The following is a 57,671-nucleotide window of genomic DNA, read 5'->3' as shown; positions in this document are numbered from 1 at the left end:
TGGCTGGCCCGCCGCCTCAAGCCCACAGCGCCGGGGCTCGATATGCGCCTGCACGATGGTCTGCGTGACGTATTGGCGGGCCGGGTTGAGCCCCTGACGGCAGTCGTGGACGAGGTGCTGGAGCAGGTCGGCGGCCGTCTGTGGGTCGGCTACCAGCGCGGTGGAACTCCATGAACGAGCTCGCTGCACGGCGGCAGACTCCGGCGGAGTGGGCCCGCATCGAGCGAATGCCGCTCAGCCTCACGGTGTCGCACTGCGGCCCACAATCCGGCGCCGGCCCACCGATGTGGGCCGGCGCCGCACTCAATCTCAGGCGTCGATGCGGGCCACCTTGCGGCCCACCTTGAGGTACAGCTCGACGCCGTCGAGTGCACCGACCTCGCTCACCACTGCGCCGAGCGCCTGCTGGACGGATGCCTCCGTGAGCTGAGTGGTCTGCTGCTCTCCGTCGGCCTCACGGATGAGACGCAGGCCCTTCTGCTGCGCCACACGGCGAACAGCGGAGATGCTGGGGGCGAAGTCCAGCGTGCGGCTGATCAGGGCCCCGAGGGTGTCCTCGGCGTGCTCCTTCAGAGATACGACGGGGAGGTTCTGAGTGTCCCCGAAGGACCGCTTGGAGAAGCGGGCCGTGAACTCCGCGCGGGCGGCGGCCGCAACGTCCGGGCCGTGGAGCGCGGACACCACCTCACCGGCCAGGATGCGCTTGACGGCCATCGGGTGCGCGGTCCCCTCCTCCAAGCGCTTGGTCACCACGCGGATCTCGTCGTCCGTCCACTCCGTGAGGAGCTGGAGGTACGGCTCGGTCAGGTGGTCAGGGATGGACATCAGCCGACCGTAGACATCATCGGGCGTAGCCGTCAGGCCGACGTAGTTGCCCTTGCTCTTGCTCATCTTGGAGCCCGTGCCGTCGGTTCCTTCGATGAGCGGGGTGGTGATGACGACCTCGGGCGTCTGCTCCGAGATCTCCATGACCTTGCGGCACATCTGGAGATTCAGCAGCTGGTCGACTCCGCCCAGTTCGACGTCAGCCGTGATGGCCACGGAGTCCATCGCCATGACGACGGAGTAGACGAACTCGGCGATGGACAGGCCCTGCCCCTCAGCGATCCGGGTACGGAAGTCCTCACGCTGGAGCGACATGGAGACGGGTACTCGGGCGAGGATCTCGACGAGTTGCGGGAGGCTTACCTTGTTGAGCCACTCACCGTTGAAACGCAGGTCGGCACGCTCGAAGTCGATGAACGGGGTGACCTGCTGCTGGTACGTGCTCAGATTGCGGGCGATGTGCTCGTCCGTGAGAGCCGGTCGTTCCGAGGAGCGGCCTGAGGGGTCACCGATCTTCGCAGTCACGTCGCCGATGATGAAGACGACATGGTGGCCCATGCGCTGCAGCCGGCTGGCGATGATGATCGGCACCGCGTGGCCGAGGTGAACATCGGGCGAGGTCGGGTCGATGCCGTACTTGATGACGAACTGGCGCCCCTCCGTCCGCGCGGCTTCGATCTTCTCGGCGAGTACCGCGGCCGAAGGGATGAGGTTGATGGCGCGCCCCTCGACCAGCGCGGCCTGCTCCTGGGGGGAGAGGTCGGAGAGGTCCAGGGAGCGCCGGGCTGTTGTCTCGTCGAGCAGCTGCGAGACCGTATAGTCCGCGCCCAGGTCCGCTCCATCGAGGATGTGCATGACACTGGTGACGGACCCACTCAAACGGCTCATGGCGCGTATACGACCAGGTTCCAGGTCCGCACGCCAACCCTTTACAGCAGTGCTGCGTCGAGGTGAGCCTGTACGGGCTCGAACAGCCCGTACGGCACGTACTGCACGATCTCGCCATGGGTCACCCAGGCGAGCTCAGCCAGCTCCTGGGTGTCTGCGACGTAGGCGGTACCGCTCACCACGTCGCAGGCCGTGTACGACATCAGCCGGCCTGTCTTCGGGTGGATCCGGTCGCCGAGCAGCTTGACTGCGGAGACGGTCAGGCCGGTCTCCTCCTGGGTCTCACGCACAGCGGCGCCCTCGCGTGACTCGCCGGGCTCAACCTCGCCAGCAGGGAACTGCCAGGAGAGCTGCCCCTCACTGACCCGACGGCGCACCATGAGGACTCGCCCCTCGTGGACGACGATCGCTGCGGCGATGCCCGGCCGCTCCTCCGCGTTCTGTTGCGTCACGTTTGTTCCTCCAGGACGGCCAGGATGGGTGGGAAGATCGTATCGACGGGGATGAAGCGGGTCACGGCATTTCTGGGGACCCACATGACGTCGATGTTCTCGGCTGCGTCGCTGTTGGTGGCCTCACCGGCGAGGTACTCGCAGAGAAAGTAGTCGCACAGGACTCCGGTCGCGGGGTGAAGCCGGTTGCCCAGGTGCCGCCGGACTGCGCAGTGGACGCCTGTCTCGTCCAAAGTCTCTCGCACGGTAGTGGTCTCCGCCTTGCCTCCCGGCTTGATGACGCCGGCCGGGAACTGCCAAGTGATCCCGGCAGCGTCGTCATCCCGTCGGCACACAAGCAGGACATCGCTGTCGCGGATGACCACCGCGATGGCTACGCGAAGGGCTTGCGCTCCTGTCGGCGCCGATTCAGCCGGAGCCCGCTCCCTCGCCAAGAGAAGCGTGAAGCGCTGCTGCACAGCCGCAGGGGCCTGCTCGTGAGCCGTGTCGAGGAGCTGCTGCATCTCCCTGCGAGGCACGACAGCCGCGTCGGAGTGCCAGGTGGCCACGGTCCTCACGGCGATGCCCAGGTGAGTAGCGAACTGTTCGTTGCCGAGGCGTAGGGCGGACTGCAGCAGACAGGCGTAACGGCCGCTCCAGCGTTCGATCACGTCCACAGACCTGTCCCCTCGTCGCCGCTCCTGTGCAGAAACCCGCGCGCTGAAAGTGCACTCCCACTGCACTGTCACTTCATGGTCGCGCAGCACCAACCCCCGGAAGAATCGGAGTCACCAGGGGCCAAGGAATCACCCACCGAAGACTCAACCTCTGGAAGGCACATACGAGGCGCCAAAGCGCCGGACGACTACGAGGAGATTCTAAGTGCGTACTCCCAGCGGATAAGAGAGACAGGCAAGTTGGCTGGATCCGCCCCTCTCGGACGGCTTGCCGTCAGCTCCTCGCTGACGTTCGCCTGTCCGGGGCATTGCTCGCACGCCCGACCGCCCTGCCAGCGCCGGTAACCTCGTCGGTGGCGGCTGATTGTCCGTCATGTTCGGTTGTCAGTAAGGCGAAAGGGAGTTAATGGTCGAGGACCAGAAACACACTGTCGAGCGCACGCTCGTCCTGCTCAAGCCCGATGCGCTGGCGCGTGGCCTAGCAGGACGGGTCATCACACGATTCGAGGATGCCGCGCTGAAGATCGTCGGCACCAAGATGAAGTGGATGGACGCGGAATTCACTCGGCGCCACTACTTCGACCTTGAAGAGCGGCTCGGCTCAGAGGTCTATGCCGTCACCTCGACGTTCATGCAGCAGGGCCCGGTTATCGCCTTGGTGCTGGAAGGCTTCGATGCCATCGCCACCGTCCGCAAGATCGTCGGCAGCACCTACCCCAACCAGGCTCCGGCCGGCACGGTGCGAGGCGATCTCTCGCACTACAGCGCGGCAGCCAGCACCGCCTCGGGCAAGGCGGTCGCGAACCTCGTGCACGCCTCCGGCAACGCAGAGGAGGCCAAGCAGGAGGTGGAGCTGTGGTTCGACAAGGACGAGCTGCAGGACTACAAGACGCTGGCCGAGATCTACACGTACTAGCAGCGGGTCACGGCGTCACTGCGGGGGCGCCGATGCGTTGATCACCACTGGGGTACGACCGTCTGATTCGAGAGGGCACCATGACCAACCAGACCCGCTTGGCCTCCGCCGACGAGCTTGAGTCGATCTTCCAGCGCGAGCTGGTGACCGACCGGTGGGCGGCTACCGAGACCGCGTACGCCCTGGCTGTGCGCCACCGCGACCTGGGCGACTGGCCCGCGTCGCGTGAGTGGGCCCAGCAGTGCCTGCGTCTCTTGGAGGGCTTCTCCAGCGAGACGGAGGAGCAGGTCGCCACCGGCCGTACGTCGGTGGGAGGCGTTCAGCTGCCGACCTACCTGCACTCGGGAGTCGTCGAGGGACGCTTCGGCACCCTCGGCTGACACCCATAGATACACCGGGGTGATGCGGTCGGCACCCGGATTGGCCGCATCACCCCGCGCACAACCACCAACCCCCATAGCGATCGCCCGACCGGACAGGCCCCCTCGCGGCAGAGTCCGGCTGGCTTCGCCATGCCTGAAACGAGGAGGCAATAGCCGTGGCCGTCGAGATCGAGATGCGCGCCCGCTTCACCAAGGGAGCCCACGACCAGCTCGTCACCCGCCTGCAGGCGGACGGAGAAGATCTGGGCCCCGACGACAAGCACATCTACTTCTACGTGCTCCCCGACCAGCTCCTGAAGGTCACCGACAACACCGCCGCCGGCACCGCGAAGATCACCCTGAAGGGGAGCAAGATCGGGCAGGGCGCGGCCTTCGTGGAGACCGAGTTCGCCATCGCACCCGCCGACGTTCCCGCCGCTGTGAAGGTGCTCAACGCCCTCGGGTTCGAGACAGCGATGCACGAGGCGTTCAACTTCCGTCACAACTTCCGCTTCGACGGCGTTGAGATCGCGGTCAAGTGGAGTGAGGCGTGGGGCTACCACGCCGAGTTCGAGGTTCTGCTGGAGGACGGAGCCTCGGACGCAGCCCGCGCCGAGGCAGAAGCCAAGATCACGGACGTCGCCACGGCGCTCGGGGTGACCTTGATGACGGAACAGGAGCTGGCCGCCTTCACGGCCGCCTTCGAGGCTGCCGAGAAGGAGCGCAAGGAGCGCGAACAGCAGGCCGCGCCGATCCGGTAGGGAACTTCACCGCAGAAACCACCAAGGGGGTGGGCACGAATGAGCACGACCCCGTTGACCGCAAGTCTGATCGACCTGGCTGCCCGAAGGCAGCTCCCACTCCACCAGCACATGGACCACGCCACTATCGCGTGGATCAGCGACAACAGGCCCGACCTTCCACCGACCTCGGCGCCGGTCTTGCGCCGGCAGTCGAAGGAGCTGCTCGCGCACGGCGGACTGCCCACCCGGTGGTGGGCCGACCCTCGCCTGTACACGTCGCTCCACGGTGTCCGGCACGCCATGAGGACGGCGGCGTTCACCGCCGTCCTCGCGGAGGCCAACGGTCTGGACGACGCCGACACCGCCACCGCTATCGTCGCCGCCTTCATGCACGACTGCCAGCGCCGCAACGACAAGGACGACCACGGACACGGCACCCGCGCGGCCATCTGGCTCGCCGCGAACGCCGACACCGTCTGGGGCCACTTCGGCCTCACTGCCACTCCTCGGCGGATCGTCCAGGCGGTCACCGCCGTTCGACTGCACGACGTCCCGTACGAGGCGTTCACCACGGACGACAGGACCGACCACGCCCGGGCCGAGCACATCACTGACGTGGTCAAGGCCGCTGATGCCTTGGATCGCTACCGCCTGCCGAAGCTGAAGTGGTGGCCGAACGCTCGATACGTCCGCGAGCCCGCCTTCGACCAGCTGCGCGGCCTCGCCTTCGACCTGGTCCTAGCCTCGGAGCGGGCCTACCTCGCCGGGGCCAGCGGCACGGCGGCCGTCCGCTACGCGCTCGCCGAAAGGGGCCTGGTCTGACGATGGACTTCCTCGACGCCTACCACCTGTGGGCCGATGCCCACGCCTTCTTCGGCTCCACCCTCATCCCCAGCCGCGCTGACCGCACCGACCCGCTCGCCACCCAGGCCACGGGCTGGGACAGACGGCTCGCCGAAGAGACCCCGAACGGACACCTACTGCGGCAGAACGCCCTCTTCGAGGCCCTGAGCGGAAATGGCAAGCTGCACTTGCTGCACGTCACCCATGCCTTAGAGGAGATCAGCCAGCAGGGAGTGCTCTACCCGTCGGGCGGCTGCCTCGTCGGAAGCATCTATTGTGCGCCGCTCACCGCGACCGACCAGGGCTTCCGCATGCACAACCTGGGCGCCTACGTCCTGACCAAGGAAGCGCCGAACTTCCTGGCCAAGCTCGGCGTCACCGACCGCGTCCCCACCCCGCTGATCTTCGAGATCGACACCCCGCCGCAGGCATACCGTGGGCTCGCCGGAGTGGACTACCTGCGGCTGGGCCTCATCCACCTGCAGATCTACAGCCACCTCGAATACCTCCTGAGCAAGAACGAACGGCACCAGCTGCGCGAGACCGTCGTCAGCCGCGTCAAGAACTCGGCCGCGTTCCTCGCCACGGCTGCCGCCGTCACCTACCAGGGCACCCGGATCGATGCCGAGCCGTTTCTCAAGCTGCTCGACGAGACGATCCCCCGCCTGCCGATCCTCGGCTACCTGTACTTCGAAGCGGTCGCCGAGTACCTGATGCTCCACTCGACTTCCCACCACACCCGGCGTCTGGCCGAGCTCGGCGAGCTGAACAACTGGCTGTACAAAAAGATGCTGTTCGCCTCCTTCCCCGCCATGGCCGGCAAGTTCGACCTCGCAAGGTTTCGTCCCCGCCCGACGGAGCTGGCGGCGCTCCTCCACCGAGTGGACCCGACCATCGACATCAGCCACGCGAACGCTTACCTGGTCGAGCGGATCAGCTACCTCGTCGCTGCCCGCCTCTTCGCACCCGGCGATGCCCCCGAAGCCTGGCACCACACGCGCTGGGAGTTCGACTCCCTGGCCACCCAGCTCGGACCGCTCCTGGGCCACCTCATCCACCGGGAGCTGCGCACCTTCGGCCGCTACCCCGACTTCTACTTCTACTTCGACCAGCACAAAGCGCTGCAAGCCTGGAACTACTGGAACCACATGGACATCGTCGCCCCGTTCAACGGCACGATGCCCAAGGGCGAGATCGGCATCAACCCGGCCTACCCCAACCTCGACTACCGCGTCTGGCGCGCCGAGCAGGACGATGCCGGCCACCTCCACCCGGCCGAAGAGCTCTCGCTGACCATCGCCCCGCGGCTGGTGGACATCAAGTACACCCTGATGCGCAACAACCAGTGGACCGCTCCCGCATCCAGCGTCGCCTGATCATCGCCGCCGCCATCCGCGGCCCATCCCACCCGAGCAACCTCACACGCAGGAGACCCCGTGATGAGTCCCTTCGGCATGCCCTCCGTCGACCTCCTGGGCGAGCAGATCGCCTCCGTTCTCGCCGACCCCGCCACTACCCACGGCCTCGCTCGCGTCCTCCGGGCCGCTGCCAAGGAGATCGAACTCCACCGCTACCACCACGCCAGCCGCCGCGCCTGGCCCAACGGCCTCATCGACGACAAGCCCGCCAAGGTCCAGATCGGCGGCGGAGCTCACCGTATCGAGGGGTTCTTCAACATCGACCTCGTTCCGCCAGCCGACCTCCTCTGGGACGTCCGCGAGGGCATCCCTCTCCAGGACTGCAGCACCGACGAGATCTTCTCCGAGCACTTCCTGGAGCACATCGACTACCCGCGCTCGGCCAAGTCCTACGTCCGTGAGGCCCACCGCGTCCTCGCGCCGGGCGGCCGAATCATCACCGGCGTTCCCGACGCCGCCTTCGCTCTGAACCAGTACCCCGGCCCCCTGGACGTCGCCGACGAGACGATCGAACGCTGGTACGCCAAGCGCGACTGCCGCAGCGACATCAACACGCGACTCGACATCGTCAACCTCGTCTTCCGCGACCAGGATGACGACCCCACGTACACCCCACACCTGTGGGCCTACGACCACGAGAAGCTCGTCCAGCTCTTCAGCGAGGCCGGCTTCACCACCGTCGAGCCCTGGACGTTCGACCCCGCCATGGCTAACCCGAAGCGCCGCTGGGGGAGCGTCTACGTCGTCGCGACGAAGTAACGCCCCGTGCGGCGGCAGCCAGCGAGTCCCGGGCGCCCCTCAACTCCCGTCCGGGACTCGACGGCCTTACATCCGCCATGTCACCCCGCACCCCGTTCGGCCAGGCCGCCGAGGGAGCCACCCATATGAGCCAGGTCCAACCGCCCATCAGCGAACTGACCCTCGCGGCCACGCCCAACGCCGTTTCGTGGGCCCGCCGGCACACCGTCGACGTACTCCAACGCTGGCGCTTCCCAGTCGAAAGCATCGAGGTCGCACGGCTACTCGTCTCCGAACTCACCACCAATGCAATCCAGCACGCATGCTCTGATGCGCCCTTCGTCTCAGCCAGCACCGAACCCGCCCAGCTTGGCACCGTCGTCCTTCGGCTCTGGCCCACGGGCAGCGGCGTCGTGGTTTCGGTCAGCGACAGCGACCCTAGGCCGCCCAGGCCCCGCGCCAGCGATGGCAGCGCCACCGGAGGCCGCGGACTGCTCCTGACCGAAGTTATGTCCAGCCGTTGGGGCTATTTTCATCCCAAGGAACACCAGGGGAAGATCGTCTGGGTCGAAGTGCCCACGCAGCCGAGGGCGGGAATCAGCGAGCCAGGTGCTGGTGGCCCGGAGACCACCCCGCTCATGATGGGGTGAGTCCTGACAGCGCTGCGCGACCTGTAGCCCGACTGTGTCGACCGTGGAGATCACGGCGCAGGGGCGGCTATGGCTCTGATTCCGCGCCGGCCGGGCCGACCAGGTCAATGGTCATAGGACAGGGAGAAAACGGCCGCATATGGAGACCGGAAGCATCGCCGAGAGCACCGGATTGCTGGGGATCTACACAGCCTAGCTATCCGCCTCGTGGCCTACACCGATGGCAGGGTGCCCCAGCAGTACGAGAACACCTACATCGGTCGCCCCGTCGGAGGCGAGCCCACAATCAACGACGCCGCCGACGGCGTCCGCTACTACTTCCAGCCAAGCGACCTGAACCAGCACGACGTCCACCCAGCATGCGCCAGCAGATCGGCAGCTACCTTGCTGGCACCCACCCCTACCTGGGCTGAGCAGCGAATGATGCGCTCACGCATCGAAGTACAGATCGTCCTCACCGAACCACTCCGGCTTGGACCGGTAGCCCCGTCCCTGCGCGTTGACCGCTCTGAACCTGGCAGCGAACGTACGCCGGGGCACGGCGTCCAACCAGTTCGCCCAGGTCCCCTACTCCCGGGCCTCATCTTCAGCCCCGTGGCAACCTGCCACCCACGGGAGACTGACATGCGTAGTGTCAGTGGCAGCCACCGCAACCGCTTGACTACTCGTTGCAGAATTGGAGCAGCGGGCCACCGTCAGTCAGCCATGGGCCTGGTCGCTCAGTGGATACTGCTCCCAAGGCGCGAGGGCTAGAGTTGGGCGCGTGACTGATGATGTTTCCCCCTCCCGCACTCTCGATGGTCCTGAGCACCAGCAGGTTCGCCTCCCAACGATCAAGGGACTCGTTGAGTCGGGGTGGGACTCCGGACAGCTGCGCTGGAAGCCTGAATGGCGCGTACCCCAGTCGCCCCACGATGCCGCGAAGAGGGAAGACGGCAAGTCCTTCGCAGGATGGCCGGTTGATCTTGCGATCTTCGATGATGTACGGCATGCAGGCGACTGGGAGCATCTCCTCGCCATCTGCGAGTTCAAAGCGCCCTCTATCAGTACGGGCATCTCTCAGCTCGAACTTTACCTAGCACGTGAACCCCGCGCCAAGATGGGCTTCTGGACCAATGGTTCAGAAGATGTGCGGGTTTACAAGCTCGCCGACGGAACGTTTCAGAGTTTCCGGAATCATGGACTTCCACAACCGGGCGACGACTTCACTCGGCCGTCTAAGCAACCCCTAAAATTCGGCGACCTGGTAACGCCGAAAAATGGGCAGCTGAGGTCGATCTTTAGCCGCCTACTGGATGTCGTAGTAGCACGCGACAGCCGATCGACTCGATCCGAATCACAGCTTAACGAGCTCTGCAACCTCCTGCTCCTTAAACTGGAATCAGACTCAAACGCCTCGTACGACTCCAGTAAGCCCGTTTCATTTCAGCTCTCACAAGGAGGGGAGAAAGTAACCGCTCAGGTCATGCGGCAGAAATTCTTTGCCCTCCAGAAGATGAGGCCAGAGGTATTCTCTGAATTCAAAACGAGCGACATTGAGCTGGACGATCACACAATCAAAGAGGCGGTTTACGAACTCTCGAACCTGAATCTGCTTGACGTACGCCCCGAAGCGATCTCTTCCGCATTCCAGGTTTTTCGTCGAGCTAATCTGAAAGCGGGGGAAGGGCAGTACTTTACGCCTCAGCGCGTTATCTCGGCAGCGGTCAAAATGATGGACATCCGCCTGGAAGACAAAATCATTGACCCGGCGTGTGGCACTGGAGGCTTCCTCACTGAAGCATTCCTATCCTTGGTAGACAAGCACTCCACGGGCGATTCAGCCGCAGCAGCCCGCACCTGGGCCCATAGGCAAGTCTACGGAGTGGACAAGGACTCGATCAACGTCAAGCTGACGCGGGCAATCATGGTCAGCCTCGGCGATGGGTCCGTCAATGTACACACGGGAGATTCGATAAGGGGGGACCGCTGGGCTAAGGATTATCCGCACCTTGAGCGTCCCCTGAGCGACGAATCCTTCACAGTGGTGCTAACCAACCCCCCCTTCGGTAAAAATCTGAAGGTGAGTAAAACTGACGCCCGCCGAAATGGCTACACCATCGCAGCTGCGGCTAGCAGAAAAGCGGGGGAATATGCCGATCTTGAAATCGGATTGGTTTTTCTGGAGCGCTCATACAGGCTACTGATGCAAGGCGGGCGCCTCGGGATCATTTTGCCCGAGACCTATTTCTTCTCCCCCACGTACAAGTGGCTGCCGGGATGGCTCAATGAGCGTTTCATTCTACGCGGGGTGTTCAATATCCCAATGGAAGCATTCCAGGGCTTCTGTCGAGCCAAGACCAATTTCTACGTATTCGAGAAGAAGTGATGTTTGTGCATAAACCAGCCTGGTTTCGCGATGGTGAAGTCTTTGTTTCTTATGCCCCGACGGTGGGCATCAATAAGGATGGCGAGGAGCTATTCGTAGTTGATGCGGAGACAGGCACGCGGACGGAGGTCATTGACGATCAAATCCATGGCGACTTGGTTGCCCTGATCGACGAATTCGATACCACGGAGACCAGCCGCTGGATCGCCACAGCCGACCTAACTGGTCAGCTTACTGCCGTACCAAACTATTTCGACGAGCGCCCAATGCGCGAGTTCGCTGCGCTCATCGAGTCGCCCGAGATGGCAAACTTTTCGAGCCAGACGATCGGCGAATTGGTGGAGGACGGAACTCTCCTCTCCATGAATGGGCACGGCAGCCCATCGGCAGACTTCAGAACCGGACACATCCCTTATATTAAGGTTTCAGACATCCGGGCCGGCCAGGTAAACATTAATCCGACGAACCGCGTTCCAGAAGTCGTCGCCCACCGATTCTGGAAGGGCGACGACTCGCGAATCCAAGCGTACGACTTGATCACTCCCATCCGGACGAGTAAGAACATTGGCGATTTCGCGGTGATCATGCCTGGCCAGGAGCGGGTTGTCCTGACTAAGGAGGTGCTAGTTCTTCGGGCCTCCGAAGAAGCCCCTTTCGATAACTTCTACCTACTGTGGGCGATGACGTTGAAGGCGGTGCGCCGCCAGTGGGACCGCATTGTCTTTATGCAGACAAACCGCGAAGATGTCGGCCAACGGTATAGGGAAATTCGCATCCCTGTACCTCCTAGCCGGGAAGTAGCGGACAGCGTCTCGAAAGCTTTTCGTGATTATTACATTGGGACTCAGCAGCTACGCGATAGCCTGTTGACTTACCTAGCAAATGACGAGAAGCATCACATTTTCATGTCAAGTGTTGCGGCGACCGTAGAGGGCTCGGAAGACGACGAGGTTGAGGATGACGACGCTGCGGAATAAAGGTGGCTGCCAGTCCGCCTTGCCCGCAACGGCAACTGGGGCTAGCGGTTTGCGCTAGCGAGGGGTGTGCCGTACTGTTGCGCTCACCGACGCGGGGTGGAGCAGCTCGGTAGCTCGCTGGGCTCATAACCCAGAGGTCGCAGGTTCAAATCCTGTCCCCGCTACTCACTGTGGAGGCCCGAAACCATCAGTTTCGGGCCTCCACGTTTGCAATGAGACCAGACACATCTCCCCGTCGGAGCCGAGCCGCTCTACATCAGTGCATACACCGAAATCACCGGAATAGAGACATGCGCTGTACGCCCTTCTATAGCTGACGGCCATGCGGCATTGGTCAACCCGCAGTGCCAAGGAACGACTTGCCAGTGACGACTGCATACGTTCCAGTGCCCTCCTTGGGCCGTCAGGCAGCAGCCTTCCCTGATGCTTGCTGCGCCGGACATCGTCCAGAGCATCTCGCAAACAGGCGGTCGAGGGTCTGACCCAGAACGCTCTGGAGGAGCTCCGCCGGATATCCGCGGAAGGACTCGGCGGACTTCCTCCTGAAGCAGAGGGCCGAGGACGTGCTCCGTCTACTGCAGAGCCGAGCGCGTGTGCGCCCTCCGGGACGCAGAAGAGCGAGGGGCGCCAGAAGCTCCAGATCCATCGGCATCCGTCCGTGCGTCCGACGCGTATCGCGATCACGTGCTGGTCACCAAGCTGATGCACAAGCTCGACGACACACGCTGACCGCATCCCGCTGGGAGCCATCTGGGAGCCGACCCGCTCCTCAAGCCCCTTCAAGGCCAACCGAGACCACCCCACCCCAACGCCCTGACCAGGTAAAACAGCGAATTCACTGGTGGAGATCCCGCCCGACCCTCATTCGGGACGAAGAGGTCGTGGGTTCAAATCCCGCCACCCCGACAGCTGAAGCACCAGGTCAGGGGCCTGATCCACTGAGTGGATCAGGCCCCTGAGTGGTTCCGGGAGTCATTTTTAGGGCGTGTTGTGAGCCGCCTTCAGAATCCGGATCCGGTCCGACCCCTATGGACGCGCCGACTGTGGGTCACGGCCAGAAGCACTCCCCGATCACGATCTGTGGATCAGAGACCCGGTTGGTGAACCAGTAGCGCAGCCAGCCCCTGCCGTGGTCGAAGTAGAGAACTTGCTGCCCACCGGGCCGGGTGGACTGGGCAGGCTCGACACTCATCCCGGTCGGAAGGTCACGATCGGCGTCGATACCCCGGAAGTAGGGATCTTCGGCGGTGACGTGTTCGGCACGGGCAGCGAGGACCGGAGCCCTGGCGGCGTTGGGAAAAGCATCCTGGTCTTCCTCTGCCTGGGAGCTGAGGTGCGTTCTGAGCGATCGCGACGCGGAGTGCTTTCGGTGTCCTGTCCGGCATCGGGGCTACGGCTGTGGAGCCGCTGGGGGCAGTCGTCATGAAGAGCTCTTCCTTCGGCGACCGGTGAGCCAGGGAACCCGTACTCCCCACCGCCATGGCCTGAATCGCATTCTTGTCGTCGGCATCGGGGATTCCTACCGTCCCCTTGCATGGACTCCACGGCCTTCGACGTGATCAGGCGTCTCGGTGACCTTCTGACCGTGCAGGTGAACTCATCGCCGGAACTCATCGCCGGAGTGGGGAAAGCGGCCGATGCCGTCGACCGCGAGCGGGCGAGAAAGAAGACCTCGAACGAAGGTCATGGTCCCCGCAAGCCGGACCTGTGCCAACTACCCCGGGCCGGGCGTGGCCCCCTACGGGTGACTCCGTGGGATGTGCTCGCGACGTTCGCGCGCGGTACGGCCTTGGCCCGGCAAGGACGAGGCAGGGGGCTGGCTGAGCACTGGCAGGGGCTGAAGTACTGCCGCGCCTTCGCCGCCGACCGGCACGGAAGCCTGCGCCTCACCGATGAGGGGAAGGCTCCCGAACTCTCCTATCGGGCCATGCAAGCAAGGGAGCTGGGCCGAGCGTTCGGGCTCGCCGTCGCTGAACGGGCCCTTCGCGAGAGGTATCCGGACCATCTGATCAGCATCGTCGACGCGGAAACCGTCCTGCTTCCCGGCTTCGCGCGAACCAAGCCGGTCGGGACTCTCGGTGCGAGGCCGCGGCCGGACTTCCTGCTGGAGGCATGGCGTCCTGGTGAGGGCTCCCGAATCTTCGCGGTGACCGTGAACGGTAACCACCAAGCTGTGAAGCCGAAGACCTCCGCAAGCTCTCGCACGACATACAGGCAGTTGGCCCGGGGCAGTGAGCGCGTGGAGCGCTTCCATCTGGGGCGGTGGAACGCGACTCCCGCGCTCACGACCTCGACCGAGTTCCTGGCCACCGCCGGTGTGACGGTGTATGTCCTGCACACGGGGGAAGGTGTCGCGCTTCCGGTACGGCCGGCAGCCGGTGCGGATTCGGCCGATACGGCTATCGGCCGCCGGACTCTGCCGTACGTGGACTCCGTGGCCCTCCCCGGGGAACGGGGGGCGGAACGGCACAACGCCTTCTTGATCCCTGAGAAGGAGTTCTCGTGGTTCGGCCGCGTGGTCGCCCGGGCGCACGCCGCCGGGCAGCTCTCCCTGGCCGGCGGCGGTGGGACTGTCGGCCGGTATGTGATCGACGAGCAGGGCCGCAAGCACTTCAGCGAAACCGCCTACGCCGGGACTGCCAGCGTCCACGACGCGAAAGCCTGCTTTGCCGGGGAGCGATACCTCGGAACTGACCAGGTCTTCCGTATCAACGGCACACGGGTCGAGGCGTTTTCCGGCATGGCCGCAGACCTCTACGACCTGCTCGCGAAGGGCAAGGTGGAGGAGTACCGCCGACGGGCGTATGAACGGCGGAATGACTGGCCTGAGCCGGATGACATCGGCGACTGGGGGGCGAGTTCCTTCCGGCCGGACGGCACCGCACTGGCGATAAGGGTGGTGCCGGAGCAGGTGTCGCCCGACGACCGCTCCCAGGGCTGACCCGTACGAAGGGTGTTTGCCGGAGGAGAAGCCGACTCCTGCCGGTCCGTACCGACTTGAGGCAGGCCCAACAGCGGGTCGGACATCTCTCTTCCGACGCTGGACAGGGTGGCCGGATGCCGTCCCTCCAGCTCAGCCTCGGTTGTCCCTGGCGAAGGCCCGCATGTCAGAGTCGCTGGACAGACCCAGCAAGCACATAGGCGAACGCAAGGAGCAGCACATGCGCGACGGGGGATCGCCGTGGACACTCACCGTGCCCACGAGCGGCGACACACTCCGGCAGGAACGCCTCACCCGGGATCTGCACGACACCCTGCGCAGAGCGGACGATCTCGTCGTCGGCTTCCATGACGCCGACGGACCCACCGAACCGGGCCGTAAGGGCACCGGTGTGGGCGAGGTAGCTCTCTGGGCCGCCGCCACCGCCGCCGTCGCCCGCCCGGCGTCCCAGGTCCTGATCACCCTGATCAAGGAGTGGTGCGCCAAGGAGCGGCACCGGAAGGTCGTGGTCACCGTCGGGGACGACTCCGTCGAGATCACCGGGCGTCCGGACGCCGCACAGGAGCGCATGGTCCGGGAGTTCCAGGACCGGGTCGCCGGCGACGACGGTCCCGCGTCGGACGACGGCGCGGCGTGACCCGCCTCCACAGGCGCCGGGCTCTCCTGATCGGCAACGAGCACTACGACGACGGCCGCTTCTCCCCGCTGGCTTCCGTACGGGCGGACGTATGGGGGCTCGCCCAGGTCCTGAAGCATCGCAAGATCGGCAACTTCGTCTCCGTGCGGACCGAATCCGATCTCGCGGCCGATGACATGCGGGCGGTCATCGGGGAGTTCCTTCAGGAGCGCGAGGAGGACGAACTCGCGCTCGTGTACGTCTCCGGGCACGGTGTGCGGACCGTACGTGACGGTGGCGAGTTCCACTTCGTCGGCAAGGACACCGACTACGACCGGGTGGCCGCGACCGGAGTCAGCGCCGGGTTCCTCAACGACGCGCTGGAGGAGTGCGTCGCCCCGCAGAAGATCGTGATGATCGACTGCTGCCGCAGCGGCGGGTTCGCCGTGGGTCTGCGTACGTCGGACCGGCAACCCGACAGCTCCGTGGCCAAGTCCGGCGAGCGGCCCCCGCTGACCAGCAGGGGCGTGTACGTCCTGTCGTCCTCGCGGGCCGGGGAGGACTCGTACGCGGACGCGGGCGGCGGCGATCATGTGAAGCCGTCGGCGTTCACCGGAGAGGTCGTCGAAGCGCTGCGCACGGGGAAGGTCAGCAAGGACGGCGGCAGCGCGGTAACGGTCAGCGACCTGTTCCACCATGTCAACCGGCGTATGCGTGCCCAGGACGGCGGGCGTCAGGTGCCGGTGCAGTCCGCGCTCGGCGTCGACGACCGCATCGTCATCGCGGACAGCCCCTTCGGCCGGGCCCCCGTCCTCGATCCTCTGAGCTCTCGGCCGCGGCCCGTCGCCGGAGAAGTGGCAGAACCGCATGCCGCGAAATCCGCTCACGCGCAGCCCACCTGGACCAACCTCCTGGACTACTACCGCGAGTGCGTCCTGGCCGAGAGCGCCGAGACACCTCTGATGGAGGTGAGCCGCCAGGACACGTCGTACGTATGCCTGGACGGCGCGGAGAGGTTCATCTCCGGCGACGTCGACGACGACGGCTGCGTCGCGCTCCCCGAGGAAGCGGGCCCGCTGGTGGATTCGGCGGCAGAGGAGGATGCCGAGCTCTGGGCGGGCTATCCGGCCGTGGTCCTCACCGGGCCTCGCACCGGACGCCCCTGGCGGCAGCCGAAGTTCGCGCCCCTGCTGGTACGTCGGGTCGAGATCGTTCAGGACGAGGGCGAGGTGCGGCTGAAGCCGTACGGCCCGGTCCAGCCACATCCTCAGCTGGCGCTCGACTGGCTGGGCGAGGACGAGGCGAACCAGCTCATCGACACGTTTCAGCCGTCCTGGCATCGAGGACAGCATGACCGTATGGCGGTGGAGGTACGGAACCTCCTGACGCAGGAGTTCGAGCTGCCGTGCGTACAGGAGCTCCGCCCCGACCAGCTCGCCGACCGCATCGACGTCCGCACACCCGGCCACGGTGCCCGAAACACCGCGGTCCTGTTCGCGGCGCGCCCCCGGACGGGCTTCACGAAGAACCTCCTCAAAGACATCGACGGCATCGCCGAGCGGACGGACCGGATCGGGAGGACCGCCCTCGGGGCCCTCGCGCCCGACGCCTCGCAGCGTGCCCGGTCCCTCACCCACACGGACCCCGAACCCGTGCGCCTCGTGACACCGCTGCCCTGCAACGAGGCCCAGAGCGCGGTTCTCCGGTCCGCCATGACCCACCGCCTCACCGTGGCCACCGGCCCGCCCGGCACCGGAAAGAGCCAGCTGGTCGCCAATCTCGTGGCCACGGCGATCGCGGCGGGTCAGACCGTACTGGTCGCGTCCACCAACAACGATGCCGTGGACGAGGTATGGCGCCGCTGCGACGAGCTGATGCCCGGCAGCGTCGTCCGCACCGGTTCGGCGCGGAAGAAGAACGGCACGAGCAACGCGGAGCACGAGGCCGCCGCGCTGCACGCGCTGCGTACCGGCCCGGAGCCGTCCACCACCGTGGCCACGGCGTTCATGGCCACCACGCTGGCCGCCGAACGTCTGGCAGAGGTACGGCAGGGTCTGGCCCACGTCGCGGAGAGCGAGCTGCGGCTTCGCCGCGCGGGCGAAGTCCGCGCCCACCACGCGGAACAGCTCGGTATCACCGTCCCCGATCTCCGTGACCTGCTCGGTGGTCCGCCCCGGCCGAGGGAGCTGGAGGACAAGGCACGCCGTCTCTCCCGCGCGCGGTTCCTCGGATCGTGGCGCCGGGCCCGTTTCCTGCGCGAGGCCGGTCTGGAGGGGTACGCCGGTGATCCCGCCGCGGGCTGCCTCGCGCTCGCCGGCTTCGCCTCGGCCGAGGCGGATTGGCGTGACGGGCGTGAGCACGCGGCCGCCGTTGACGACACAGCGCTCACGCGTGCCCTCCGCGATGCGGAGAGCACCGTCCAGGACGCTTCACGCACGCTCCTCGCCGCCAAGGTCCGAGCCGCCGCATGGGCCGGACGCCACCGCATTCTGGACCTGTTGGCGGCTCGGGACGGCAAGCACAGCGACTGGCCGCAGATGCGGAGGGTTCTGGGTTGCTCGGACGGCTCCACGGATGTGCCCGCGGTGGCCGGATGGGCCGTCACCAGTCTTTCGGCCCGGCGGTTCCCGCTGGGCCCGGCCCTGTTCGATCTCGTCGTCGTCGACGAGGCCAGCCAGTGCGCCATCCCGCACGTCCTGCCGCTGCTGTTCCGCGCGCGACGCGCCCTGGTCATCGGCGACCCCATGCAGCTCACGCACATCACGCAGACCAGCCCGCACCGCGAGGCTCTCATCCGGCGCGGGAACGAGCTGCGGTCCGACTGGCTGGAGAAGCACCACCTCGCCTACCGGCGCCACTCCGCCTTCCACGCGGCCCAACAGTCCGCGGGCGGCACACTCCTTCTCGACGAGCACTTCCGTTGTCATCCGCACATCGCCGGGATCTCCAACGAACTCTTCTACGACGGTGGGCTGACCGTTCTCACCGACACCCGTGGCCGTCCCGCTCTGGCCCGCCGCCCCGCCGTCATCTGGACGGATGTGACCGGGCGGGCCGCCCACCCTCCGTTCGGTGGTTCCTGGGTCAACGAGGACGAGATCCGCAAAGTGCACGACAGCGTCCGCTATCTGCTGGAACAGCTCCCGCCCGAGGCCACCGTCGGTGTCGTCACGCCCTTCGCGCCCCAGGCCGAAGCGCTGAGGAAGCGGCTGGGACCGTATGACGAGGAACGTCTGCGCATCGGCACGGTGCACACCTTCCAGGGCGGCGAGCGCGACGTCATGGTGTTCTCCCTCGTCGCCGGCGAAGGCATGCATCCCGGCGCCGTCGGGTGGGTCGGTGGACAGCTGAACCTGTGGAACGTCGCCGTCACCCGGGCACGCGGTCACCTCGTCGTGGTGGGGGACAAGGAGTTCTGGCGCAAGCGGGGAGGCGTGGGCGCCGCGCTGCTGGAGGTTTCGGAGCGGGACGGCGCGGCCCCGGGTGGCGGAGACGAGGACGTACTGCTCAAACGCCTGTACCGGACCCTCTCCCTCGCGGAGGGAGCCACGGTCACGCTGGGCGAGACCGTTCACGGGCATCCCGCGGACGCCGTGGTGCGTGGCGTCGGCGGTGCGGCTCCCCGAGCCGTACTTCTCGATCGAGGAGTGGAGGAGGACGGCGACGCGGCACGCCACCTCCGGCTCATGCTGCACCGCCGGAACCTGCTGGGCCGTGGTGACGGCGAAACCGAAGCGGCGCGTTGGCCGGCCTGGCGGCTGTACGACACCGACGAGCGACGGGGGTGACGTTCCGGCCCCGGCGAAGGCGACCGGCTCCGTCGCCCCGCCTTCATCCCGCCCGGGGTCGATGCGCCGGTTACCGGGAGACCAGTTCCGGCCACCCCACAGCGCCTGTCGGACCCCCCACGTAACCTCGCAGACATGGAGGAACCCGCACCCGGCACACCACCGGAAACCGGCGACGCGCCTTCGGCCCCTGACGCCGAGGAGACCCGCCGCCGGCTGAACGCGTACACGTACCTCAGCGCGCCGGAGCGGCTGGAGTACCTCGCGATCATGCGGGTCTTCTGCGGCACGCTCCTGGCTGACCTGGCCGTCCCGGACGTGATGGCGAAGTTGCGCGAGGGCGGCGGGCCCGCCGCCGGACTCGACGCCGACCCGCTGACGGCGCGGCTGGAGCAGCTGGCGAAGTGGGGGAACCTGCTGCGCGGCAGCCACACGGTGAGGGCGACCAGCATCACCGAGTACCAGCGTTCGCGGGCCCGTTACCAGCTGTCGCGGCTGGGCGAGCGCGTCCAGCGGGACGCCGACGGGGTGCTGGCCGAGGCCGACGCCGCCCGCGAGGTGAGCAACGAACTGCTGGCCCTGGTCGAGCGCGGGCTGCGGGAGCTGGCCGGGCTGGTCGCCGGGCCGGGCGGCGTCGCCCCGCAGGACGGGCTGGAGCGGGTCAGCACACTGTTCGTGCAGTTCGCCGGGTTCGCCGACTCCGTCCGGGACTTCTACGCCTATCTCGGCCAGGTGCTCGCCCGGTACGACCTGGACAGCGGCGAGTACCAGGGCTTCAAGGAACTCCTTCTGGACTACGTCGAGGCCATCACCGAGGACGTGTCCTTCCGCGCGCCCCGCATCTCAGCGGCCCTGGAAGTCCTGTGGCCGCACCTCCCGGGCCTGCTGGACCGGCTGGACGCCCACGCCCAGGGGCTCGCCGGGCTGCCGGCGCAGAGCGAGGGCCGCCCGGAGTCCCGCGTCCAGCGCAGCCGGGGGCGCGAGCTCGCGGACTGGGAGGGGTTGCGGGGCTGGTTCCGGGACACCGACGGGCAGGGCAGCCAGGTCGACCAGCTGCGCGACGCCACCCTGCGGGCCCTTCAGTCGCTGCTGGCCAACGCCAAGCGGATGCTGCGTTCGGCCACCGGCGAGATGTCGCGGCGCCGGGACCTGTTGCGGCTGGCCCGGTGGTTCGACGAGGCCGCGCCGCAGGACGCGCACGACATCGCCGTCGCCGCCTTCGGCCTGTACGGCGCCCGCCACCTGGGCATACCGCCCGTCGCCGACGAGGTGGTGCCCGCCTACACCAGCTGGTGGAGCGGCCCGGTGGTCGAGGTGCCGGTCGCGCTGCGCGAGAGGGGCAGCCGCGCCCAGCGAGGCCGGACGGCGTCGGTGGAGGACCATTCCGTGCAGAAGGAACGGCTGCGGGAGGCGGCGCGTCAGCGGGGAGCGGACCGAAGCGCCGCGGCGGACGAGCTGTGCAGCGCGTCCGCCCGATTCGACGGCGTACGGCTCACTTCGGCGGCGCTCGGCCTGCTCCTGGAGCTGCTGGCCACGGCGCTCGGGAACGCGCAGCTCAGACGGCGCGCGGAGGCGGACGGGCGGGAGGAGCCGGGCTTCGGGCTGGACACGGCGTGGAGCGAGGACGCCGATCTGGGCATCCGGCTCACCGTGCACCGTACGGCGGGAACGCGCACGCTTCTCCGCTCGGCCGACGGGGATCTGTTGCTGGACGACCTGGAGCTGGTGGTCCACAGGACGGCCGACACGGCGGGCAAAGCGGAGCCGACCGGGAGCGAGGCGCTTCCCACGCAGCCACGCGGTGTGCCCGCCGACGGTAGGGGGGAGGTGAGCGTGTCATGACGCTCCCCTCCGCCCACGACGTGGCTCTGGCCACCGAACGCCGCACCGCGGCAAGGCTGTTGCTCGCCCACCCGCTGGTCACATCGGACGGCCCGCACGCCGACCTCTTTCCGCTGGTCCGCAGGCACGCCGACTGGCTGGGCGGCCGGTTCCAGCAAGTGCTCGGCTACCGTCTCCTGGTCGACAGCTCCTACGCCCGGCTGTTCAAGGCCGGGCTCGGAGCCCGGTCGGGGCACCGGCTCGTACGGTCCACCGGTACCCCCTTCACCCCGCACACCTACGCCTGTCTGGCACTGGCCCTCTCCGTGCTGGTCACCGCGCCGGAGCAGTTGCTGTTGTCCCAGCTCGTCGCCGACATCCGGGCCTCGGCGGCCGACGCGGACGTCGAGCTGGAGGAGACCGGACGGGCGGCCGGGAAGCGGACGCTGGTCGCGGCTCTGCGGCAGCTCGTCCAGTGGGGCGTCCTGATCGAGACCCACGGCCACGTGGGCGTCATCGCCCAGGAGGCCGACGGAGAGGCGCTGATCACGGTCGACCGGGAGCTCGCCCGCGTCATCGTGGCCGGACCGCTCGCCCAGTCGCGGGACGGCGCCGACCTGGTCCGGCAGGCGGCGGACCCGGGATTCGGAGGGCCGCGCACCTATGTGCGCCGGATGCTCGTCGAGACCCCTGTCGTCCACCTCGACGAACTGACCGACACCGAACGCGACTGGCTCCGCACCCGCCAGCGCCGGGAGGCCCAGGCGTTCCTCGAACTCCTCGGCCTGGAGACGGAGATCCGCGCCGAGGGAGTGGCCCTGGTCGACCCCGAGGAGGAGCTGACCGATCTCCACCTGCCCGGGACGGGGACCGTAGCCCAGGCCGCGTTGCTGCTGGTGGAACGGCTGGTGGAGCGGCTCCGCCCGGCGGAGCCCGGACACCCCGCGACCGGTGGGGTTCTCGTCGTCGGGGTCGCCGTTCCGGACGGTGTGGTGGATGGGCTTCTGGCCGAGCTGGTCGCGGAGTACGGGCGGCGCGGTAACTGGCAGCGCGGTTACCTCGAGGACCCCGATGCCCTGCGTGAAGCCGTGCTGGACCTGCTCTCCCGTATGCGCTTGATCGCCCCTGCCGACCCGCTGCGATCCGAGGGGGCGGGGCTGCCGGAGGAGTACGCCGACGAGCTGCCGGAGGGACGCCAGGTCACCGACGTCCGTGCGGCCAGGCCCAGCGGCGGCGAGGGCTGGGTCCTGCTCGCCCCAGCGGCCCGCTACGCCACCCGGGTCACCGTGCGGGCGACCGGCGGGCGGCACGAACCCACCGACACCCAGCAGGAGTTGCCGCTATGACCGCCGATGCCCGTGGTCTTGTTCCGCTTCCGCGTTCAGGTCACACACCGACGGCGAGCACCCGCTTCCGGCTGCACCGCGCGGGCATCCAGAACGTCTGGCAGTACGACGAGCAGGAGTTCGCCTTCGGTGACGGGCGGCTGCTGCTGCGCGGCAAGAACGGGGCAGGCAAGTCCAAGGCCCTGGAGATGCTGCTCCCGTACCTCCTGGACGGCGACTCCCGGGCCCTCGATGCCACCGGCACCGGGCGGACGACGCTCGCCTGGCTGATGCTGGACGGCTTCGAGCAGACCAACCGGCTCGGCTATCTGTGGGTGGAGTTCCGAGGGACGGACGAGGCCGGCGACCACCGCTGTCTGACGCTCGGCGCCGCTGTCCGTGCCTCGAAGTCGGCGCAGAAGGCGGTGCCGGTCTTCTTCGTCACCCCGCTGCGCGTCGGCGAGGACCTGCACCTGGTCGAGGCGGGCAAACCCCTCGCCGTCGACCGGCTCAAGGAGATCGTCGGCTCCGGCAACACGACGGACCGAGCGGTGGAGCACCGTGCCCGCGTGGCCCGCGACCTCTTCGGGATCACGGACGCGACGCGCTACCGCAACCTCACCCAGCTCCTGCACCGACTGCGGCGGCCCACGGTCGGGGACCGTATCGAGCACGGCGGTCTGGCCGTCCTGCTGAGTGAGACCCTGCCCGGACTCGACGAGGACGTGGTGGAGAAGGTGGCGCGCAACCTCCACGATCTGGACACCGTGCGCGCCGAACTGGGGCGCCTGGAACGTACCGACGCGGCCTTGCGCACCTTCCTCGCCGACTACCGCCACTACCTCGCCGGGGTCCTGCGCTCCTCGGCCCGGGGCGTGGGCCGGGAGCTGGACACTCTCTCCGAGCGCCGCCGGAACGCCGGGGACGCCGCGCGGCACACGAGCGTCCTGAACGAGCGCGAGAAGGAATCGGAGGAGGGGCTGAGGACCCTCCGCGAGGAGGAGGAGTCCGCCCGGACGGAGCTCGCCGCACTGCACGACAGCCACGCCTACCGCGGCCTGCGCGAGCTGTCGGAGCGCCGCAGCACGGTGGAGGCCCTGCACACCACGGCCATGACCGCCTTCGCCGCGTTGCGCGGCGCGCACGAGGCGGAGGAGAGCGCGGCCGAACGGCTGGACGAGGGCGGCGAGGAGTTGGGCACCCGACTCACCGAACTGGCCACGGAGCACCGGGAACTGCTGGTCCAGGCGGAGCGTGCGGCACTTCCCGCCGCGCATCTTGGCGAGGCTCTCGCTCTGCCGCGCACCGTCCGTTCCTCGTCGGCGCAGACGGAGCTGACCAGCCCGGACGGGGAACAGCAGACCGTACGGCACCGACCGGTGATGCGGGTGGACACGGCGACGACGGAGGCCGGACTGCGGTCCTGGCAGGAGCAGCTGGGAGCCGCCGAGACCGTCGTACGGAACCGGCAGCGGAGGGTCCAGGAGGTAGTCCGGCTCTCCACACGGGCCGACGAGGCACGTAGTGGCGCGGTGCGGGCCGACGAGGCGCGGGAACGGCTGGAGGGCGAGGCGGAGGAAGCCGCCGACCGTCGCGAGGTCAGCCGCCAGAAGGTCGTGGAGGAGAGCCGGGGGTACGCCGACGAGGTCGCCGTGTGGGTGCGGGAGACACGGACCGCGGCAGGCGCCGAGTGCCCGTCGCTGGATGCCGTCCTCGCGGAAGTGGCCTGCACGGCCGACCCCGACACGCCGTTCTCCGACCGCACCCTCCCGGCCGGTGCGGACACCCACGCACGGCAGACGGCGCACACGGCCCTGGAGCCCTACGCGGACGCCCTCACCCGGCGCCGCGACAGCATGGCTCTCGGCGTCGGCCGGCTCGGCGAGGAGATCGACCGCCTGACCGAGGAGAAACGGGCCTGGGAACGCCGTACGGACCCTGAGCCTCCTGCCCCGTACCACCGCGGCGCGGCAAGGAACCCGGCCGACGGCACGCCCTTCTACCGGTTGGTGGACTTCGCCGAGCACCTGGCCGCCGCCGAACGGGCCGGTCTGGAGGCGGCACTGGAGGCAAGCGGGATCCTCGACGCGTGGGTCGGCACGGGCGGTGCCCTTATCGACCCGCTCACCGGAGACACCCTTCTCCACGGGGCCCCGGCCCACGAACCGCAGCCAGTGGCAGGGACCCTCGCCTCAGCCCTCCGCCCGGCCGCGCGGCCGGAGAGCGGCATCACATCCGAGCAGGTGGAGCACCTGCTGTCAGCCATCGTGCTCGCACCGGCCGCGGGGACGACGGCCGCGAGTGCGGTCCACTTCGACGGTAGCTGGCGGCTGGGAGCCCTCCGAGGGCAGCACCACAAGAGCGCCGCCGAGTACGTGGGCGCAGCGGTGCGGGCCGAGACCCGGCGACGCGCACTGGCCGAGCTGGAGGACCGGCTCGGGCAGACGGAACGGCGGTCGGCCGAGGCCCGTACCGAGCTCGCCGCAGCCGATTCCCGGCGACGGGCCCTCGCGCGAGCGGAACGCGACTTCCCTCGGGCGCAGCGGCTCTCCGACGCCTGGAACACGCATGCTTCGCAGGAGAGGACGGCACGAACACTCTCCGCCAAGGCGACCGATGCGGCGCGCCGGGCGGAGGAGGCCCGCGCTCTGGCCGTCTCGACGCGCTCCGAGGCGGACGCCACCGCGACCGCCCACGACCTGCCCACCGACGCCGTCGCACTGGACCGTGTACGCACCGCGCTGGCCTCGCTGATCACCGGCGTCGGTCACCTGCGCAGGGCGGTCTCCGGTACGGTCGCCCGGCTCGGCGGAAGCCAGGCGGACGACCGGCGGTACGCGGGGGCCCGCGAGAAGCGCACGGAAGCGGAAGAGGGCTACCGGCTTCGACAGCGGCAACTGCTCACCGCGCGGGGGGACCTCCGGACCCGGGAGACCGCCGTCGGATCGTCCGAGGAGAGGATCCTCGCCGCCGAACAGGCGGCCAAGGACCGTATCGCGAACGCCGTGGGGGCCATCCCGGCGAGAGAGCGCGACCACAACGGACTGCGCGACCAACGTGTGCGGGCGGAGGAGAAGGAGGAACGCCTACGCGAGGAACTGGCGGATCAGGAAACAGCCGTGATCGAGACCGGCCGTGCTCTGCGCGGTGCTCTCAGCCGTCCGGAAGTCGTCATCGGAGCGGGACTGGACCGTTCGTCCCTCCCCCGTGAGCTGCCGGACGACCCGGGTTCCGACGCACGCGACCGCCTGCGCGCACTGCGCGCACTGGCGGATGCGGTGGACCGGAGTCTCGGTCGTCACCGGGAAGAGGTGTCCGACGGCCTTCTCCTGAGACGACACACGACGCTGCGCGACCAACTGGCGGGCGGCTACGACGCGCAGCTCGACGAACACGACGGCATCAAGGTGTGCCGCCTGCTCGACGACCACGGTTCGCACGATGTCGCGGTCGTGGGCGAGCGGATCGCCGTGGAGGCCGCGGAGGCACGGGGAAGGCTCACCGACCGCGAGAGCGAGGTGTTCCAGCGCTTCCTGACCGGCGAGCTCGGCGACCACCTCTCCGCGCAGGTGATCACGGCGGCCAACCTGGTCGCGGCCCTCAACGCCACGCTGAAGACCGTACGGACCTCGCACGGCCTCGGCGTGGAACTCCTCTGGAAGCTCGACGATGACGCCGACGCCGACGTGCGGGTGGCCGTCGAACTGCTGCGCAGCCCGTCGAGCCTCCGGACGCGCGAGCAGACCGAGCAGCTCCGCGACGTACTGCAACGCCGTATCGAGGATGCCCGCCGCACCGATCCGTCGGCCGGCTACACCGCGCACCTGCGCACCGCGCTGGACTACCGCTCCTGGTTCACCTTCCACACCTTCGTGGTCGAGGACGCCGCCCCCGGGCGCAGAAGGAAACTGACCGGCCGCACCGGCCTGAGCCAGGGAGAGCAGCGCGTGCTCTCGTACCTCGTGCTCTTCGCCGCCGCTGCCGCCCACTTCACCAGCCTCGCCGACTCGGCTCCGCACGCGCCGCGGCTGATCCTCCTGGACGACGCCTTCGCCAAGGTCGACGAGCCCACGCACGGGCGCCTGGGCCGCATCCTGGTCGATCTGGACCTCGACTTCGTTCTCACGAGCGAACGCCTGATGGGCAATTGGGCCGAGGTGCCCTCCCTGCACATCTACGAGTGCCTGCGCGACCCTCATGTACGCGGAGTGGCCACGTTGCACTACACGTGGAACGGTCGCCACCGACGACTGGCATCGATATGAGCGCCCTTCCGCCCGCCACGCGCGACTGGCTGGCGGGTCCCGCTCTCGCGCGGCTCTGGAGCGGCGCGCGTAAACGCCTGGAGAGCAACGGGGTGCGGTCCACCGGCTCCCTCCGGCTGACAGCGGTGAGCGCCCGGGAACGGACCGACCTGTCGCTCCTGCTGGGCAGGCCCCTCACGGGTACGGCTGTGACCGTGCGGCTCGACGTGCTCGACGAGCGCCTGCGGGCCTCGGCCGCGGGGCTCGGGCTCAGGCAGGTCCTGGCGGAACTCGGCCCTCCGCTCACCGATCGCCGTGCGGCCCGCGAGGAGAACGCGGCAGAGCGGCAGCGTGTCTGGGCCGCGCTCGCCTCATCCCTCGACGCGTCGCCGTTGGCCGGGCTGGAGTGGACGAAGCAGTGGTCGGATGTGCTGCGACGCACCGGCATGCCGAAGGGCCTGGCACCGGAGGCGGCAGTACGGACGCTTCGGCAGGCGGTCCAGGTACTCGGCGTACTGCTCGACCCGAAACGTACTGACACACGGGGCCGCGGCGAGCTGGCCGCGTCGGCGACGGGTTCGGCGCACGGTCTGGACGACGGCACCTGGCTCGCCCGCCTCGTCCAGCGCGGCATCGTCCTGGCCCACGGCACGGACGTTCCCGGCGACGCGGCGGGCCGGCGGGCCCTGTGGCGGCTGGTCTCGGTCACCCCGGACGAGGTCTCCAGCACCGTACTGACGTACGGCCTCCGGCCCCTCGGCGAGGACTGGCGTGCGAGGTCGCTGCGGGAGCGGGCCGACCACTGTGCGGAGACCCACCTGACATCCCGGGACCTGCTCGACATGCGGCTTCGGCTGCCCGCCGGAACCGTCGTCCACATCTGTGAGAACCCACGTGTGGTGGAGGCCGCAGCGGACTGGGGCTGTTCGCGGCCCCTGGTCTGCACCTCCGGCAGCGCCGCGACGGTTGTCCTCACCCTTCTCGACGCCCTTGCCTCCACCGGCTGCCGTTTCGCCTACCACGGCGACTTCGACTGGCCGGGCATCGCTCTGGCGAACCGGATCATGCGCCGTTACGCGGCCCGGCCATGGCGGATGGGCGCCGACGACTACGAGCACCTGGCCACTCGCAGCCGGGCCGGGGGAATTCCTCAACTGCCGCTGGCCGGTCAGCCCGTCGGCGCGATGTGGGACTCGGGCCTCGCCCCTGCCATGGCAGCGCTCGGGGTGGCGCTCCATGAGGAGGCGACGCTCGACCTGCTGGTGGACGATCTGTCGGGTGCCCCGTGAGCGGGGCGGAGCGACCGGGACCGGTCCGGTCCCGGTCGCGTCGCCGATTCCTGGCAGCATCCGAGCACCGCACCCCGCACTGACTCGTCCTTATCGACCGGCGCCGCGGCCCTCTCGGTCCGCGGGGATGTCGCGGAGCCGTTCACCCTCACCGTCAGCGCGATCACCAGCATCTGGACCGGCGTCTGCGGCGCCTTCACGGCCTGACACGGACCGGCGCCCGCTCGCCCGCCCGGCGGCTCCACCATCACCATCACCATCCCCCGTACGGATGAAACAGCCGGTGCGCCGCAGGCCCTACAGGGCCCTTCCGCACCGCGAATCGCCGCCCATCCGACCCCTCCGAGACGCACAGAACTTCCTCGAACTTGCTTCTTCCGGCACGGAGTTGAGGGTTTATCTACGCGCGGAGCATGGCTCACCGAACGATCATTCGGGCATATCAGACGACTTCTCACGCGGGCATTACCGGCGGGTACCGCGAGCTGCTAGAAACTGCATCGCTCCCCCAACCCCCCGCTTGTCCCCCCACAGCTCGTCCCCGCATCCCCTCATCCCCCCCCCACTCCTCGAAGGGCTGGCAGCCATGTCAGTACGGAGAATCCGCGCATCCGTCGTCACGCTCGCGCTCGCCGCCGTCGCCGCTCTCGGCGTCGCGGGACCGGCTTCCGCAACCGACTCGGCCGCCGCGGGCGGCTATGCCGCGCTCGGCGACTCCTACTCCTCAGGTGTCGGCGCCGGAAGCTATCTTCCCGACAGCGGCGACTGCCGACGCAGCACCAACGCCTACCCGTATCTGTGGCAGGCGGCGAACTCCCCCGCCTCGTTCGACTTCGTCGCCTGTTCGGGAGCGACCACCTCGTCCGTGGCCAGCGGTCAGCTCGGGGTGCTCAACGCGTCCACCTCGTTGGTCAGCGTCACCGCCGGAGGCAATGACGTCGGGTTCGCCGACGTCATGCAGGACTGTGTGCTGTCGAGCGAGGCCACCTGCCTCAACAGCGTGAACAACGCCATCTCGCAGATGAACAGCTCCCTTCCCGGCAGCCTCGATTCGCTCTACGACAGCATCCGGGCCCGCGCCCCGCAGGCCGAGGTCGTGGTCCTCGGCTACCCCCGCTTCTACCGGCTGTCCGGCAGCTGCATCGCCGGGCTCACCGAGGCAGAACGGTCCGCGATCAACAACGCGTCGGACGTACTGAACGACGTCCTGGCCAAGCGGTCCGCCGACGCCGGGTTCACCTTCTCCAGCGTGGTGGACGAATTCACCGGACACGAACTGTGCTCCGGCGACCCCTGGCTCCACAGCGTCACCGTCCCGATCTACAACTCGTACCACCCCAAGGCCGCCGGGCAGTCGGGCGGCTATCTGCCCGCCTTCCGCTCGGCGGTGTAGCCCGGTGGTGTAGCTGCGTGGTGTAGCTGCGTGGTGTGGCTGCGTAGTGGTGACTCCGCGGCGCAGGTCCGCTTGCGGAACGGCGGTTCACCGGGCGACCGGTGGGCCGCCGTGCTCAGTAGCGCTCGACCAGGTGCTCGCGGCCGGCCGGCGGTTCGTACGACTCGGGCCAGAAGTCCGTCACCCCGGTGATCAGCCCCTTCTCGTCGAACGTGAAGAAGTGGATGGCGTCCATCTCCTCCGGCTGTTCCCCCGGCTGATCTCCCGTCACGGTGAAACCGGTCCGCGCGGCGGCCTGCCGGCCCTCCGCGTCGACGACTATCCGCTCGACCCGGACGTGCCAGTCGCCCGGATACTCCTGGTTGAACCGGAGATACCGCTCCTTGCCGAGGATCCGCTCCCGCGTCTGCGGCAGGTCGTACACCACGCCCTCGGCGAGGATCGCCCCGAACGCACTCCAGTCGCGCGCCTCGGCCGCCGACCAGTACGCCTCGACCGCACCGCGCAGCGCGGCCGTCGTCGTCCCGCGCGTGGCGCCGGGAGCCGTATCGGGTGTGGTGCTGGAAGCCGCCCCCGGCGTGGTGCCAAAAGCCGTACCGGACGTGGCTCCGCCCGCCGTTCCGCCTGTCGTGTCGGTCATGGAAACGAGTGTGTACCCCGCCACTGACAATCGGCCGGAGAAGCCCCGCGGAGCGGCACCGGCCCGCGGTTATCCCTGATGCTCCGCGGGGCGCGACGCCTTGATCGAGTACATCAGCGGAATTCTCGGCCGGCTCGCCGGGAAGCGGTAGTGGCCGTCCTCGTGGCGCTCCAGCACGCCGAACCGCTGGACGAGCGTGGAATCGTGCTCGTGGAGGAACTCGATCCGCAGGCCGGCCGCGGCGAGCGCCGTCACCACCCGGCCCACCGGGTGCTGCCATTCGACGCTGCGGTTGTGCACGGTCGGCGCGTCGAGGTCGGCGTACGTGCCCGGCGTCTCCTCCACCCAGGCGTCGCGGCTGAAGTAGTCGTCGGTGACGACCGAACCGGTCTCGTCCATCGAGTCGGTCAGCGGATGGAACTCCGCGAGGTAGAGGAATCCGCCGGGCGCGACCAGCGAGGCGGCGGTCTCGGCCCAGCGGTCGAGGTCGGGCAGCCAGCCCAGCGCGCCGATGCCCGTGTAGACGATGTCGTACGCGGAGTCGGGGACGGCGGCCGGCGCGTCGTACACGTCGGCGGCGACGAACGAGGCCCGGTCCGGGCCCAGTTCCAGCGATTCGGCCAGGCCCCGGGCGGCCTCGACGGCGGGCTCGGAGAAGTCGAGGCCCACGACCTGTGCGGCGCCGCGCCGCGCCCAGGAGAGGGTGTCCAGGCCGAAATGGCACTGGAGGTGCAACAGGGTCTTCCCGGTGACGTCGCCGACCTCGGCCAGCTCGAAGGCGCGCAGCACCTCCTTGCCCGCCAGGAACGCGTCCAGCTCGTAGAAGTCGCTCGCCATGTGGAGCGGCACGCGTTCGTCCCAGCGCGCGCGGTTGGCGTCGTGCCAGTCGTCAGGGGTCGGGGAGTACATGTCCGGAAAGCTACCCATGGGGTGGGAGTGGTGCGAGTGGTTATTCGGTGCTCTCCAGGCCCATGAGGACGGAGTACGCGGACTCGGCCCGCCGGCCCGGAGCGGCGTCGGGCCGTGCCTGGTCCAGGAAGCTCCGGGTCGCCCCGTGGCGGAGGACAGGGACCAGTAAAATCGGAATGACTTGTTCGTCTCCCTGTCGCGCGCGGACAAGCCCTTCAAGCCCTTCAGGCCCTTCAGTGAATTCGGTCGGAGTCGATTGCGCGGGCGTCCGAACGGACCACTTCAGCCTTTCCTTCTCGTGCCTCCGCTTTCCTTTCGGTCCGGGCTTGCGCCCCGATAGGGAATTCGGGCGGCCGAACGCGACTTCACGTCGGCGTCACGTCTTCGGAATCCCGTTACGGGCCCGGCCCCCGGATCGGGTTGGATGGGGGTATGACGACTGATGCAGCAGCTGTGCCCGACTGGGAGATGCGGTTCCGGGCGCCTCGCGTCTCCCTGCCCGACTGGGCCGAGGACGCCCCCGACCGGTCGCTGTTCGTCTCCAACGCCACCGGGACCTACGAGCTGTACGCGTGGGACCGGGCGAGCGGGCGGCAGCGCCAGGTCACGGACCGGCCGAACGGTACGACGGACGGCGTGCTGACACCGGACGGCGAAGCCGTCTGGTGGTTCAGCGACACCGACGGCGACGAGTTCGGGGTGTGGATGCGCCAGCCGTTCGGCGGCGGGGAGGACGAGCCGGCCGCCCCGGGCCTCGCACCCTCCTATCCGGCGGGCCTGGCCATCGGGCGGGACGGCTCGGCGGTGATCGGCCGCTCGACCGACGAGGACGGCACGACGATCCACCTGGTGCGGACGCCGGGCGGCGAGCCGGTGGAGATCTACCGGCACCGGGAGTCAGCGGGGGTCGGGGACCTCTCCCACGACGGGACCCTGATCGCGCTGGAGCACACCGAGCACGGCGACGCGATGCACTCCGCGCTGCGTGTGGTGCGCCCCGACGGCTCCACGGTGGCCGAGCTGGACGACACCGAGGGCGGCACGAAGGAACTGGGGCTCGCCGTACTGGGCTTCGCCCCGGTGGCCGGCGACACCCGGCTCCTCGTCGGGCACCAGCGCCGGGGCCGCTGGGAGCCGATGATCTGGGACCCGGTCGCGGGCACGGAGACGGCGCTGCCGGTCGACCTGCCGGGCGATGTGGGGGCCGAGTGGTATCCGGACGGTTCCGCGCTGCTCATCGAGCACGGCTTCGAGGCCCGCAGCGAGCTGTGGCGGTACGAGCCGGGGGCTCCGGAGCCCGTGCGCGTGGACACCCCCACCGGCACGGTGTCGGGTGCCACGGCCCGCCCGGACGGCACGGTGGAGTACCTGTGGTCCTCGGCCGCGCAGCCGCCCGTGGTGCGGTCGACGAGCGGTGCGGTGGTGCTGGACCCGCCGGGCGCGAAGGCCCCGCCGTCGGTGCCCGTCCAGGACGCCTGGGTGGAGGGGCCGGGCGGCCGTATCCACGCCCTCGTGCAGCGGCCCGCCACCGGCGACGGCCCCTTCCCCACGGTCTTCGAGATCCACGGCGGGCCGACCTGGCACGACAGCGACGCCTTCGCCTCCGGCCCGGCCGCCTGGGTGGACCACGGTTTCGCGGTCGTGCGGGTCAACTACCGGGGATCCACCGGCTACGGCCGCGCCTGGACGGACGCGCTGAAGCACCGGGTCGGCCTGATCGAGCTGGAGGACATCGCGGCCGTGCGGGACTGGTCGGTGGCGTCCGGGCTCGCGGACCCGGAGCGCATGGTCCTGGCGGGCGGATCCTGGGGCGGCTATCTGACCCTGCTCGGGCTCGGCACCCAGCCCGGCTCCTGGGCGCTGGGGCTGGCCGCGGTGCCGGTCGCGGACTACGTCACGGCGTACCACGACGAGATGGAGGCCCTGAAGGCGCTGGACCGCACCCTGCTGGGCGGCACGCCGGAGGAGGTCCCCGAGCGCTTCGAGGCCTCGTCCCCGCTGACGTACGTCGACGCGGTGCGCGCGCCCCTCTACATCTCGGCGGGCGTCAACGATCCACGCTGCCCCATCCGTCAGGTGGAGAACTACGTGGACCGGCTGGCGGCGCGCGGCGCGGTCCACGAGGTGTACCGGTACGACGCCGGGCACGGCTCGCTGGTGGTGGAGGAGCGGATCAAGCAGGTGCGGCTGGAGTTGGAGTTCGCCCTCAACCACCTGGGAGGAGGCGTCGCCGCCGCCGCCCGGGGCCCCGAGGCGGGCGTAAAGGCCGAATAAATCACGGACCCCGCCCCGGGAGCCCGGGGCGGGGAACCGTACCTTTGAGGGGTGTACCGGTTCCTGCTGACCCCGCGATGGTGGGGAATCAACCTCTTCGTCGTGCTGGCCATCCCGTTCTGCGTGTTCATGGGCACCTGGCAGCTCGGCCGCTTCGAGGACCGCGTGCAGTCGCACGAACAGGCGGAGAAGCAGCCCGACCCCAGTACCCGGGCCGCGAAACCCCTGGACGAGCTGCTGCCCGTCGACAAGGTGACGTCCGGCCGCCCGGCCGTCGCCACCGGCACGTACGCCGACCAGTTCCTGGTGCCCGGCCGCGAGCTGGAGGACCGTCAGGGCTTCTACGTCCTGAACATGCTGCGTACGGACAGCGGCAAGGCCCTGCCGGTGGTACGGGGCTGGCTGCCCGGTTCCGCGGCCGGCGCCCGGGTGCCGGCCGCGCCGGAGGGCGAGGTCACGGTGACCGGCGACCTCCAGGCCTCCGAGAACACCCACAGCGACGGCGTCGACGTCCGGGGCGGGCTGCCCGGGGGCCAGATCGGCATGATCAGCGCCGCGACCCTGGTGAACCTCGTGCCGTACGACGTGTACGACGCCTGGGTGACGCTTCCCGAGGCCGAGGCGGGAGGTACGGGCGGTGCGATGAAGCCCGTGCCCGCGGCGGCCCCCGAGGGCAGCGGCCTCGATCTGAAGGCGTTCCAGAACCTGGGGTACACCGGCGAGTGGTTCGTCTTCGCCGGCTTCGTGCTCTTCATGTGGTTCCGGCTGGTGCGCCGCGAGGCCGAGGCCGTGCGCGACATCGCGCTCGGCCTCGTCCCGGAGGACCCGTCGTCCCCGGCCGCGGCTCCGGAGAACCCGTCGGCCCGGGAGAACCCGTCGGCCCAGGCGGCCCCGGAGGACCCGTCCTCGCCGGACTACGACGTGGCGAGCACGCCCGTACGGTAGATCGTGCCCGAGCAGGCGTTGGGGATCTTCGTCTCCGCGGTGGGCGCTCCCGTCTCCGGGGTGAGCGTCACGGCGACACTGCCCTCCGCGGCGCTCCCGCCGTCCTCGCGCAGCGCCTGTGTGTCGACACCGGAGGGCTGATCGCTGCCCCCGTCGCCGACCGATCCTCCCGCCCCGTCCGCCGACGGGGTGGGGCTCGGTGAGGGGGCCACGGTCGGACAGGTGTCGGTCGGCACCCAGGCGAACCGCACCTCGTACGCCATGGCCGGCTTCAGCAGCACGGTGCCCGGCTCCTGCGCGGGGTCGGGCAGCCCGGGGGCGGCGTCACCCGCGGCGTGCTGGACCACGCCGATCTTGAGCGGGTCGGCCGCGCCCATGGCGGTGAAGCCCACCGTGCCGTTGTTGCTGACCGTACATTCCGTGCCGGACACGTTGGCGATCCTGAAGCTGCCGTAGACCGTGCCGTCGGCTCCCGGTGCGTCGGTACCCGCGGACGCGACGCCGAGCTGGCCCGGGTCGCAGACCGGCAGGGAGGCGAAATCCACGCTCGCGGGGTCGGTCTCCTCGCCCGTCACCGCACCGTCGGGGTCACGGCCCCCGCCCTGGGTGGGGCTGGGGTCCGGGTCGGCCTCGCCCGCGCTGCCCTCGCTCTCCCGCTCGGTGGGCTCCGCGCTCCGCCGGCCGGGCGCCTCGGGGCCGCTCTCGTCCCCGTTGCCGCCCTGGGCCTGCTCGCCGTGTCCGGCGATGGCGGGGCGGGCGCCGGAGGGGCCGTCCGAGGTCGCGACATGGACGAAGGCGGGGACGGCGGTGCCGATCAGCAGGGCCGCCGCGGCCACGCCGACGATGGCCTGCCGTCGCCTGGCCCGGCGGGCGGGGACGGCACGGTGGAGGTGGTCGAGGGTCCCCTCGGAGGGGGCCAGCTCCCGCACCGCTCCGTGCAGCATGTGGCGCAGGGCCGCCGCGTCCAGCTCATCAAAGGCGGGGGCGCCCCGGTCGCGGGCGAAGAGGTCGGTCAGCGTGCCGACGAGGTCGTCGTCCGGCGCCCCGGAGGCCTCACCGGAGCCGGAGCCGCCGGCGGCAACGGCAGCAGAACCGGAAGCAGTGCCGGCGCCCGCCGTGATCTCCGTATCCGACGTAGCCGATGCAGCCGACGTAGCCGATGCAGCCGATGCAGCCGATGTATCCGCCGCACCCGCCTTATCCGCCGCATCCGCCGCATCCGCCGCGGCCTCCGCATCCGCCGCGGCCTCCGCCTTCACCGGGTTCCGCTCGTCGGGGTCCTCGGCGGCCTCGTTGTCCACCCGCGCGGGTGACGTCGGTTCCGGGGGCTCGCCCGGCTCGGGCCCCGCGCTCCCGCCGTGCGGGCGGTCCGGATCGGTGTGCGGATTCTTCTCCGGCCCGTGGTTCACAATTCCGTTTCCCGTCGGGTCGTTCTCGTGCCTGTGCTCGTCGCGCTGCTCGGACCCGCTCATGCCTGAGCCTCCATCACGACACGCAGCGCCGCGATACCCCGGGACCCGTACGCCTTGACCGAGCCCAGCGAGACACCCAGTGTCTCGGCGACCTGGGCCTCCGTCATGTCCGCGAAGTAGCGCAGCACCAGCACCTCGCGCTGGCGTCGCTGCAACCCCTTCATGGCCTTGATCAGCGCGTCCCGCTCCAACTGGTCGTAGGCGCCCTCCTCCGCGCTCGCCATGTCCGGCATCGGCTTGGAGAGCAGCTTCAGCCCGAGGATGCGGCGGCGCAGCGCGGAACGCGAGAGGTTGACCACGGTCTGCCGGAGATACGCGAGGGTCTTCTCCGGTTCGCGCACCCGGTTCCGCGCGGAGTGCACGCGGATGAACGCCTCCTGCACCACGTCCTCGCAGGACGCGGTGTCGTCCAGCAGCAGGGCCGCGAGGCCGAGCAGGGACCGGTAATGGGCGCGATAGGTCTCGGTGAGATGGTCGACCGTGGTTCCCGCTGCCACCGTCTCTTCAGCATCCCCGCGCTGCGCGGGCAACTGTGCCGGGCGCGCGGCGGGCATGGGCGCGATCACCGGCATACCACCGGGCGCACGGGGCCGCCGGAGCTGACGCACCGACGCGCCTCGCAACGGACCCACCACTGTGATGTCGAGAACCTCTGCCACGCCTGTTGGACACGCTGCCCCCCGTCAGGGTTGTACGCGTACGGCGCCACGTTCGACGCTGTGCGACATGCCCTCATACGTACCTGCTCTTCCCCAAATGCCCCGTCATAGCGTCTGGTCACGCAAGAAGTGACCGCATAGACGCAGCCCGGCCGAGGTGCGGTTGCAGATGGCCGGGAGTTCATCGTCGGATACGACAACGTCCCAGCTCAAGAGGTCCGGACCAGCAAACTACTCATAGGGCGTTCACAGATCCTACAAAACAGGTTCGATCATGCCCGGGGAAATTCGGCGGCGACCGATTCGGCGATCTGCGCCACGTTCAAAGCCGCACCTTTTCGGAGATTGTCACCGCAAAGGAACATTTCCAGGGCATGCGGGTCGTCCATCGAACGCCGGACGCGGCCCACCCAGGTGGGGTCGGTGCCCACCACATCGGACGGAGTGGGGAAATCTCCGGACGCCGGGCTGTCGAAGAGGACCACGCCGGGGGCGGTCGCCAGGATCTCGTGCGCCTTGTCGACGGCGACCTCGTTCTCGAAGCGGGCGTGGACGGACATCGAGTGCGTGGCGACCACGGGGACGTACACACAGGTCGCGGTGGTCTTCAGGTCCGGCAGGCCCAGCACCTTGCGGCACTCCTCGCGGATGGCGATCTCCTCGGAGGACCACCCGTCCCCGGCGTCCGTACCGGCCCAGGGCACGACGTTCAGGGCGACGGGTGCGGCGAACGGGCTCCCCGTCGCCGCCGTGCTGTCCCCCAGGGCCCGGCGTACGTCCCCGGGCCGGGTGCCCAGCTCCGTGCCGGCCACCAGTGCCAGTTGCTCACGCAGGGCGGCGACGCCGTCCCGGCCGGCACCGCTGACCGCCTGGTAGGAGGAGACGATCAGCTCGCGCAGTCCGAACTCGGCGTGCAGCGCGCCGATCGCGACGATCAGCGACAGCGTGGTGCAGTTCGGGGACGCGACGATGCCGCGCGGCCGGAGCCGGGCGGCATGGGAGTTGATCTCGGGGACGACCAGCGGCACGTCGTCGTCGAGGCGGAAGGCCGCCGAGTCGTCGATGACGACGACGCCCTTGGCGGCGGCGATCGGGGCCCAGCGGGCGGACACCTCGTCCGGCACCAGGAAGAGGGCCACGTCGATGCCGTCGAACACGTCCTCGGTGAGTGCGAGGACCTCGCTCTCCTCACCGCGCACGACCAGCTTGCGGCCGGCCGAGCGCGGTGAGGCGACGAGTCTGACCTCGCCCCAGACGTCCGCGTGCTGCGAGAGGATCCGGAGCATGACACCGCCGATCACCCCGGTCGCGCCGACGACCGCGAGCGAAGGGCGGTGTCCGGTCATCGGCCGGTGCCTCCGTAGACGACGGCCTCGTCGGAGTCGCTGTCGAGACCGAAGGCGGAGTGCACCGCGCGCACCGCCTCGTTGACGTCGTCGGCGCGGGTGACCACCGAGATGCGAATCTCGGATGTCGAGATCAGCTCGATGTTCACGCCCGCATCGGACAGCGCCTCGAAGAATCCGGCCGTGACGCCCGGGTTGGTCTTCATGCCGGCGCCGACCAGGGAGATCTTCGCGATCTGGTCGTCGTAGCGGAGCGAGTCGAAACCGATGATGCTCCTGGCCCGCTCCAGGGCGTCGATGGCCTTGCGGCCCTCGGCCTTGGGCAGGGTGAAGGAGATGTCCGTCAGGCCGGTCGTCGCGGCGGAGACGTTCTGCACCACCATGTCGATGTTGACCTCGGCGTTCGCGATGGCGCGGAAGATCGCGGCCGCCTCGCCGGGCTTGTCCGGGACGCCGACGACGGTGACCTTGGCCTCCGAGACGTCATGGGCGACTCCGGAGATGATCGCGTGCTCCACCTGCTGGTCCCCTTGCGGCTCGTTGCTGACCCAGGTGCCGCGCAGTCCGGAGAAGGACGAGCGGACGTGGATCGGGATGTTGTAACGGCGTGCGTACTCGACGCAGCGGTGCAGCAGCACCTTGGAACCGGAGGCGGCCAGCTCCAGCATGTCCTCGAAGGAGATCCAGTCGATCTTCTTCGCCTTCTTCACGACCCTGGGGTCCGCGGTGAAGACGCCGTCGACGTCGGTGTAGATCTCACAGACCTCGGCGTCCAGCGCGGCGGCCAGCGCCACGGCGGTCGTGTCCGACCCGCCGCGGCCGAGGGTCGTGATGTTCTTGCCCTCCTGGCTCACGCCCTGGAACCCGGCGACGATGGCGATGTTGCCCTCGTCGATCGAGGTCCGGATGCGGCCCGGCGTGACGTCGATGATGCGCGCTTTGTTGTGGACCGAGTCGGTGATGACACCGGCCTGGCTGCCCGTGAACGACTGGGCCTCGTGGCCCAGGTTTTTGATCGCCATCGCCAGCAGGGCCATGGAGATCCGCTCGCCGGCGGTCAGCAGCATGTCGAATTCACGGCCGGTAGGCATCGGAGACACCTGCTCGGCGAGGTCTATCAACTCGTCCGTCGTGTCGCCCATCGCGGACACCACGACAACCACCTGGTTGCCGTTCTTCTTGGCGTCGACGACTCGCTTGGCGACCCGCTTGATGCCCTCGGCATCGGCTACGGAGGAGCCTCCGTACTTCTGCACGACAAGGCCCACGTGCGCTCCTCGCTCAGTCATTACTGCGGTCGGCTCAGTTTAACGAGCGGCCCGGAATAGACCCGCTCATATCGGATGATGAGATGTCCCGCTCACCAACCGGTACGGCGTGTCGCCCCGAACCGCTCGTACGGGGCTGTTGCCCACACAGCCCGGGAGCACTCCCGTTTGTGTCTCAGCCCACACGATCGGGCGCGTCTCAGCCCACACGATCGGGCGCGGGCGGGCGAGCCGGGGCGGTCAGTCGGCGTACTCCTTGAGCTTCTCGGTGTCGAGCGTGAAGCCGACCGGCCCGGGCAGCTCGACGACCGCACCGAAAGGCCGGGTGGTGGCGGAGCGGTACGTGCCCTTCTCCGGCTCGGTGAAGACGGTGACCGAGCACGCCTCACGGTCCACGAGGAGGTACACGGGAATGCCCGCCGCCGCGTAACCGTCGGGCTTCTCGCCCCGGTCCCGCCGGTTGGTGTCGGCGTCGCGGGAGGTGACCTCCACGGTCATCAGTACGCCGGTGGGGGCCGCCCACTCCCCCGCCCCGGCGAAGTGCTCGTCGGGCGCGAGGACGCCGTCGGGGCGGGCCCGGCCCTTGCGGTACGTCTCGATCGCGAGGCCCTGGTCGGGGAAGAGAGACAGTTCCGGGCGCCGCCGCATGCACTGCCTCAGCAGCCACATGACGATCGCACCGTGGTTCCCGTCGGGCACGGGCTTGACCTGGACCTTTCCGTTGATGAACTCCAGTCGCACCAGTTCGGGCGCTCGGCGGGCGAGTTCCTCGAACTCCTCGACACTCATCTGGGGCTGGGCGGTGGTCCTGGGGGTCATGGCGTCGCCTCCTCGCCTCCATGGTGCCCCGACCGGGATCTCCCGCACGCTCATCGGCGCGACCGCGGGGCCGGAAGGACCGGGCGGAGGGTGGCCGAGCGGAGTTCGGCCATGCGGGCGGCGACGTCGACCTCGGCGCGCGGCCGGGCCAGGAAGGTGTCCGGTACGTCGCCGGTCAGGCCCATCGCCTCGTCGCGGGCGATCTCAGCGCGGCAGTCGCGGCAGACGCCGTGGTCCAGCGTGGTCGTCGTCTCGTCCTCGTCGCAGAACAGGCACATCATCACCATGGCCACGATCTGCTCGCCCTGGTGGTCCTTCTCCGGCCGGGGGGCGGGGCTCGGCGGCATCTTGGTCTCCAGTCGCTTACGAAGGAAGTGCCCGGCGGAGTGCACGGGCGTCGGCAGTCCTGCGGTCAGGACGCGGGTGAGCTGTTCGCGGCCGACGCCGCGTGCCAGCCACTCCCCGACCAGGTGTTCCAGCTCCACGCACTCGCCGTCCGACAGCTGGAGCCGGGGCTCACGGCCGCCGAGCCCGGCCAGGACGGCGTACGCCTCCGAGCGCGGCGCCCGGACACCGGGCTCGGGTCCGGTGTCGGCCGCCGGCGCACCGGTGGCAGCGGGAGCAGGGGGCTGGCCCGGCGCGTCCATGCCCCGGACGAACCGCACATGGGCGGCCCACCAGTCGGCGTCGCGGGCGGTCCGGGAGAAGTACGTACGCGTCACCCAGCGCATCTGGCCGTCGGGCAGGGTGACCTGGACCCTGACGCGGCGCAGGTGACCGGACCGGGTCAGCAGGTCGAGCGCGCTACGGCACGCCTGCTGCCCGTAGTCCGGCAGCTCCTCGGCGAGCACCTTGTAGCCGATCGCCGCGCCTTCGGGGAGCCGGTCGACGTACCCGGCGATGGCCGCCTCGCGCGGCTCCAGAGAGGCGAAGTCGTCGGCCCGGGGCGGGTCCTGGTCGGGGGCGTGACGCTTTCCGTACCCGGCTTTCGCCATGGGGTGGGCGGGAGCGCGCAGGGCGGCACTAAGGTTGGCAATAGCCACGGGGATCGAGCCTTTCTGGCAGGCCATCTCTTACGGTCAGACCCCGGTCGGTGTTGGTAGCACCACCGGGGTTGTCCGTTTTACGGATAGTGGGTTGCTGATCGTGAACCTAGAGCGTGCGTACGCTCCGGCGCAACCCGGTCACCAAACGTCACCTCTGGTCGAATTCGCGCAGCTCGCAGTGCAGTTCGGAACCTGGTCAGGGAGGGAGGGTGGGTGGGTTGAACCCAACCACCCATTCCTACAGAGAGAGCTCGAAGCCCGGGGCTCGCGACTCGGGGCTTGAGCCTCGGGCGGACCTGCGGATTTACGCCCGGGCGGGACACATGGCCTCAGGGCGTCCTCCCGCTGCCTCCGTCGCGGTCCCGCCGTACGTCCTCCCGGATCCGTTCCGCCATCAGATCGGCGAGCGGATCCGTCACGTCCCAGGAGTGCGCGACCGGATGCCGGTCGTACAGCACACAGGCGTCCCTCTCCTTGACGGACAGCCGGTGGATGACGGCCGGGCACGGCAGCAGTTCCGTGAACCGGAACTTCCGGCACTCATCGGCCTCGGTCCAGAACATCCACAGATCCCGCCCGGCCCGGGCCGAAGCCGACCAGAGCTGGGCCGCGTGCTCGGTCGCCCCGCCGTGCTCGCCGAGTTCACAGAGCAGGAACTCGTCCAGATCGGGCGCTTCCGACGCCGCGCCCGGCCCGCCCGGCAAGCCCATCAGCGCGACGCGCGCGCCCATCTCGGGAAGTTCGGTGAAGGCGGTGCACTGCAACATGGCGCTCATCCTTGCCAGTGAGGGGTGAGGGAAGCGGGGGAAGGGGAGAGGGGACGCATGACGAGCCCGTACCAGGACGCGGCGTCCCGGGCGACGAACTCGTACGGCAGCCCGCCCGCGAGCCGCCCCAGCGCGTAGTCGTGCTCGCGCAAGCTGTCGGCCCAGGAACGGAGTTCGGCCGGCGCGTCGCGCGAGCCCACCGCGCCGACCGGGTACAGCGCACGGGCCGGAGCCCAGGGGGCGTACGGATCCGGGTCGAGCGCGTCCGCGAGGCGCCGGGCCTGCCTCCGCAGCCAGCTCAGGGCCAGCCGCCGCGTCGGGGCGAGGATCCCGCCGAGCCGGACGGACCGCGCCGCGTCGCCACCGTGGCTCTCCGCGACGTACCAAGTGCACTGCCGAAGCGCGGCGTTCACAGAACCTCACCCCGGCTGCGGGCATTGAGCCGCGCGGTCCTGGCCCGGAGCTGCTCCATGAGGAGCGCGGGCCGGACCCGGCACGGCTCGGCCTCCCACTCGGCCCCGCCACCCACGGGCCGCAGCGACCAGTAGGGGCCCGCGACCCCACGGAACTCCCCCACACGGTCACCACGAGCGGTGTCCACCATGAGCGTGCCAAGGGCCGGGAGGCCGGGGGGTTCTTGCGCATTCGGACAGACGTTCTCGCCGTACACCGATCGCTCCTCTCTGTAGTCATTTGACTACCGGGGCGATTCAGCGTGACCTACGGTCGACGTGTCTTCAACTTACGTAAACTGGCGAGCAAGTTAGGTGTCGCATGGTGAACCGCAAGGAACTGGATCCCGAGCGTTCGGCAAATGCCGCGTTCGGAGCGCTTCTCCGCAGCTTGCGGGACGAGCGCGGCTGGACGCAGGACGAACTGGCCACACGCATGGAGTGCTCCGGGGCGCACATTTCCGCCGTGGAAACCGGCCGACGGTCTCCAACTGACGCCTTCGCGGCAAAAGCTGACAGAGCGCTGGGCTCAGGCGACCGCCTACAGCGTCAGAGCCGGGCCGTCAGGTACACGGCACTGCTGGAGGGATTTCCCCAGTACGTGAAGCACGAGGAGCGCGCGGCGGAGATCAGGCTGTACGAAGTCGGCGTGATCCCGGGCCTGCTCCAGACCCCGGAGTACGCGGCGACGCTGGAGGCGGACGCCGTACGCCGGGGAGCCATCACCCAGGAACAGGCCGACGAACGAGTGTCGTTGGTGGCGCAGCGGCAGACCGCGCTCGTACGCACACCGACTCCCTTGATGTTCGCGGTCCTGGACGAGGGGTGCCTTCTCCGGCCGATGGGCGGTCCGGCGGTCATGGCGGCGCAGTTCGACCGCCTGCTCGAATTCGCTGAGCAACCGAACACCGTGCTCCAGATCGCCCCGTTCCAGATGGGGGAGCGTCGGCCGTTCAGCCTGCCGGTCAGCATCCTGACGCTGCCCGACCGCTCGCTGATGTCGTACGCCGAGTCCGCCCAGCACGGGCACCTGGAACGCAACAACACACTCGTCGTCCCCATGTTGACGGCCTACCATCAACTACAGGCAGAGGCGCTGTCGCAAGCGGCTTCCGTAGCCATGATCAAAAAGTTACGAAAGGGCATCCTGTGAAGACCGAAACCCCCCGCTGGTTCACGTCCTCGTACAGCGGCAACGGCGGCCAGTGCGTCGAGGTCGCCACCAACCTCGCCACCCCGCACGGCATCGTCCCCGTCCGCGACTCCAAGAACACGAGCGGCCCGGTCCTCGACATCCCCGCCACCGCGTTCACCACGTTCGTCACGGGCGTCCGAGCCGGAGACTTCGGCGCCGCCTGAACCAACCGAGCAACAGGCCCACCACGTACGCGCGGTGGAGCTTCGCCATGCGCGTACGTTGTATGGGGGCTTGGGACACCTCACGCCTCCGTTCAGGCGAGAGCCTGACGAGGACGGGCGGGCGTCGGTAGGACCGGCAGTGGGTCAGAAACTGGCTGCCGGGAGCGGCCATCGCTTCCAGGAAGTAGTTGATGTCATGGGGGATCTCCTCGTGGGATGCGGCCGTTGCGCCGGCCGTTCACCGGAAGCCTCGGCCCTCAGGTGCGGTTGAGGTCAAGTGGCGGGCATCCCGCCCAACTGGCTTGATCTCAAGACGGGTTGAGGTTCTAGCGTTCCCGGCGTCGAACAGTCGGCGGCCGGACAGAGGAGCGCTCAGCGATGATTTTGGTGACCGGTGCGACCGGGAACATCGGCAGGGAACTGCTGCGACAGCTGTACGTGGACGGGCGCGGGAGCGGTGTCCGGGCGCTGACCCGCGACGCACCACGGGCCCGGCCGGTGGTACCCGACGGGGTCGAGGTGGCGGAGGGCGACCTGGGGCGGGCCGGGTCGCTGAAGTCCGCACTGGACGGCGTGCGTTCGCTGTTCCTGATCTCGGGCGTCGGCGACGACGCCGGGGTGCTGGACGCTGCCCGGGAGGCGGGGGTGGAGCACGTGGTGCTGGTCTCCTCCATCACCGTCATGACCCATCCGCACCTCGGCCCGGCGCGGGCGAACCTCGCCGTAGAACGCCGGTTGCGGGAGAGCGGGATGGCGTGGACCGTCCTGCGGCCGACGCAGCTCGCCTCCAACACCCTTTGGTGGGCGGAGTCCGTGCGCGACGCGTCCGTGGTGCGCGTGCCGTACGCGGACGTCGGGCTGCCGACCGTCCACCCCGCCGACATCGCCTCGGTGGCCCGTGCGGCGCTGACCGGGCCGGGTCACCGGGGGCTGACGTACCCGCTCACCGGGCCGAAGCGGATCAGCCCGCGGCGGCAGGCCGGTGAGCTGGGGCGGGTGCTGGGCCGGGAGGTGACCTGCGTCGGGATCACGCGGGAGGAGGCGTACCCGCCGATGGCCGCGATGATGGGGGCCGAGGTCGCGGACAGTGTCCTCGACCTGATGGGCGGCGACGTCAACGACGCGCTGCTGGCCGTGCGCGACACCGTGGCCCGGGTCACCGGGGCGCCCGCCCGCCCCTACCGCAGCTGGGCCGAGGGGAACGCCGACGCGTTCCGGTGACCATCCGCGCGTTCCGGTGGCCCGCCGGCTCCGGCTACTTCACCGGGCGCAGGCCCAGCGGCGCCGCGATCTCCTGGAGCATCACGCGGCCCGCCTCCTCGGCGAGGTCCTCCTCGCCCGGGTCCTGGTCCGTGTCCAGGCCGTCCAGTTCCTCCAGGGGCTGGCCGAGGCGGATATGGGCGACCAGGGACTGGAGGGCACGCAGGGTGGCGGAGGCGGTGGAGCCCCAGTTGGAGAAGTACGAGAACTGCCACCACCACAGCGCCTCGGCGGTGCGCCCGGCCTCGTAGTGCGCGAGGCCGTGGCCGAGGTCGGTGACCAGGTCGGCCAGGTCGTCGGAGATCCGGTGCGGGACCGGGGCCTTGCGGGGCTCGTACGGGTCGAAGACCTCGGAGTAGACGTCGATCGGCTCCAGCAGCACCGCGAACCGCTCGCGCAGGCCGTCCGCGTCCGGCTCGGGACCGAGGTCCGGTTCGTACCGCTCGTCGGGCAGGACGTCCTCGTACGCGCCGAGGCGACCGCCCGCGAGCAGGAGCTGCGAGACCTGGAGGAGCAGGACCGGGACGGCCTCTTCCGGCTCGTCGACCTTGGACACCTCGGTGACCGCGACGATGAACGTCTTGATCTGGTCCGCGATCTGGACGGCGAAGTCGCCCGGGTCCTGCGTGACGGAGTTCAGCGTGGCGTCAGACATCGAGGGGACCTCCCGTGGGCACGGTCACAGACGGTGAAGCGGACGGCAGTACGTGAAGGGGCCGGGGGCGCACGGCGGTGGCGTCAGACATCCAGCAGCCGCCTCCCCTCGAAGGCGCGTCCCAGGGTGACCTCGTCGGCGTACTCCAGGTCGCCGCCGACGGGCAGGCCGCTGGCCAGCCGGGTCACTCTGAGACCTATCGGCTTGACCATCCGCGCCAGGTACGTCGCGGTGGCCTCGCCCTCCAGATTGGGGTCGGTCGCGAGGATCAGCTCCGTGATGGAGCCGTCCGCGAGCCGCGCCAGCAACTCGCGGATGCGCAGGTCGTCCGGGCCGACGCCCTCGATGGGGCTGATCGCCCCGCCCAGGACGTGGTAGCGGCCACGGAACTCACGCGTCCGCTCGATCGCCACGACGTCCTTGGGCTCCTCGACCACACAGATGACGCTCCGGTCGCGGCGCGCGTCCCGGCAGATCCCGCACTGCTCCTGCTGCGCGACATTGCCGCACACCTCGCAGAACCGGACCTTGTCCTTGACCTCCAGGAGGGAGTGCGCGAGCCGTCGTACGTCCGTGGGCTCGGCCTGCAGGATGTGGAAGGCGATCCGCTGCGCGCTCTTGGGACCGACGCCGGGCAGCCTGCCCAGTTCGTCGATGAGGTCCTGAACAACGCCTTCGTACAACGGAACGCCTTTCTTTGCTTCCTGCTCCGTACCGTAGTGGGTACGGGTCGGTACCTGTAGGCCCGTGAATCTGCCGGGTGACCGCTCCGGCCGGAACAGTCCGGTCAGTCCGGTCAGTCCGGTCGGACCGGTCCGACCGGAGGTCCGGTCAGAACGGCAGGCCGGGGATGCCGGACCCGCCGCCCAGGCCCTGCGCCAGCGGGCCGAGCTTCGCCTGCTGGAGCGCCTGAGCGTTCTCGTTGGCCGCCTGAACGGCCGCGACGACGAGGTCGGCGAGCGTCTCGGTGTCCTCCGGATCCACCGCCTTCGGGTCGATCACCAGGGCGCGGAGCTCGCCGGAGCCGGTCACGGTGGCCTTCACGAGACCGCCGCCCGCCTGTCCGTCGACCTCGGTCCTGGCCAGTTCCTCCTGGGCCTCGGCGAGATCCTGCTGCATCCTCTGGGCCTGCTGGAGCAGCTGCTGCATATCGGGCTGACCACCACCGGGAATCACGGTCACTCCTGGCATTTCGACGACAATTGTTTCGGTAAGCCGAGCCTACGTGCTCCCCGGGCACCGCGCTCCACCCACCGGGGACCAACTCTTTCGGGTGAGATCCAGGAACCGGCGTGAGTGCTCCTATACCTGACCAGCGGCCGTGTGCAGGCGGGAATCCCGCGATCTCGACCCCGCGGCCCACCATTCGGCGGTAGGAAGGGCATGCGCATCGGCACACGAACATGCATGTGCGGTGACGCAGAGTTACCCTGCGGGGACCTTCGGCCGTGCGGACCGCCCCGCCCTCTCCGGGCCGGTCGGGTCCGGTTCCGGGAAGCCCTACGCGTCCGTCCGTCCGTCAGAGTGCAGAGGAGTGCCCCGGTGAGTCAGCCGGAGATGCAGCCCGAGGGGCCGCCCCGCAAGGAGTCCGACGCGGGATCCGGTGAAAACGGAGCTGAGCATTCCGATTCCAGCCCGGCCAGGGGACGTCCCGCCGGTGGCGATCTGACCGGGCGCCCGTTCCCCCTCGGCGACTGGGGCGAGCCGGCCGAGCGGCTCGACGAGCTCTACCGCTGGGTCGAGACCGGCGCGCTGGACACCGCCGACTGGTATCTCACCGACCGGGTCCGCAAGCGCCGGGCCGCCAGGGCCCTGCGGATGGGCACCGCGGCCGGGGTGGTCGCCGGGGCCGCCCTGCCGCTGCTCGACCTGACCGGAACGCTGAGCGGCTCCGCGGGCTGGGGCTATCTGTCCCTGCTGCTGGGGGCCGCCTGCATGGCCTGCGACCGGTACTTCGGTCTCACCTCCGGGTGGATAAGGAACCTCGCCACGGCCCAGGCCGTGCAGCGGCGGCTCCAGGTGCTCCAGTTCGACTGGTCCTCGGAGTGCGTACGGGAAATGCTCGGGCCGACCGAGGGCACGGCCAGTGAGGCGGCCGAGCGGTGCCTGGGGGTGCTGCGGAGGTTCTCCGAGGACGTCACCGAGCTGGTGCGGTCGGAGACGGCGGACTGGATGGTGGAGTTCCGGGCGGGGCCCGCGCCGATGGGCATGCAGGCCCTGGCGACGGGGAGCGCCGGGGGGCGCGGCGAGTCGGGGGGGGCACCGGGCCGGTTCTCGATGCCATCGGTGGCGGCGCGGCCGAACATGCCGCGGCAGCGGCCGCCGGAGTCGCCGTCGCGGTGAGGATTCCGGGGGCCGGGGGCCGGGGGTGCGGGGTGAGGCTCCGGGTGCGCCGCCCCGGGACCCCCGGTCCTCGATCACCTGACGGGCCGAACGGCTGAATGACGGGCCGAGCAGCTGGATGGAGGACTGAACGGCTGGATGACGGGCTGAACGGCTGAATACCGGCGTCCCGGTCCGCCTGCGGAAGCGGGCGGACCGGATCCGGCGCCCGGGAGCCCGATCAGCTGAAGATGATCATCGAGCCCTGGGCCAGGCTGCGGGTCGCCGCCGCGTGGAGGCCGAGCCAGACGTGGCGTTCCCGGGCGAACGGGCTGTCGTCGTAGGGGATCGGGTCCGCCGGTTCCTCCAGGGCCGTGGGGCCGGAGGGCGGTTGCGGGGCGGCCGGCGGGTTGGCCGGGTCGATGCCGATGGACGGGGCGACGAACTCCAGCTCGCGCAGCAGCCCGTGCGCGGAGCCCAGCGGTCCGCCGCCCGCCAGGAGCGCGTCATCGGAGAGCGGGGCCGCGAAGTCCACCGGGACGTACGCCCCGGCATGGTCGTAGTGCCACACCAGATGGGACTGCTGCGCGCCCTGTTCGAACATTTCGAGGAGCTGCTCGTAGTCGCCGTCGAGACCCGCGACGGGGGTGACGGCCAGGCCGCTCAGCTGGAGCAGGTAGGCGCGGCGCAGGAAGTGCAGGGCGTCGTAGTCGAAGCCGGCCACGGGGGCGACGTCCCCGTTGAGGCCCGGCATGTAGGCGTAGACGGGGACGGGCGGCAGCCCGGCGTCGTTCAGCGCCTTGTCGTAGACGGCGATCTCTTCGGCGAACGGATTGTCGGCGCTGTGGCACAGCACATCGACGAGGGGGACCAGCCACAGGTCACAGGCCACGAAGTCTCGCTCTCCAACGGGTTCGGTCGATCGTCGGAACAGCGTAATGCGGGGCGAACCTCACGCACAGGGGCCCTGCGCCTCCGGGGACTCCGGCGGCCCGGGGGCGTCTCCTCCGGCCGCCCGCGCCTCCAGCCGGTCCGCCCAGGCGAGCGCGTGCGCGTAGTAGGAGTGCATGGCGGCGTGGACCTGCTCGTGGTCGCCCCGGGTGATGGCGTCGACCAGGTCCTCGTGACCGAACCACAGCACGTCCTCGTCCATGCCGTCGCGGCGCAGCCGGTGCACGGCGAAGACCCAGGCCTGGACGCGGAGCCGGGTGAGGAAGTCGGCGACGTACGGGTTGAGGACGAACTGCCCGAGCTCCCGCCAGAACCGCAGGTCGTACCCGATCAGCACGTCGAGGTCGCCGCCCTTCGCCGCGCGGACCGCCTCCGCGGCCCGGCGGCGGATCGGGGCGAGCCCCTCGGGCCGGACGGCGACCCGCTCGGCGGGGTTGCGGAAGAGGCCCTCGACGACGAGGGCGCGGGCCTCGGCCATCGCGCGGAAGTCGGCGACGGTGAACTCGCGCACCTGGAAGCCGCGGTGCTGGTCGGAGGCGAGGAGCCCCTGTGCGGAGAGGTCGAAGAGCGCCTCGCGGACGGGTGTCGCGGAGACCCCGTACTGCTCGGCGATCTGCTTGACGGTGAACTCCCGGCCCGGCGGAAGTCGCCCTGCCAGCACCTCGTCACGCAGCGCGTCGGCGATCTGCTGGCGCAGGGTGTTGCGCGTCACACCTCCGCTCGGACTCATACCGGCCCCCATCCGTCTGTCCCTGTACGTCCCCGTTCGCCGACCGTTTCCGGCGGGGATCACCTCTGGCTCGGGTCACCTTAAGCCAGGGCCCCCGCCGTGCCGATTCCGGGCACGGCGGGGATGCGTATCCCCGTACGTACGGGGATACGTACGGGGACGCGTACAAGGTCGATCACGTACGGAACCAGATCGTCCGGTCGCTCGGCGTACGGGCCGGGAGTGCCGTTACGCGCCCCGCACCGTGTACGTGTCGGCGACGGAGAGCGCGACGTCCAGGGCCGCGAGCCCTTCCTTGGCCTCGGCCTCGGAGACGTTGCAGGCCGGGACGGCATGGGTCCGGTTCATGTTGATGAACGGCCACAGCCCCTGCTTCTTCGCCGCGGCGCCGAAGGCCGCCATGGGGGCGTTGGCCTCGCCCGAGGCGTTGTACGGGACGAGCGGCTCACGGGTCTCCCGGTCGCGGACCAGGTCCAGCGCCCAGAACGCGCCGAGGCCGCGCACCTCGCCCACCGAGGAGTGGCGTTCGGCGAGTTCGCGCAGACCGGGGCCAAGGACGGTCTCGCCGATCCGGGCCGCGTGCTCGACGACCTTCTCGTCCTCCATCACGCCGATGGTGGCGACGGCGGCGGCGCAGGCCAGCGGGTGTCCGGAGTAGGTGAGGCCGCCGGGGTAGGGGCGGGTCTCGAAGGTCGCGGCGATCTCGGCGTTGATGGCGACTCCGCCGAGCGGTACATAGCCGGAGTTGACGCCCTTGGCGAAGGTCAGCAGGTCCGGCACGACGTCGAAGTGGTCGGCGGCGAACCAGGCGCCGGTGCGGCCGAATCCGGCCATCACCTCGTCGAGCACGAAGACGATCCCGTACCGGTCGCAGATCTCGCGGACGCCCGCCAGATAGCCCGACGGCGGGGTCATGATGCCCGCCGTGCCCGGGATGGTCTCCAGGATGATCGCGGCGATGGTGGCCGGGCCCTCGAAGGCGAGGGTGTCCTCAAGGTGCTGGAGGGCGCGGGCGCACTCCTCGGCCTCGTTCGCCGCGTGGAACGGGGAGCGGTAGAGGAACGGGGCCCAGAAGCGGACGACGCCCGCCGAGCCGTTGTCGGAGGGCCAGCGGCGCGGGTCGCCGGTGAGGTTGATCGCGGTGGAGGTCGCGCCGTGGTACGAGCGGTAGGCGGAGAGCACCTTCGGGCGGCCGGTGTGCAGCCGGGCCATGCGGACGGCGTTCTCGACGGCCTCGGCCCCGCCGTTGGTGAAGAAGATCTTGTCCAGGTCACCGGGGGTGCGCTCGGCGATGAGGCGGGCGGCCTCGGAGCGTGCCTCGATCGCGAACGCGGGCGCGAAGGTGGCGAGTTTGCCCGCCTGTTCCTGGATCGCGGCGATCACGGTGGGGTGCTGGTAGCCGATGTTGGTGTAGACGAGCCCGCTGGTGAAGTCCAGGTAGCGGTTGCCGTCGTAGTCCCAGAAGTAGGACCCCTCGGCGCCGGCGACGGCGAGCGGGTCGATGAGGCCCTGGGCGGACCAGGAGTGGAATACGTGCGCGCGGTCCGCGGCCTTCACGGCCGCACCGGCCGCGGGGTCGGCGGACGGGGCATGAGGGGCTTGAGGGGTCATGCGGCGAGCCTAGGCTCTGATGGGGGCGGTCCCCATGGCCACCTTGTACGACCTGGAGCGGATGGATCGGCAGGGTGTCGGGTCGCCGGGGCGGCCGGGGTGGAACCAGAGGGTCCGCGTGTCGTGTCCTAGAGGGGAGCCGGGGCCGGCGTCGGGTGGCGGCGCTATCCTCGTGCGGGCCGCACCGGGAGGAAACGCACCATGGAAAAGCTCGGGTCCGACGACCCGCACCGCATCGGTGCGTACCGTCTCCTCGGCCGCCTGGGCGAGGGCGGCATGGGCCAGGTCTTCCTCGCCCGCTCCGACCGCGGCCGCACCGTCGCCCTCAAGCTCGTCCGCCGTGAGCTCGCCGAGCAGCCCGAGTTCCGGGCCCGCTTCCGCCAGGAGGTCCGTGCCGCGCACCGGGTCGGCGGCACGTGGACCGCGCCGGTACTGGACTCCGACACCGAGGCCCCCGTCCCCTGGGTCGCCACCGGTTACGTCGCCGGGCCCTCTCTCCATCGCATCGTCTCGGGCCGCCCCGGCGCCCCGGTCACGGACTCGGGGGCGTACGGGCCGCTGCCGTTGCGTTCCGTACGGTTCCTCGGCTCCGGGCTCGCCCACGCCCTCCAGCACATCCATGGTGCCGGGCTCATCCACCGGGACCTGAAGCCCTCCAACGTCCTGATGACCATCGACGGTCCCCGGGTCATCGACTTCGGTATCGCGCGCGCCCTGGAATCCGTGCCCGACGGCGATCTGACCCGCACCGGCGCCCTGATCGGCTCGCCCGGCTTCATGGCCCCCGAGCAGGTGCGCGGCGAGCGCGTGACCACCGCGTGCGATGTGTTCTGCCTCGGGTCCGTCCTCGCGTACGCGGCGTCCGGGCGGCTGCCGTTCGGTGCGGCGGAGAGCGGCGGGGTCCATGCCCTGATGTTCCGGATAGCCCAGGAGGACCCGGACCTGACCGGGGTTCCGGAGGACCTGGCCGGCGTCGTCCGGGACTGTCTGGCGAAGGACCCGGCGGCCCGCCCCGGCACCGGCGAGATCCTGGCCCGGCTGGGCGAGGCGGAGGCGGACGAACCCTGGCTGCCCGCCACCCTCATCGCCCAACTGGGCCGCCATGCGGTGGGGTTGCTCGACGCGGAGGACCCGGAGGACCCACGGGGCCGGGAGGACCGGGAGGACCCGCGCGTCCGGGAGGACCCACGGGGCGCGGAGGACCCACGGGGCCAGGAGGATCCGCGCGTCCGGGAGGACCCGTACGGCCCGCAGCACGCCCGGCGCGCTCAGCATCCGCAGCGCCCCCACGCCCCGCGGCATCCGCCCACCCAGGCGGCTCCGCACCACCGGCAGCACCCGCAGGCCGCCCGGACGAGCCCGGAGTCGCCGCAGAGCCCTGTACCGCCGCCCGCCGCCCCGATACCGCCGGGGCCCCACCCGTACGCGCCGCACCACTCCCCGTACGGCGACCCCGTCGCCCAGCAGCCGGCCCCGCACCCGGCGCCCGGCCCTGCCGCCGGACAGCCCTTCCCTCCGGCCCACTTCGCGCCCACCCCTGCCTCGCCCGCCCGGGAGCGCCGCTCCGCCGGGGCCACCGCCGCGCTCATCGCCGTCGCCGTGGCCGTGGCGATAGGGGCGGGCGGATCGGTGTACGCGTTCATGAACGGCACCGCCCCGGGCGACACCGCCTCCCCCGGCCCGTCGGGCTCCGCCAGGCCCGGCGGGTCCGGCAGCGGACAGCAGGGCGGCGAGGGAGCGGTACCGAAGGAATTCCTGGGCACCTGGACCGGCTCCATACCCGGCGAACAGGGCGCTTCCTCACGAACGTTGACCATTCGACAGGGGGACGTGGGCGACCAGGTCCTCGTCCTCACCGCCGAGGGCCCCCTCGACTCCGGAGCCACGTACCGCTGCGAGTTCAGCGCCTCGCTCTCCAGCCGCCCCGCCGGGGACGGCCCGGTCCGCGTCGGCCCCTCCACGGTGTCCTCCGGCCGCCCGGCCTCCTCCTGCACCTCAGGGAAGCCCACCGAACTGACCCTGCTCCCGGGCGGGGACCTGCGCCGGTCCACGGCCGGGACGGGCGAGGACCTGATCTACACCAGGTCGGACTGACAGGCTCCAGGAACCGGCGCACCGGGCGGCTCCACGCCCGCCCCGGAGGGCGGCGTCCTCCGCTCCCTCCTCCGCTCCCGCTCCCTCCCCCGCGCTCTATGCTGCGAGGAGACCGAGCCCACCGAGGAGGCCCCGCGTGGCGACAGGGCGCACCGACCCCGAGCGGCGGGACCGCATCATCGACGCCGCGCTGGACCTCATCGCCGACGAGGGCGTCGCGGGCGTCTCGCACCGTAAGGTCGCCGCCCGCGCGGGCGTTCCGCTCGGCTCGATGACGTACCACTTCTCCGGCATGGACGAGCTGCTGCACGAGGCGTTCACGCGTTTCTCCGGCACGATCGTCGCCGTCTTCGAGGAACACCTCGGCGCCGCGAGCACCCCCGCCGAGGCGCGCGAGGCCGTCGCCGATCTCGTCCACCACCTCTCCGGCGGCCACCAGCGCGAGCTGATCCTCACCCACGAGCTCTACACCCTCGCCGCGCGCCGGCCCGCCTACCGCGAGCTCACCCGCACCTGGATGGGCCGCAGCCGCCGCGCCCTGGAATGGCACTTCGACCCGGCCACCGCCCGTCAGCTGGACGCGCTCATCGAGGGCCTGTCGATCCACCGCGCCCTGGAGACCGAGCCCCACGAACGCGCCCTGACGGTCGAGGCGATCACGCGGATCACGGCGCCGGCCCCCGCTGGGAACCAGGGGCCGCGACGCGACTGAGTGCCGTATGCGGCCTGCGCGGCCTACGCGGCGTGCGCGGCGTGCGCGGCCACGTACGGCACTCGGATCTCCCGGCCCGCCTCGCCGTTGTGGCCCCGGGCGAAGAGCTCGTCGGCGGTGACGGCGACCCCGTGACGGGCCCGCGCCACGAGCTGCCGGACGTGCCGTCGCGTCACCCTGGAGGCCAAGGAGCCGCCTGGCCGGGTACGACCCGTGCCGCACGTCCCGCCGAGCGTGCGGCTCCTCTCCCCACAGCGCTCGGTGGACATCCCGAAGTAGTCCGGAGGTCGGCAAGTAGCGACGGGTTCCTGGGCTTCGGCGTCCCGGGCTGGTGCTATGAAGTGGTCGCTTTCCTCTGTGGAGAAGGGAGTTCTCGCAGGATGCGAACCACAACACTGGGCAGGGACGGGCCGGTCGTCGGCCGGCTGGGTCTGGGCGCGATGGGCCTCTCGTACCGCTACGCCCCCACCCTCAGGGACAGAAGCAAGGCCGTATCGCTGGTCCAGGAGGCGGTGGATCTCGGGGTCAACCTCGTCGAGACGGCCGGCGCCTACGCGGCCGGGGACAACGAGCGGCTGATCGGTGAGGCCATCCGCGGGCGCCGGGACGAGGTGGTGCTGTGTACCGGCGGCGGCCTGCTCGGCGACGCGGACGGCGCGCTGCGGCCGGCGGGCAGTCCGCAGGAGCTGCGGGACGGCGTCGACGAGAGCCTGCGCCGGCTGCACGTGGACCACATCGACCTCTATCTGCTGCGCCGCGTCGACCCGGGCGTACCGCTGGAGGAGAGCTGGGGTGCGCTGGCCGAGCAGGTCTGGGCGGGAAAGATCCGCATGCTGGGGCTGCCTGTCGTCACCACGCGGGAGGCCCGCGACGCCGAAGCCGTGCACGAGGCGGCGGCGATAGCCGCCGAGGTGTCGCTGTTCACGCGCTGCGGTCTCGACGACGTCGTGCCGTACGCGGTGGAGCGCCGGATCGCACTGCTGGCCGGCGCCCCACTCGGGCGGGGCCTGCTGACCGGTGCGCTGGCCCGGTCCGACGACCTGGCCCCGGACGACTGGCGGCGCACCCAGCCCCGCTTCGCCCCGCGCGCCATCCGCCACAACTTCGCCCTCACGCAGGCCGTCGCCCAGGTGGCCGCCCGGCACGAGGCGACACCCGCGCAGGTCGCGCTGGCATGGCTCCTGCGGCTCGGCGATCACGTGGTGCCGCTGCCCGGCACGACGGTGCCGTACCACCTCGCGGAGAACCTCGAAGGCGACCGGGTCCGGCTGACCGAACAGGACCTGACGGACCTTGAGTTCCTCCCCTACCCGGCAGGCGCCCCCGAGGTGTGAGCCGGGCCCGGCCCACGCACCGCCCACCACCGTCCCTGGCTCCCCACCACTTCTGGAGTTCTTGACATGACGACCTCTCTGGTACGGCAGGTCCTCCCGCGGCTCCGGCCCCGGCCGACGGCGGCCGGCGTCAACGGAACCACGGCGCCCGGGTTCGCCGCCGTGCGCCATTCCTTCGAACGGGCCTGCCGGGACGCGGGTCCGGCCGGCTCCCAGGGAGCCGCGCTGGCGGTCGTCAGGGACGGTGAGACGGTCGTCGACCTGTGGCACGGCACCGCCGACCCGGTCACCGGGACACCCTGGACCGGCGACACCCTCGAACCGGTGCTGACGGGATCCCACGGAATCCTGGCCACGGCCGTCCTGCTGCTCGCCGACATGGGCGCGCTCGCGCTGGACCGGCCCGTCGCCGACTACTGGCCGGAGTTCGCGGTGCGCGGCAAGGGGGCGGTGACGCTGCGGGACGTGCTGACGTTCACCGCCCGCCTCCCGGGCATGGCGGCGGCCCTGGACCAGCGCGATGTCGAGAACCCGCAGATGATGGCCGCACTGCTCGAACTGCACAGCCCTGAGGAGGATCCGCGGGCCGGCGGTGTGCTGCACGGGCCGTGGACAGCCGGGTGGATCGCCGCCGAGGTGATCCGCCGCGTCGACGGCCGCGATCTCGACCTGTTCTTCCTGGAGGAGATCGCGGGCCCGCTGGGCCTCGACATCCATTTCGGCCTCGTACCCGACCAACTGCCGTACACCGCGCGGATCTCGTACGACGCGGACTTCCGCGCCCGCTTCCCGGCACTGGACGGCGGGACGGGCGACGGGACCGGCGGCAGCGGGGCGGGCGATGGGACCGGTGGCAGCGGGGCGGACCTCGCCGGGCGGGTGTGGAACAACCCGTCCCCGTTCCCCATGGACGCCGGGGTGTGGAGCGAGAGCCGGCGGCGGTACGCGGTCATCCCCTCACTGGGGGCGTACGCGTCGGCCCGCGGCCTCGCCCGGCTCCAGGGGATCCTGGCGGCGGACGCCGTACGGGCCCCGGGCGAGGAGCCGCTGCTGTTGTCGCGCCGCACCCTGGACCAGGCGCGGAGCTTCTGGGTCGAGGGCCTGGATCCGCTGCTCGGCGGGGTCAGCGCGTACGGCGAGGGCGGCCTCCAGCTCCTCGACGAGGGCCGTCACCCGGCCGTCCGCTCCGGCGCCTTCGGCCACCAGGGGCCCGGCGGAATCGCCTACCAGGCCTGGCCGCAGGTCAGATCCGGGGCCGCCCTGGTCCGGAACCGGCTGACGGCGGTACCCGGCACGCAGATCCTGGACGAGGTGGCGGACGCGGTGGCGAGGTCGCTGCGGACGACCGTCTGAGACCGTCCGGACCAGGGCGGGCGGGGCGGGGCCCGTCCTTCAGACGGCCTCCGCCCCGCAGCCCGTCCGGTCGGCGGCGAGGCCGTGGAGGACGACGTCCCAGACCGAGTCCCAGACCTTGTCCCAGGACATGTCCCGGGTCTGGCCGCCGACGGCCATAGCGCCCTCCGCGAGGTGCGCCAACATGGTCACGGCGTCCTCGGGAGATACGCCGGGACGGAGCCGTTGCGCGCCATGGGCCCGGCCGAGCAGCCCACGGAGCACGGGAAGCCAGACCTCGGCCAACGGCCGCAGGCACTCGGGGCGGTCGGCCTCCATCCGGCGTGTGGCGCGCACGAAGGGGTCCTCGTGCGCCAGCCGGGCCAGAACACCGATCAGGGTGCGCAGTTCCCGCAACGGGTCGGCGACGCTCTCGGCCGCGAGTTCTTCCAGGCAACGCCCGAAGCGGGCACGCCCGGTCGTGCGCACCTCCTCGGCCAGGGCGGTCTTGTTCCGGAAGTGAAAGGTCAGAGCGCCGATCGAGGTCGCGGCCCGCCAGGCCACCCGCTGGAGGGAGGCGCCTTCGTAACCGCGGTCGGCGAACTCATCAGCGGCCGCTTCCAACACGGCCTGGCGCGTCCTGGCCGCCCGTTCCTGCATGCGCCTTCTCCTTGGACCTCGGCAAGTAGTCGTTCTCTCGGAGAGAAATATAACGAACATTCTCTATGTTTGTTAGTCTGCTCAGCGACGCCCACCTGGGAGGGACCTGCAGTGACGACGACGCACGAGACGCCCGACATGGCGACGGGCCGACCGCTGGGCGACCTGCCCCAGCTCCTGTTCGGCCACCTACACCGCTCCGACCAGCAGCGATGGGGACAGGTGTACCTCCAGGGGCTGCTGCGGACACCGGGAAAGAAGACCGTGCGCCGGATGGCGGCCGTCGTGACCGGCTCGGAGGCCGCGTCGACGTCGCTGCACCAGTTCGTCAACGCCAGCCCGTGGGAGTGGACGCCGGCGCGCGGCGAGCTGGCCCGCTGGGCCGCCCGGTCGCTCCCGGTGCGGGCCTGGACGCTGGCGCCGGCGGTACTGCCCAAGCGCGGCAACTGCTCGGCCGGGGTGCACCAGCGCTTCGTGCCGGAGTCCGGGCGTACCGTCAACTGCCAATTAGGCCTCGGCCTGTTCCTGGACGCCGGGCGAACACACGTCCCGGTCGACTGGCGACTCTTCCTGCCTCCCCGGTTCACCCGCGACGAGGCGGTGCGCGACCGCGCGAAGATCCCGGCGACGACGCGGGCCCAACCGCTCTGGGACCACGCCCTGCACCTGGTGCAGGGGATGACGTCCTGGTCGAACGGGCGGACGGCGCCGGTGGTGGCCGACCTGACGGCCCTGTGCGACGTCGCGCCGCTGGCGCAGCGACTGCATGGCGGCGAGCACCCCTTCGTCCTCGCCATCCCG

52 protein-coding genes and 1 tRNA gene (2 of these 53 running past the window's edge) are annotated in these 57,671 nt (G+C 69.9%); 30 read left to right on the top strand and 23 right to left on the bottom strand.

All coding sequences use genetic code 11. From position 1 onward, the window contains the following. Positions 1-174: the 3' portion of a nucleotidyltransferase domain-containing protein gene (locus tag ACZ60Q_RS09820; protein WP_469630873.1), read on the top strand. 531 nt of this gene lie to the left of the window's left edge; the window shows 174 of its 705 coding nt (coding positions 532-705); its start codon lies off the left edge, out of view; its stop codon occupies positions 172-174. Between the two features lie 135 nt (positions 175-309). Here ACZ60Q_RS09820 and tyrS read toward each other — a convergent pair whose 3' ends face one another. Genes tyrS through ACZ60Q_RS09805 form a run of 3 tightly spaced genes read right to left on the bottom strand, consistent with a single transcriptional unit; the run spans position 310 to position 2,821 of the window. Further along, positions 310-1,713: a tyrosine--tRNA ligase gene (gene tyrS / locus ACZ60Q_RS09815; RefSeq protein ID WP_469630870.1), complete on the bottom strand. Its 1,404-nt coding sequence runs from the start codon at positions 1,711-1,713 to the stop codon at positions 310-312. 41 nt (positions 1,714-1,754) lie between these two features. Continuing rightward, positions 1,755-2,165 carry an NUDIX hydrolase gene (locus ACZ60Q_RS09810; RefSeq protein ID WP_469630868.1) on the bottom strand — a complete coding sequence of 137 codons (411 nt, stop codon included), beginning with the start codon at positions 2,163-2,165 and terminating at the stop codon, positions 1,755-1,757. Further along, positions 2,162-2,821, bottom strand: coding sequence for an NUDIX hydrolase (locus ACZ60Q_RS09805; protein WP_469630865.1), 660 nt, complete (start codon positions 2,819-2,821; stop codon positions 2,162-2,164). The genes ACZ60Q_RS09810 and ACZ60Q_RS09805 overlap by 4 nt, the downstream gene beginning before the upstream one ends. A 406-nt stretch (positions 2,822-3,227) precedes the next feature. Here ACZ60Q_RS09805 and ACZ60Q_RS09800 point away from each other — a divergent pair, with 406 nt between their 5' ends. The 10 genes from ACZ60Q_RS09800 to ACZ60Q_RS09755 all read left to right on the top strand — a co-directional run bounded on the left by ACZ60Q_RS09800 (position 3,228) and on the right by ACZ60Q_RS09755 (position 12,000). After that, entirely contained in the window at positions 3,228-3,737 is a 510-nt protein-coding gene (locus tag ACZ60Q_RS09800) for a nucleoside-diphosphate kinase (RefSeq protein ID WP_469630862.1), read from the top strand. An 80-nt stretch (positions 3,738-3,817) separates the two neighbouring features. Continuing rightward, positions 3,818-4,117 (top strand): hypothetical protein, encoded by a 300-nt coding sequence (locus tag ACZ60Q_RS09795; protein WP_469630860.1) that lies wholly within the window; start codon positions 3,818-3,820, stop codon positions 4,115-4,117. Between the two features lie 158 nt (positions 4,118-4,275). Then, the gene (locus ACZ60Q_RS09790) at positions 4,276-4,860 is read left to right on the top strand and encodes a CYTH domain-containing protein (RefSeq protein ID WP_469630857.1); all 585 of its coding nucleotides are present in this window, start codon (positions 4,276-4,278) and stop codon (positions 4,858-4,860) included. 39 nt (positions 4,861-4,899) lie between these two features. Beyond that, complete coding sequence (locus ACZ60Q_RS09785; RefSeq protein ID WP_469630855.1) at positions 4,900-5,664, top strand: hypothetical protein; 765 nt, start codon at positions 4,900-4,902, stop codon at positions 5,662-5,664. Between the two features lie 2 nt (positions 5,665-5,666). Beyond that, a complete protein-coding gene (locus ACZ60Q_RS09780) occupies positions 5,667-7,061 on the top strand; it encodes a hypothetical protein (protein WP_469630852.1) in 1,395 nt (464 codons plus the stop codon). 63 nt (positions 7,062-7,124) lie between these two features. Further along, the gene (locus tag ACZ60Q_RS09775) at positions 7,125-7,862 is read left to right on the top strand and encodes a class I SAM-dependent methyltransferase (RefSeq protein WP_469631312.1); all 738 of its coding nucleotides are present in this window, start codon (positions 7,125-7,127) and stop codon (positions 7,860-7,862) included. 125 nt (positions 7,863-7,987) lie between these two features. Further along, positions 7,988-8,491: an ATP-binding protein gene (locus ACZ60Q_RS09770; protein ID WP_469630850.1), complete on the top strand. Its 504-nt coding sequence runs from the start codon at positions 7,988-7,990 to the stop codon at positions 8,489-8,491. 763 nt (positions 8,492-9,254) lie between these two features. After that, on the top strand, positions 9,255-10,859 hold the full coding sequence (locus ACZ60Q_RS09765; RefSeq protein WP_214960998.1) for an HsdM family class I SAM-dependent methyltransferase: 1,605 nt from the start codon (positions 9,255-9,257) through the stop codon (positions 10,857-10,859). Positions 10,860-10,864: 5 nt separating this feature from the next. Next, complete coding sequence (locus ACZ60Q_RS09760) at positions 10,865-11,836, top strand: restriction endonuclease subunit S domain-containing protein (RefSeq protein ID WP_469630846.1); 972 nt, start codon at positions 10,865-10,867, stop codon at positions 11,834-11,836. 90 nt (positions 11,837-11,926) lie between these two features. After that, positions 11,927-12,000: transfer RNA gene (locus tag ACZ60Q_RS09755), tRNA-Met, on the top strand. Positions 12,001-12,884: 884 nt separating this feature from the next. On the opposite strand, the gene ACZ60Q_RS09750 is transcribed toward ACZ60Q_RS09755, so the two are convergent. Continuing rightward, entirely contained in the window at positions 12,885-13,028 is a 144-nt protein-coding gene (locus ACZ60Q_RS09750; RefSeq protein ID WP_469630843.1) for a hypothetical protein, read from the bottom strand. Between the two features lie 342 nt (positions 13,029-13,370). On the opposite strand from ACZ60Q_RS09750, the gene ACZ60Q_RS09745 reads away from it, so the two are divergent. From ACZ60Q_RS09745 to ACZ60Q_RS09710, 8 genes are all read left to right on the top strand, one after another. Beyond that, complete coding sequence (locus tag ACZ60Q_RS09745; RefSeq protein ID WP_469630840.1) at positions 13,371-14,777, top strand: hypothetical protein; 1,407 nt, start codon at positions 13,371-13,373, stop codon at positions 14,775-14,777. A 220-nt stretch (positions 14,778-14,997) separates the two neighbouring features. After that, positions 14,998-15,414 carry a hypothetical protein gene (locus ACZ60Q_RS09740; protein WP_469630838.1) on the top strand — a complete coding sequence of 139 codons (417 nt, stop codon included), beginning with the start codon at positions 14,998-15,000 and terminating at the stop codon, positions 15,412-15,414. After that, positions 15,411-19,181: a caspase, EACC1-associated type gene (locus ACZ60Q_RS09735; protein WP_469630835.1), complete on the top strand. Its 3,771-nt coding sequence runs from the start codon at positions 15,411-15,413 to the stop codon at positions 19,179-19,181. The genes ACZ60Q_RS09740 and ACZ60Q_RS09735 overlap by 4 nt, the downstream gene beginning before the upstream one ends. A gap of 135 nt (positions 19,182-19,316) precedes the next feature. Beyond that, positions 19,317-21,023, top strand: a complete 1,707-nt coding sequence (locus tag ACZ60Q_RS09730) for a TIGR02677 family protein (protein WP_469630832.1) — start codon at positions 19,317-19,319, stop codon at positions 21,021-21,023. Continuing rightward, a complete protein-coding gene (locus ACZ60Q_RS09725; protein WP_469630830.1) occupies positions 21,020-22,348 on the top strand; it encodes a TIGR02678 family protein in 1,329 nt (442 codons plus the stop codon). The genes ACZ60Q_RS09730 and ACZ60Q_RS09725 overlap by 4 nt, the downstream gene beginning before the upstream one ends. Then, on the top strand, positions 22,345-26,592 hold the full coding sequence (locus ACZ60Q_RS09720) for a TIGR02680 family protein (RefSeq protein WP_469630827.1): 4,248 nt from the start codon (positions 22,345-22,347) through the stop codon (positions 26,590-26,592). Before ACZ60Q_RS09725 ends, ACZ60Q_RS09720 begins: the two co-directional genes overlap by 4 nt. Next, complete coding sequence (locus ACZ60Q_RS09715) at positions 26,589-27,860, top strand: TIGR02679 family protein (protein ID WP_469630824.1); 1,272 nt, start codon at positions 26,589-26,591, stop codon at positions 27,858-27,860. Before ACZ60Q_RS09720 ends, ACZ60Q_RS09715 begins: the two co-directional genes overlap by 4 nt. 586 nt (positions 27,861-28,446) lie before the next feature. Then, on the top strand, positions 28,447-29,253 hold the full coding sequence (locus tag ACZ60Q_RS09710; RefSeq protein ID WP_469630821.1) for an SGNH/GDSL hydrolase family protein: 807 nt from the start codon (positions 28,447-28,449) through the stop codon (positions 29,251-29,253). A gap of 115 nt (positions 29,254-29,368) precedes the next feature. On the opposite strand, the gene ACZ60Q_RS09705 is transcribed toward ACZ60Q_RS09710, so the two are convergent. Both ACZ60Q_RS09705 and ACZ60Q_RS09700 read right to left on the bottom strand, forming a co-directional pair. Continuing rightward, positions 29,369-29,761, bottom strand: coding sequence for a nuclear transport factor 2 family protein (locus ACZ60Q_RS09705; RefSeq protein ID WP_469631309.1), 393 nt, complete (start codon positions 29,759-29,761; stop codon positions 29,369-29,371). A gap of 201 nt (positions 29,762-29,962) precedes the next feature. Further along, entirely contained in the window at positions 29,963-30,802 is an 840-nt protein-coding gene (locus tag ACZ60Q_RS09700) for a class I SAM-dependent methyltransferase (RefSeq protein WP_469630818.1), read from the bottom strand. Positions 30,803-31,234: 432 nt separating this feature from the next. Here ACZ60Q_RS09700 and ACZ60Q_RS09695 point away from each other — a divergent pair, with 432 nt between their 5' ends. Further along, positions 31,235-33,076, top strand: coding sequence for a S9 family peptidase (locus ACZ60Q_RS09695; protein ID WP_469630816.1), 1,842 nt, complete (start codon positions 31,235-31,237; stop codon positions 33,074-33,076). Between the two features lie 51 nt (positions 33,077-33,127). Continuing rightward, positions 33,128-34,021, top strand: coding sequence for an SURF1 family protein (locus tag ACZ60Q_RS09690; RefSeq protein ID WP_469630814.1), 894 nt, complete (start codon positions 33,128-33,130; stop codon positions 34,019-34,021). Here ACZ60Q_RS09690 and ACZ60Q_RS09685 read toward each other — a convergent pair. The 9 genes from ACZ60Q_RS09685 to ACZ60Q_RS09645 all read right to left on the bottom strand — a co-directional run bounded on the left by ACZ60Q_RS09685 (position 33,991) and on the right by ACZ60Q_RS09645 (position 42,068). Next, positions 33,991-35,493, bottom strand: coding sequence for a hypothetical protein (locus tag ACZ60Q_RS09685; protein WP_469630811.1), 1,503 nt, complete (start codon positions 35,491-35,493; stop codon positions 33,991-33,993). The two genes, ACZ60Q_RS09690 and ACZ60Q_RS09685, sit on opposite strands and share 31 nt — an antisense overlap. After that, positions 35,490-36,152: a SigE family RNA polymerase sigma factor gene (locus tag ACZ60Q_RS09680; RefSeq protein ID WP_469630808.1), complete on the bottom strand. Its 663-nt coding sequence runs from the start codon at positions 36,150-36,152 to the stop codon at positions 35,490-35,492. Before ACZ60Q_RS09680 ends, ACZ60Q_RS09685 begins: the two co-directional genes overlap by 4 nt. Positions 36,153-36,424: 272 nt before the next feature. Next, positions 36,425-37,498: an aspartate-semialdehyde dehydrogenase gene (locus ACZ60Q_RS09675; RefSeq protein WP_469630805.1), complete on the bottom strand. Its 1,074-nt coding sequence runs from the start codon at positions 37,496-37,498 to the stop codon at positions 36,425-36,427. After that, the gene (locus ACZ60Q_RS09670; protein ID WP_469630801.1) at positions 37,495-38,766 is read right to left on the bottom strand and encodes an aspartate kinase; all 1,272 of its coding nucleotides are present in this window, start codon (positions 38,764-38,766) and stop codon (positions 37,495-37,497) included. The genes ACZ60Q_RS09675 and ACZ60Q_RS09670 overlap by 4 nt, the downstream gene beginning before the upstream one ends. A 240-nt stretch (positions 38,767-39,006) precedes the next feature. Beyond that, entirely contained in the window at positions 39,007-39,585 is a 579-nt protein-coding gene (locus ACZ60Q_RS09665; RefSeq protein WP_469630798.1) for a Uma2 family endonuclease, read from the bottom strand. Positions 39,586-39,635: 50 nt separating this feature from the next. After that, a complete protein-coding gene (locus ACZ60Q_RS09660) occupies positions 39,636-40,628 on the bottom strand; it encodes a hypothetical protein (protein WP_469630795.1) in 993 nt (330 codons plus the stop codon). A 332-nt stretch (positions 40,629-40,960) separates the two neighbouring features. Further along, on the bottom strand, positions 40,961-41,398 hold the full coding sequence (locus ACZ60Q_RS09655) for a hypothetical protein (RefSeq protein WP_469630793.1): 438 nt from the start codon (positions 41,396-41,398) through the stop codon (positions 40,961-40,963). 5 nt (positions 41,399-41,403) lie between these two features. After that, entirely contained in the window at positions 41,404-41,811 is a 408-nt protein-coding gene (locus ACZ60Q_RS09650) for a hypothetical protein (RefSeq protein ID WP_469630790.1), read from the bottom strand. Then, positions 41,808-42,068: a hypothetical protein gene (locus ACZ60Q_RS09645; RefSeq protein ID WP_469630787.1), complete on the bottom strand. Its 261-nt coding sequence runs from the start codon at positions 42,066-42,068 to the stop codon at positions 41,808-41,810. The genes ACZ60Q_RS09650 and ACZ60Q_RS09645 overlap by 4 nt, the downstream gene beginning before the upstream one ends. Positions 42,069-42,172: 104 nt before the next feature. Between ACZ60Q_RS09645 and ACZ60Q_RS09640 the strand changes: the two genes are divergently transcribed. From ACZ60Q_RS09640 to ACZ60Q_RS09630, 3 genes are all read left to right on the top strand, one after another. After that, positions 42,173-43,003, top strand: a complete 831-nt coding sequence (locus tag ACZ60Q_RS09640) for a helix-turn-helix domain-containing protein (RefSeq protein ID WP_469630784.1) — start codon at positions 42,173-42,175, stop codon at positions 43,001-43,003. Further along, entirely contained in the window at positions 43,000-43,209 is a 210-nt protein-coding gene (locus ACZ60Q_RS09635) for a DUF397 domain-containing protein (RefSeq protein WP_469630782.1), read from the top strand. Before ACZ60Q_RS09640 ends, ACZ60Q_RS09635 begins: the two co-directional genes overlap by 4 nt. Before the next feature lie 378 nt (positions 43,210-43,587). Next, positions 43,588-44,430 (top strand): SDR family oxidoreductase, encoded by an 843-nt coding sequence (locus ACZ60Q_RS09630; RefSeq protein WP_469630779.1) that lies wholly within the window; start codon positions 43,588-43,590, stop codon positions 44,428-44,430. A gap of 34 nt (positions 44,431-44,464) precedes the next feature. On the opposite strand, the gene ACZ60Q_RS09625 is transcribed toward ACZ60Q_RS09630, so the two are convergent. The 3 genes from ACZ60Q_RS09625 to ACZ60Q_RS09615 form a co-directional block, all read right to left on the bottom strand. Then, entirely contained in the window at positions 44,465-45,124 is a 660-nt protein-coding gene (locus tag ACZ60Q_RS09625) for a DUF5063 domain-containing protein (RefSeq protein WP_469630776.1), read from the bottom strand. Positions 45,125-45,207: 83 nt separating this feature from the next. After that, a complete protein-coding gene (recR, locus tag ACZ60Q_RS09620; protein ID WP_469630773.1) occupies positions 45,208-45,807 on the bottom strand; it encodes a recombination mediator RecR in 600 nt (199 codons plus the stop codon). 148 nt (positions 45,808-45,955) lie between these two features. Then, positions 45,956-46,300 (bottom strand): YbaB/EbfC family nucleoid-associated protein, encoded by a 345-nt coding sequence (locus ACZ60Q_RS09615; RefSeq protein WP_469631306.1) that lies wholly within the window; start codon positions 46,298-46,300, stop codon positions 45,956-45,958. A gap of 366 nt (positions 46,301-46,666) precedes the next feature. On the opposite strand from ACZ60Q_RS09615, the gene ACZ60Q_RS09610 reads away from it, so the two are divergent. Beyond that, the gene (locus ACZ60Q_RS09610) at positions 46,667-47,467 is read left to right on the top strand and encodes an SLATT domain-containing protein (RefSeq protein WP_469630770.1); all 801 of its coding nucleotides are present in this window, start codon (positions 46,667-46,669) and stop codon (positions 47,465-47,467) included. Between the two features lie 220 nt (positions 47,468-47,687). On the opposite strand, the gene ACZ60Q_RS09605 is transcribed toward ACZ60Q_RS09610, so the two are convergent. The 3 genes from ACZ60Q_RS09605 to ACZ60Q_RS09595 all read right to left on the bottom strand — a co-directional run bounded on the left by ACZ60Q_RS09605 (position 47,688) and on the right by ACZ60Q_RS09595 (position 50,738). Then, on the bottom strand, positions 47,688-48,338 hold the full coding sequence (locus tag ACZ60Q_RS09605) for a hypothetical protein (RefSeq protein ID WP_469630768.1): 651 nt from the start codon (positions 48,336-48,338) through the stop codon (positions 47,688-47,690). A 60-nt stretch (positions 48,339-48,398) separates the two neighbouring features. Continuing rightward, positions 48,399-49,127, bottom strand: a complete 729-nt coding sequence (locus ACZ60Q_RS09600) for a GntR family transcriptional regulator (protein ID WP_469630765.1) — start codon at positions 49,125-49,127, stop codon at positions 48,399-48,401. 228 nt (positions 49,128-49,355) lie between these two features. Continuing rightward, positions 49,356-50,738 (bottom strand): aminotransferase class III-fold pyridoxal phosphate-dependent enzyme, encoded by a 1,383-nt coding sequence (locus tag ACZ60Q_RS09595; protein WP_469630762.1) that lies wholly within the window; start codon positions 50,736-50,738, stop codon positions 49,356-49,358. Between the two features lie 201 nt (positions 50,739-50,939). On the opposite strand from ACZ60Q_RS09595, the gene ACZ60Q_RS09590 reads away from it, so the two are divergent. Then, a complete protein-coding gene (locus tag ACZ60Q_RS09590; protein WP_469630760.1) occupies positions 50,940-52,832 on the top strand; it encodes a serine/threonine-protein kinase in 1,893 nt (630 codons plus the stop codon). A gap of 136 nt (positions 52,833-52,968) precedes the next feature. Beyond that, a complete protein-coding gene (locus ACZ60Q_RS09585) occupies positions 52,969-53,544 on the top strand; it encodes a TetR/AcrR family transcriptional regulator (protein WP_469630757.1) in 576 nt (191 codons plus the stop codon). Positions 53,545-53,567: 23 nt separating this feature from the next. Here ACZ60Q_RS09585 and ACZ60Q_RS09580 read toward each other — a convergent pair whose 3' ends face one another. Further along, the gene (locus ACZ60Q_RS09580; protein WP_469630754.1) at positions 53,568-53,720 is read right to left on the bottom strand and encodes a hypothetical protein; all 153 of its coding nucleotides are present in this window, start codon (positions 53,718-53,720) and stop codon (positions 53,568-53,570) included. A 204-nt stretch (positions 53,721-53,924) separates the two neighbouring features. On the opposite strand from ACZ60Q_RS09580, the gene ACZ60Q_RS09575 reads away from it, so the two are divergent. Then, entirely contained in the window at positions 53,925-54,878 is a 954-nt protein-coding gene (locus ACZ60Q_RS09575) for an aldo/keto reductase (RefSeq protein ID WP_469630751.1), read from the top strand. A gap of 66 nt (positions 54,879-54,944) precedes the next feature. Continuing rightward, positions 54,945-56,231 (top strand): serine hydrolase domain-containing protein, encoded by a 1,287-nt coding sequence (locus ACZ60Q_RS09570; protein WP_469630749.1) that lies wholly within the window; start codon positions 54,945-54,947, stop codon positions 56,229-56,231. A 39-nt stretch (positions 56,232-56,270) separates the two neighbouring features. Here ACZ60Q_RS09570 and ACZ60Q_RS09565 read toward each other — a convergent pair whose 3' ends face one another. After that, positions 56,271-56,870 carry a TetR family transcriptional regulator gene (locus tag ACZ60Q_RS09565; RefSeq protein ID WP_469630746.1) on the bottom strand — a complete coding sequence of 200 codons (600 nt, stop codon included), beginning with the start codon at positions 56,868-56,870 and terminating at the stop codon, positions 56,271-56,273. Between the two features lie 111 nt (positions 56,871-56,981). On the opposite strand from ACZ60Q_RS09565, the gene ACZ60Q_RS09560 reads away from it, so the two are divergent. Further along, on the top strand, positions 56,982-57,671 hold the 5' portion of the coding sequence (locus ACZ60Q_RS09560; RefSeq protein ID WP_469630743.1) for an IS701 family transposase. 429 nt of this gene lie beyond the right edge of the window; the window shows 690 of its 1,119 coding nt (coding positions 1-690); its start codon is at positions 56,982-56,984; its stop codon lies beyond the right edge, outside the window.

This window comes from Streptomyces sp. NPDC104313, from assembly GCF_055583985.1.
The sequence above is the reverse complement of the archived record's forward strand: the minus strand, read 5'-3'. Positions and strand labels throughout refer to the sequence as shown.

Bases quoted from the DNA above. Each gene is read 5' to 3' on its own strand.
- ACZ60Q_RS09590 (WP_469630760.1), top strand. From the start codon at position 50,940: ATGGAAAAGCTCGGGTCCGACGACCCGCACCGCATCGGTGCGTACCGT.
- ACZ60Q_RS09780 (WP_469630852.1), top strand. From the start codon at position 5,667: ATGGACTTCCTCGACGCCTACCACCTGTGGGCCGATGCCCACGCCTTC.
- ACZ60Q_RS09595 (WP_469630762.1), bottom strand. From the start codon at position 50,738: ATGACCCCTCAAGCCCCTCATGCCCCGTCCGCCGACCCCGCGGCCGGT.
- tyrS (WP_469630870.1), bottom strand. From the start codon at position 1,713: ATGAGCCGTTTGAGTGGGTCCGTCACCAGTGTCATGCACATCCTCGAT.
- ACZ60Q_RS09640 (WP_469630784.1), top strand. From the start codon at position 42,173: ATGGTGAACCGCAAGGAACTGGATCCCGAGCGTTCGGCAAATGCCGCG.
- ACZ60Q_RS09665 (WP_469630798.1), bottom strand. From the start codon at position 39,585: ATGACCCCCAGGACCACCGCCCAGCCCCAGATGAGTGTCGAGGAGTTC.
- ACZ60Q_RS09630 (WP_469630779.1), top strand. From the start codon at position 43,588: ATGATTTTGGTGACCGGTGCGACCGGGAACATCGGCAGGGAACTGCTG.
- ACZ60Q_RS09625 (WP_469630776.1), bottom strand. From the start codon at position 45,124: ATGTCTGACGCCACGCTGAACTCCGTCACGCAGGACCCGGGCGACTTC.
- ACZ60Q_RS09715 (WP_469630824.1), top strand. From the start codon at position 26,589: ATGAGCGCCCTTCCGCCCGCCACGCGCGACTGGCTGGCGGGTCCCGCT.
- ACZ60Q_RS09770 (WP_469630850.1), top strand. From the start codon at position 7,988: ATGAGCCAGGTCCAACCGCCCATCAGCGAACTGACCCTCGCGGCCACG.
- ACZ60Q_RS09725 (WP_469630830.1), top strand. From the start codon at position 21,020: ATGACGCTCCCCTCCGCCCACGACGTGGCTCTGGCCACCGAACGCCGC.
- ACZ60Q_RS09675 (WP_469630805.1), bottom strand. From the start codon at position 37,498: ATGACCGGACACCGCCCTTCGCTCGCGGTCGTCGGCGCGACCGGGGTG.
- ACZ60Q_RS09570 (WP_469630749.1), top strand. From the start codon at position 54,945: ATGACGACCTCTCTGGTACGGCAGGTCCTCCCGCGGCTCCGGCCCCGG.
- ACZ60Q_RS09800 (WP_469630862.1), top strand. From the start codon at position 3,228: ATGGTCGAGGACCAGAAACACACTGTCGAGCGCACGCTCGTCCTGCTC.
- ACZ60Q_RS09700 (WP_469630818.1), bottom strand. From the start codon at position 30,802: ATGTACTCCCCGACCCCTGACGACTGGCACGACGCCAACCGCGCGCGC.
- ACZ60Q_RS09785 (WP_469630855.1), top strand. From the start codon at position 4,900: ATGAGCACGACCCCGTTGACCGCAAGTCTGATCGACCTGGCTGCCCGA.
- ACZ60Q_RS09565 (WP_469630746.1), bottom strand. From the start codon at position 56,870: ATGCAGGAACGGGCGGCCAGGACGCGCCAGGCCGTGTTGGAAGCGGCC.
- ACZ60Q_RS09695 (WP_469630816.1), top strand. From the start codon at position 31,235: ATGACGACTGATGCAGCAGCTGTGCCCGACTGGGAGATGCGGTTCCGG.
- ACZ60Q_RS09775 (WP_469631312.1), top strand. From the start codon at position 7,125: ATGAGTCCCTTCGGCATGCCCTCCGTCGACCTCCTGGGCGAGCAGATC.
- ACZ60Q_RS09710 (WP_469630821.1), top strand. From the start codon at position 28,447: ATGTCAGTACGGAGAATCCGCGCATCCGTCGTCACGCTCGCGCTCGCC.
- ACZ60Q_RS09730 (WP_469630832.1), top strand. From the start codon at position 19,317: ATGGAGGAACCCGCACCCGGCACACCACCGGAAACCGGCGACGCGCCT.
- ACZ60Q_RS09740 (WP_469630838.1), top strand. From the start codon at position 14,998: ATGCGCGACGGGGGATCGCCGTGGACACTCACCGTGCCCACGAGCGGC.
- ACZ60Q_RS09685 (WP_469630811.1), bottom strand. From the start codon at position 35,493: ATGAGCGGGTCCGAGCAGCGCGACGAGCACAGGCACGAGAACGACCCG.
- ACZ60Q_RS09600 (WP_469630765.1), bottom strand. From the start codon at position 49,127: ATGAGTCCGAGCGGAGGTGTGACGCGCAACACCCTGCGCCAGCAGATC.
- ACZ60Q_RS09720 (WP_469630827.1), top strand. From the start codon at position 22,345: ATGACCGCCGATGCCCGTGGTCTTGTTCCGCTTCCGCGTTCAGGTCAC.
- ACZ60Q_RS09750 (WP_469630843.1), bottom strand. From the start codon at position 13,028: ATGAGTGTCGAGCCTGCCCAGTCCACCCGGCCCGGTGGGCAGCAAGTT.
- ACZ60Q_RS09655 (WP_469630793.1), bottom strand. From the start codon at position 41,398: ATGTTGCAGTGCACCGCCTTCACCGAACTTCCCGAGATGGGCGCGCGC.
- ACZ60Q_RS09745 (WP_469630840.1), top strand. From the start codon at position 13,371: ATGGACTCCACGGCCTTCGACGTGATCAGGCGTCTCGGTGACCTTCTG.
- ACZ60Q_RS09795 (WP_469630860.1), top strand. From the start codon at position 3,818: ATGACCAACCAGACCCGCTTGGCCTCCGCCGACGAGCTTGAGTCGATC.
- ACZ60Q_RS09575 (WP_469630751.1), top strand. From the start codon at position 53,925: ATGCGAACCACAACACTGGGCAGGGACGGGCCGGTCGTCGGCCGGCTG.